Source organism: Rhizobium sp. C1 (assembly GCF_021026335.1).
In the GTDB taxonomy this organism is placed as follows: Bacteria; Pseudomonadota; Alphaproteobacteria; order Rhizobiales; family Rhizobiaceae; genus Ensifer_A.
The window spans coordinates 57,672-112,607 of the sequence record NZ_JAJNCY010000009.1 but is presented as its reverse complement, the minus strand read 5'-3'; the positions used below and the strand labels follow the sequence as shown (position 1 = coordinate 112,607).

General features: G+C 61.4%; 60 protein-coding genes (2 of these 60 running past the window's edge). 31 read left to right on the top strand and 29 right to left on the bottom strand.

The window, feature by feature from the left end:
- Positions 1-925, top strand: partial view of a DHA2 family efflux MFS transporter permease subunit gene (locus tag LQK83_RS17760; RefSeq protein WP_230838734.1) — the 3' portion only. 638 nt of this gene lie to the left of the window's left edge; the window shows 925 of its 1,563 coding nt (coding positions 639-1,563); the start codon falls outside the window, past its left edge; it ends in the stop codon at positions 923-925.
- Between the two features lie 48 nt (positions 926-973).
- Here the strand turns inward: LQK83_RS17760 and LQK83_RS17755 are convergent, their stop codons facing one another.
- The 5 genes from LQK83_RS17755 to LQK83_RS17735 form a co-directional block, all read right to left on the bottom strand.
- The gene (locus tag LQK83_RS17755; protein ID WP_109855551.1) at positions 974-1,228 is read right to left on the bottom strand and encodes an exodeoxyribonuclease VII small subunit; all 255 of its coding nucleotides are present in this window, start codon (positions 1,226-1,228) and stop codon (positions 974-976) included.
- 2 nt (positions 1,229-1,230) lie between these two features.
- The gene (locus tag LQK83_RS17750; protein WP_230838733.1) at positions 1,231-2,163 is read right to left on the bottom strand and encodes a histone deacetylase family protein; all 933 of its coding nucleotides are present in this window, start codon (positions 2,161-2,163) and stop codon (positions 1,231-1,233) included.
- Positions 2,164-2,465: 302 nt separating this feature from the next.
- The gene (locus LQK83_RS17745) at positions 2,466-3,029 is read right to left on the bottom strand and encodes a biotin transporter BioY (protein WP_230838732.1); all 564 of its coding nucleotides are present in this window, start codon (positions 3,027-3,029) and stop codon (positions 2,466-2,468) included.
- A 22-nt stretch (positions 3,030-3,051) separates the two neighbouring features.
- Positions 3,052-3,657, bottom strand: a complete 606-nt coding sequence (locus LQK83_RS17740) for an energy-coupling factor transporter transmembrane component T family protein (RefSeq protein WP_230838731.1) — start codon at positions 3,655-3,657, stop codon at positions 3,052-3,054.
- Positions 3,651-4,331, bottom strand: a complete 681-nt coding sequence (locus tag LQK83_RS17735) for an energy-coupling factor ABC transporter ATP-binding protein (RefSeq protein ID WP_230838730.1) — start codon at positions 4,329-4,331, stop codon at positions 3,651-3,653. The genes LQK83_RS17740 and LQK83_RS17735 overlap by 7 nt, the downstream gene beginning before the upstream one ends.
- Positions 4,332-4,386: 55 nt before the next feature.
- Between LQK83_RS17735 and LQK83_RS17730 the strand changes: the two genes are divergently transcribed.
- A complete protein-coding gene (locus LQK83_RS17730; RefSeq protein ID WP_230838729.1) occupies positions 4,387-4,866 on the top strand; it encodes a DUF1284 domain-containing protein in 480 nt (159 codons plus the stop codon).
- Here LQK83_RS17730 and LQK83_RS21675 read toward each other — a convergent pair.
- Together LQK83_RS21675 and LQK83_RS17725 are read right to left on the bottom strand one after the other, a co-directional pair.
- Complete coding sequence (locus tag LQK83_RS21675) at positions 4,854-4,988, bottom strand: hypothetical protein (RefSeq protein ID WP_269065726.1); 135 nt, start codon at positions 4,986-4,988, stop codon at positions 4,854-4,856. The genes LQK83_RS17730 and LQK83_RS21675 overlap by 13 nt on opposite strands.
- A gap of 161 nt (positions 4,989-5,149) precedes the next feature.
- On the bottom strand, positions 5,150-6,331 hold the full coding sequence (locus LQK83_RS17725; protein ID WP_230838728.1) for a hypothetical protein: 1,182 nt from the start codon (positions 6,329-6,331) through the stop codon (positions 5,150-5,152).
- A 198-nt stretch (positions 6,332-6,529) separates the two neighbouring features.
- On the opposite strand from LQK83_RS17725, the gene LQK83_RS17720 reads away from it, so the two are divergent.
- The 4 genes from LQK83_RS17720 (at position 6,530) to LQK83_RS17705 (ending at position 9,574) form a co-directional block, all read left to right on the top strand.
- Positions 6,530-7,729, top strand: coding sequence for a winged helix-turn-helix domain-containing protein (locus tag LQK83_RS17720; RefSeq protein WP_230838727.1), 1,200 nt, complete (start codon positions 6,530-6,532; stop codon positions 7,727-7,729).
- 69 nt (positions 7,730-7,798) lie between these two features.
- Positions 7,799-8,158: a nucleotidyltransferase domain-containing protein gene (locus tag LQK83_RS17715; protein ID WP_230838726.1), complete on the top strand. Its 360-nt coding sequence runs from the start codon at positions 7,799-7,801 to the stop codon at positions 8,156-8,158.
- Positions 8,088-8,594: a HEPN domain-containing protein gene (locus tag LQK83_RS17710; RefSeq protein WP_230838725.1), complete on the top strand. Its 507-nt coding sequence runs from the start codon at positions 8,088-8,090 to the stop codon at positions 8,592-8,594. Before LQK83_RS17715 ends, LQK83_RS17710 begins: the two co-directional genes overlap by 71 nt.
- 164 nt (positions 8,595-8,758) lie before the next feature.
- Positions 8,759-9,574: a gamma-glutamyl-gamma-aminobutyrate hydrolase family protein gene (locus tag LQK83_RS17705; RefSeq protein ID WP_230838724.1), complete on the top strand. Its 816-nt coding sequence runs from the start codon at positions 8,759-8,761 to the stop codon at positions 9,572-9,574.
- Between the two features lie 6 nt (positions 9,575-9,580).
- Here the strand turns inward: LQK83_RS17705 and LQK83_RS17700 are convergent, their stop codons facing one another.
- Positions 9,581-10,366 (bottom strand): helix-turn-helix transcriptional regulator, encoded by a 786-nt coding sequence (locus LQK83_RS17700; protein WP_230838723.1) that lies wholly within the window; start codon positions 10,364-10,366, stop codon positions 9,581-9,583.
- 112 nt (positions 10,367-10,478) lie between these two features.
- On the opposite strand from LQK83_RS17700, the gene speB reads away from it, so the two are divergent.
- Entirely contained in the window at positions 10,479-11,453 is a 975-nt protein-coding gene (speB, locus tag LQK83_RS17695; protein WP_230838722.1) for an agmatinase, read from the top strand.
- A gap of 199 nt (positions 11,454-11,652) precedes the next feature.
- Here the strand turns inward: speB and aroC are convergent, their stop codons facing one another.
- Together aroC and LQK83_RS17685 are read right to left on the bottom strand one after the other, a co-directional pair.
- Entirely contained in the window at positions 11,653-12,750 is a 1,098-nt protein-coding gene (gene aroC / locus LQK83_RS17690; protein WP_230838721.1) for a chorismate synthase, read from the bottom strand.
- A 78-nt stretch (positions 12,751-12,828) separates the two neighbouring features.
- On the bottom strand, positions 12,829-15,993 hold the full coding sequence (locus tag LQK83_RS17685; protein WP_230838720.1) for a putative bifunctional diguanylate cyclase/phosphodiesterase: 3,165 nt from the start codon (positions 15,991-15,993) through the stop codon (positions 12,829-12,831).
- Between the two features lie 304 nt (positions 15,994-16,297).
- Here LQK83_RS17685 and LQK83_RS17680 point away from each other — a divergent pair, with 304 nt between their 5' ends.
- Positions 16,298-16,552: a DUF1344 domain-containing protein gene (locus LQK83_RS17680; protein WP_230838719.1), complete on the top strand. Its 255-nt coding sequence runs from the start codon at positions 16,298-16,300 to the stop codon at positions 16,550-16,552.
- Between the two features lie 66 nt (positions 16,553-16,618).
- On the opposite strand, the gene LQK83_RS17675 is transcribed toward LQK83_RS17680, so the two are convergent.
- The 4 genes from LQK83_RS17675 to LQK83_RS17660 all read right to left on the bottom strand — a co-directional run bounded on the left by LQK83_RS17675 (position 16,619) and on the right by LQK83_RS17660 (position 19,673).
- Positions 16,619-17,221: a histidine phosphatase family protein gene (locus LQK83_RS17675; RefSeq protein WP_230838718.1), complete on the bottom strand. Its 603-nt coding sequence runs from the start codon at positions 17,219-17,221 to the stop codon at positions 16,619-16,621.
- Between the two features lie 10 nt (positions 17,222-17,231).
- On the bottom strand, positions 17,232-18,050 hold the full coding sequence (gene fabI / locus LQK83_RS17670) for an enoyl-ACP reductase FabI (RefSeq protein ID WP_230838717.1): 819 nt from the start codon (positions 18,048-18,050) through the stop codon (positions 17,232-17,234).
- Between the two features lie 119 nt (positions 18,051-18,169).
- On the bottom strand, positions 18,170-19,024 hold the full coding sequence (locus LQK83_RS17665) for a DnaJ C-terminal domain-containing protein (RefSeq protein ID WP_230838716.1): 855 nt from the start codon (positions 19,022-19,024) through the stop codon (positions 18,170-18,172).
- Between the two features lie 301 nt (positions 19,025-19,325).
- The gene (locus LQK83_RS17660) at positions 19,326-19,673 is read right to left on the bottom strand and encodes an RT0821/Lpp0805 family surface protein (protein WP_230838715.1); all 348 of its coding nucleotides are present in this window, start codon (positions 19,671-19,673) and stop codon (positions 19,326-19,328) included.
- A gap of 148 nt (positions 19,674-19,821) precedes the next feature.
- Between LQK83_RS17660 and pdxH the strand changes: the two genes are divergently transcribed.
- Positions 19,822-20,436 carry a pyridoxamine 5'-phosphate oxidase gene (gene pdxH / locus LQK83_RS17655; protein ID WP_230838796.1) on the top strand — a complete coding sequence of 205 codons (615 nt, stop codon included), beginning with the start codon at positions 19,822-19,824 and terminating at the stop codon, positions 20,434-20,436.
- A 57-nt stretch (positions 20,437-20,493) separates the two neighbouring features.
- Here pdxH and LQK83_RS17650 read toward each other — a convergent pair whose 3' ends face one another.
- The 4 genes from LQK83_RS17650 to LQK83_RS17635 form a co-directional block, all read right to left on the bottom strand.
- Positions 20,494-21,564, bottom strand: a complete 1,071-nt coding sequence (locus LQK83_RS17650) for a polysaccharide deacetylase family protein (RefSeq protein ID WP_230838714.1) — start codon at positions 21,562-21,564, stop codon at positions 20,494-20,496.
- A 133-nt stretch (positions 21,565-21,697) separates the two neighbouring features.
- Positions 21,698-23,455, bottom strand: a complete 1,758-nt coding sequence (locus LQK83_RS17645; protein WP_230838713.1) for a putative bifunctional diguanylate cyclase/phosphodiesterase — start codon at positions 23,453-23,455, stop codon at positions 21,698-21,700.
- Between the two features lie 168 nt (positions 23,456-23,623).
- Positions 23,624-25,039 carry a metalloprotease TldD gene (gene tldD / locus LQK83_RS17640; protein ID WP_230838712.1) on the bottom strand — a complete coding sequence of 472 codons (1,416 nt, stop codon included), beginning with the start codon at positions 25,037-25,039 and terminating at the stop codon, positions 23,624-23,626.
- A gap of 83 nt (positions 25,040-25,122) precedes the next feature.
- Positions 25,123-25,665, bottom strand: a complete 543-nt coding sequence (locus LQK83_RS17635; protein WP_230838711.1) for an invasion associated locus B family protein — start codon at positions 25,663-25,665, stop codon at positions 25,123-25,125.
- Between the two features lie 391 nt (positions 25,666-26,056).
- On the opposite strand from LQK83_RS17635, the gene coxB reads away from it, so the two are divergent.
- The 14 genes from coxB to rnhA all read left to right on the top strand — a co-directional run bounded on the left by coxB (position 26,057) and on the right by rnhA (position 37,643).
- Entirely contained in the window at positions 26,057-26,932 is an 876-nt protein-coding gene (coxB, locus tag LQK83_RS17630) for a cytochrome c oxidase subunit II (RefSeq protein ID WP_230838710.1), read from the top strand.
- Between the two features lie 20 nt (positions 26,933-26,952).
- Positions 26,953-28,653 carry a cytochrome c oxidase subunit I gene (gene ctaD / locus LQK83_RS17625; protein ID WP_230838709.1) on the top strand — a complete coding sequence of 567 codons (1,701 nt, stop codon included), beginning with the start codon at positions 26,953-26,955 and terminating at the stop codon, positions 28,651-28,653.
- Between the two features lie 110 nt (positions 28,654-28,763).
- Entirely contained in the window at positions 28,764-29,717 is a 954-nt protein-coding gene (locus LQK83_RS17620; RefSeq protein ID WP_230838708.1) for a heme o synthase, read from the top strand.
- Positions 29,717-29,860 carry a hypothetical protein gene (locus LQK83_RS17615; protein ID WP_230838707.1) on the top strand — a complete coding sequence of 48 codons (144 nt, stop codon included), beginning with the start codon at positions 29,717-29,719 and terminating at the stop codon, positions 29,858-29,860. The genes LQK83_RS17620 and LQK83_RS17615 overlap by 1 nt, the downstream gene beginning before the upstream one ends.
- A gap of 23 nt (positions 29,861-29,883) precedes the next feature.
- Entirely contained in the window at positions 29,884-30,474 is a 591-nt protein-coding gene (locus LQK83_RS17610) for a cytochrome c oxidase assembly protein (RefSeq protein WP_230838706.1), read from the top strand.
- 59 nt (positions 30,475-30,533) lie between these two features.
- Positions 30,534-31,412: a cytochrome c oxidase subunit 3 gene (locus LQK83_RS17605; protein ID WP_230838705.1), complete on the top strand. Its 879-nt coding sequence runs from the start codon at positions 30,534-30,536 to the stop codon at positions 31,410-31,412.
- Positions 31,413-31,523: 111 nt separating this feature from the next.
- A complete protein-coding gene (locus LQK83_RS17600) occupies positions 31,524-31,802 on the top strand; it encodes a GNAT family N-acetyltransferase (RefSeq protein WP_230838704.1) in 279 nt (92 codons plus the stop codon).
- Positions 31,803-31,836: 34 nt separating this feature from the next.
- Entirely contained in the window at positions 31,837-32,229 is a 393-nt protein-coding gene (locus tag LQK83_RS17595) for a DUF983 domain-containing protein (RefSeq protein WP_230838703.1), read from the top strand.
- The gene (locus LQK83_RS17590) at positions 32,222-32,998 is read left to right on the top strand and encodes an SURF1 family protein (RefSeq protein WP_442966790.1); all 777 of its coding nucleotides are present in this window, start codon (positions 32,222-32,224) and stop codon (positions 32,996-32,998) included. The genes LQK83_RS17595 and LQK83_RS17590 overlap by 8 nt, the downstream gene beginning before the upstream one ends.
- Positions 32,995-33,369 carry a DUF1304 domain-containing protein gene (locus tag LQK83_RS17585; RefSeq protein ID WP_230838702.1) on the top strand — a complete coding sequence of 125 codons (375 nt, stop codon included), beginning with the start codon at positions 32,995-32,997 and terminating at the stop codon, positions 33,367-33,369. The genes LQK83_RS17590 and LQK83_RS17585 overlap by 4 nt, the downstream gene beginning before the upstream one ends.
- An 8-nt stretch (positions 33,370-33,377) precedes the next feature.
- Complete coding sequence (gene ispH / locus LQK83_RS17580; RefSeq protein ID WP_230838701.1) at positions 33,378-34,367, top strand: 4-hydroxy-3-methylbut-2-enyl diphosphate reductase; 990 nt, start codon at positions 33,378-33,380, stop codon at positions 34,365-34,367.
- Between the two features lie 149 nt (positions 34,368-34,516).
- Entirely contained in the window at positions 34,517-36,121 is a 1,605-nt protein-coding gene (locus LQK83_RS17575) for a putative bifunctional diguanylate cyclase/phosphodiesterase (protein ID WP_230838700.1), read from the top strand.
- A 109-nt stretch (positions 36,122-36,230) separates the two neighbouring features.
- Positions 36,231-37,190 carry a homoserine kinase gene (locus LQK83_RS17570; RefSeq protein ID WP_230838699.1) on the top strand — a complete coding sequence of 320 codons (960 nt, stop codon included), beginning with the start codon at positions 36,231-36,233 and terminating at the stop codon, positions 37,188-37,190.
- 12 nt (positions 37,191-37,202) lie between these two features.
- Entirely contained in the window at positions 37,203-37,643 is a 441-nt protein-coding gene (gene rnhA, locus LQK83_RS17565; RefSeq protein WP_230838698.1) for a ribonuclease HI, read from the top strand.
- A gap of 10 nt (positions 37,644-37,653) precedes the next feature.
- Here the strand turns inward: rnhA and LQK83_RS17560 are convergent, their stop codons facing one another.
- Together LQK83_RS17560 and LQK83_RS17555 are read right to left on the bottom strand one after the other, a co-directional pair.
- The gene (locus tag LQK83_RS17560; RefSeq protein ID WP_230838697.1) at positions 37,654-38,244 is read right to left on the bottom strand and encodes a 2-hydroxychromene-2-carboxylate isomerase; all 591 of its coding nucleotides are present in this window, start codon (positions 38,242-38,244) and stop codon (positions 37,654-37,656) included.
- 27 nt (positions 38,245-38,271) lie between these two features.
- A complete protein-coding gene (locus LQK83_RS17555; RefSeq protein WP_230838696.1) occupies positions 38,272-39,009 on the bottom strand; it encodes an SDR family oxidoreductase in 738 nt (245 codons plus the stop codon).
- Between the two features lie 88 nt (positions 39,010-39,097).
- On the opposite strand from LQK83_RS17555, the gene LQK83_RS17550 reads away from it, so the two are divergent.
- Positions 39,098-39,664, top strand: coding sequence for a TetR/AcrR family transcriptional regulator (locus tag LQK83_RS17550; RefSeq protein ID WP_230838695.1), 567 nt, complete (start codon positions 39,098-39,100; stop codon positions 39,662-39,664).
- Positions 39,665-39,741: 77 nt separating this feature from the next.
- Here LQK83_RS17550 and LQK83_RS17545 read toward each other — a convergent pair whose 3' ends face one another.
- The 4 genes from LQK83_RS17545 to LQK83_RS17530 form a co-directional block, all read right to left on the bottom strand.
- Complete coding sequence (locus LQK83_RS17545) at positions 39,742-40,644, bottom strand: metal ABC transporter substrate-binding protein (RefSeq protein ID WP_230838694.1); 903 nt, start codon at positions 40,642-40,644, stop codon at positions 39,742-39,744.
- Between the two features lie 32 nt (positions 40,645-40,676).
- Positions 40,677-41,549 (bottom strand): metal ABC transporter permease, encoded by an 873-nt coding sequence (locus LQK83_RS17540; protein WP_230838693.1) that lies wholly within the window; start codon positions 41,547-41,549, stop codon positions 40,677-40,679.
- Positions 41,546-42,286 (bottom strand): metal ABC transporter ATP-binding protein, encoded by a 741-nt coding sequence (locus LQK83_RS17535; RefSeq protein ID WP_230838692.1) that lies wholly within the window; start codon positions 42,284-42,286, stop codon positions 41,546-41,548. The genes LQK83_RS17540 and LQK83_RS17535 overlap by 4 nt, the downstream gene beginning before the upstream one ends.
- A 231-nt stretch (positions 42,287-42,517) precedes the next feature.
- Positions 42,518-43,123, bottom strand: coding sequence for a LysE/ArgO family amino acid transporter (locus LQK83_RS17530; RefSeq protein ID WP_230838691.1), 606 nt, complete (start codon positions 43,121-43,123; stop codon positions 42,518-42,520).
- 90 nt (positions 43,124-43,213) lie between these two features.
- Between LQK83_RS17530 and LQK83_RS17525 the strand changes: the two genes are divergently transcribed.
- The 5 genes from LQK83_RS17525 to LQK83_RS17505 all read left to right on the top strand — a co-directional run bounded on the left by LQK83_RS17525 (position 43,214) and on the right by LQK83_RS17505 (position 48,325).
- A complete protein-coding gene (locus LQK83_RS17525) occupies positions 43,214-44,098 on the top strand; it encodes a LysR family transcriptional regulator ArgP (protein ID WP_230838690.1) in 885 nt (294 codons plus the stop codon).
- A gap of 62 nt (positions 44,099-44,160) precedes the next feature.
- The gene (locus tag LQK83_RS17520) at positions 44,161-44,484 is read left to right on the top strand and encodes a type II toxin-antitoxin system PrlF family antitoxin (RefSeq protein WP_230838689.1); all 324 of its coding nucleotides are present in this window, start codon (positions 44,161-44,163) and stop codon (positions 44,482-44,484) included.
- Positions 44,477-44,959: a type II toxin-antitoxin system YhaV family toxin gene (locus LQK83_RS17515; protein WP_230838688.1), complete on the top strand. Its 483-nt coding sequence runs from the start codon at positions 44,477-44,479 to the stop codon at positions 44,957-44,959. The genes LQK83_RS17520 and LQK83_RS17515 overlap by 8 nt, the downstream gene beginning before the upstream one ends.
- Before the next feature lie 175 nt (positions 44,960-45,134).
- Complete coding sequence (locus tag LQK83_RS17510) at positions 45,135-46,265, top strand: site-specific DNA-methyltransferase (RefSeq protein ID WP_230838687.1); 1,131 nt, start codon at positions 45,135-45,137, stop codon at positions 46,263-46,265.
- A 185-nt stretch (positions 46,266-46,450) separates the two neighbouring features.
- The gene (locus LQK83_RS17505) at positions 46,451-48,325 is read left to right on the top strand and encodes an O-linked N-acetylglucosamine transferase, SPINDLY family protein (RefSeq protein ID WP_230838686.1); all 1,875 of its coding nucleotides are present in this window, start codon (positions 46,451-46,453) and stop codon (positions 48,323-48,325) included.
- A gap of 211 nt (positions 48,326-48,536) precedes the next feature.
- Here the strand turns inward: LQK83_RS17505 and LQK83_RS17500 are convergent, their stop codons facing one another.
- Together LQK83_RS17500 and LQK83_RS17495 are read right to left on the bottom strand one after the other, a co-directional pair.
- Positions 48,537-49,022: a peroxiredoxin gene (locus LQK83_RS17500; RefSeq protein WP_230838685.1), complete on the bottom strand. Its 486-nt coding sequence runs from the start codon at positions 49,020-49,022 to the stop codon at positions 48,537-48,539.
- Positions 49,023-49,224: 202 nt separating this feature from the next.
- Positions 49,225-50,058, bottom strand: a complete 834-nt coding sequence (locus LQK83_RS17495; RefSeq protein ID WP_230838684.1) for a protein-disulfide reductase DsbD domain-containing protein — start codon at positions 50,056-50,058, stop codon at positions 49,225-49,227.
- A gap of 165 nt (positions 50,059-50,223) precedes the next feature.
- On the opposite strand from LQK83_RS17495, the gene LQK83_RS17490 reads away from it, so the two are divergent.
- Positions 50,224-50,829 (top strand): YqgE/AlgH family protein, encoded by a 606-nt coding sequence (locus LQK83_RS17490; protein ID WP_230838794.1) that lies wholly within the window; start codon positions 50,224-50,226, stop codon positions 50,827-50,829.
- 22 nt (positions 50,830-50,851) lie between these two features.
- Complete coding sequence (locus LQK83_RS17485) at positions 50,852-51,205, top strand: VOC family protein (protein WP_230838683.1); 354 nt, start codon at positions 50,852-50,854, stop codon at positions 51,203-51,205.
- A gap of 4 nt (positions 51,206-51,209) precedes the next feature.
- Here LQK83_RS17485 and LQK83_RS17480 read toward each other — a convergent pair whose 3' ends face one another.
- The 3 genes from LQK83_RS17480 to LQK83_RS17470 all read right to left on the bottom strand — a co-directional run.
- The gene (locus LQK83_RS17480; RefSeq protein ID WP_230838682.1) at positions 51,210-54,134 is read right to left on the bottom strand and encodes an EAL domain-containing protein; all 2,925 of its coding nucleotides are present in this window, start codon (positions 54,132-54,134) and stop codon (positions 51,210-51,212) included.
- Positions 54,097-54,735, bottom strand: coding sequence for a GNAT family N-acetyltransferase (locus LQK83_RS17475; RefSeq protein ID WP_230838681.1), 639 nt, complete (start codon positions 54,733-54,735; stop codon positions 54,097-54,099). The genes LQK83_RS17480 and LQK83_RS17475 overlap by 38 nt, the downstream gene beginning before the upstream one ends.
- 76 nt (positions 54,736-54,811) lie before the next feature.
- Positions 54,812-54,936 carry the final stretch of a M16 family metallopeptidase gene (locus tag LQK83_RS17470; RefSeq protein WP_230838793.1) on the bottom strand. The gene runs 1,168 nt beyond the window's last position, so the window shows 125 of its 1,293 coding nt (coding positions 1,169-1,293); its start codon lies off the right edge, out of view — the gene reads right to left on this strand; the stop codon is at positions 54,812-54,814.

The window sequence follows — 54,936 nt, the reverse complement described above, 5'->3', positions numbered from 1 at the left end:
GTCGGTCGCCATCGGCGCGCTTCAATTGATGCTCGACCGCGGCTCGCAGCTGGACTGGTTCTCGTCGGGCGAAATCATCATAGAGACGATCGTCGCCGCCGGCGCGTTCTACCTCCTCGTCGTACACACTCTGACGGCCGAAAAGTCCTTCGTGAACCCACGCTTGTTCCTTGACCGGAACTTCGCAGTCAGCATGCTGTTCATTTTCGTCGTCGGCGTCGTGCTGCTGGCCTCGCTCGCGCTGCTCACGCCCTATCTGCAAACGCTCATGGGCTATCCTGTCATCACGGCGGGTCTCGTCATGGGACCGCGCGGGATCGGGACGATGCTCTGCATGATGCTCGTCGGGCGCGCTATCGGCAAGGTCGACACGCGGATCCTGCTCTTCGGTGGTCTCGCCGTTACCGCCTTCGCCATGTATGTCATGACCGGCTGGACGCCCGATATCTCGCAATGGGAAATCGTCTGGGTCGGCTTCATTCAGGGCGCAGGGCTCGGGCTTCTCTTCGTCCCGCTGACGACAATTGCCTTTGCGACGCTTCCGCCGGAAATGCGCGGCGATGGGACAGGTCTCTACAACCTCTCGCGCAACATCGGCTCAAGCGTGGGGATTGCCGTTGTGTCGGCTCTGTTGACCTCGAATATCCAGGTCAATCACGCCGAGATCGGCGCGGCGCTGACACCGTTCAACCAGTCGCTTCAGGCGCTTGCCCATGCCGGGCTGAACCCGAACACGTCCGCAGGGCTCTCGACGCTCGATGGCCTCGTGACCCTGCAATCGACCATCATCGCCTATGCCGATGATTTCAAGCTCTTGATGCTGATGTCCATCGTCGTCATGCCGCTGCTGCTTCTTCTGAAGCCGCCGAAGCGTTCCGCCTCCGAAGAGGATAACGAAGAGGCAATGGAAATCGTGATGGAATAAACGCAAGAAAGCGGACTCATCGAGCCCGCTTTCTCGTTTCTATGCGTCTTACTGCCCGTCCAGCGGCTCGACGCCCTGCGGCTTGCCGGCGCGGTCCAGACGGATTTTCTCGATGCGGGCTTCGGCGGCAGACAGCAGCGTCTCGCAATGCTTCTTCAACGCTTCGCCGCGCTCATAGATGGCGATCGACTGGTCGAGCGCCACGTCGCCGCGCTCCAGCCGCGACACGATGCTTTCGAGCTCGGCGACCGCCTGTTCGAACGAAAGGCCCTTGATGTCGGCCGGTTTTGCGGTGTCCGTCATGGTCATCCTTTCATGAGCCTGTAGATATGCGCGCCGGCCGATTCGGCCAGCCCCTGAAGGTCATAGCCGCCTTCGAGGATGCTGACGAGACGGTTGGAGGATAAGTCCCCCGCCATATCCATGAGTTTGCCCGTCGCCCAGTCGAAATCATCCGCCACGAGATTGATCTGCGCCAGCGGGTCGCGGTGATGCGCGTCGAACCCCGCCGAGATGATGATCAGGTCCGGCGAGAAATTGCGGATCGCCGGCAGCACGCGATCCTTGAAGGCCTCGCGGAAATGATCCGAGCCCGTATTGGCCGATAGCGGCGCGTTGACGATATTGCCCACGCCCGTCTCGTCCTTCCGTCCCGTGCCCGGATAGAGCGGCATCTGATGCGTCGAACAATAGAGCACCGACGGATCGGCCTCGAAAATGTCCTGCGTGCCGTTGCCGTGATGCACGTCCCAGTCGATGATGGCGACGCGCTCCAGCCCGTGCTTCTGCTGTGCATGGCGTGCGGCAATCGCCGCATTGTTGAAGAAGCAGAAGCCCATGGCGCGCATCCGCTCGGCATGATGGCCTGGCGGGCGCGAGGCGACGAAGGCATTATCGTGGCTGCCGGAGATCACATCGTCCACTGCGGCCATCGCCCCGCCAATGCCGGTGAAGGCCGCCTGCAGGCTCTTCACGCCGGCATAGGTGTCGCTCTCCAGCTGATTGATCTCATCCTCGTCCTCCGGCATGGCGCGCATGACGGCAAAGAGATGCTCCTCCGGATGCGCCAGCAGAACCGCATCCTCATTCGCCTGCGGTGCTTCCTTCCGGTCGAGCGGGGCGAAATTCGGATGGCTCAGCGCCTCGTTGAGCGCCCGTAGCCGATCCGGCCGCTCGGGGTGGCCGGCGGGAACCTCGTGTTCCAGAAAGATCGAATGCTCGTAAAGCCGTGTCGTCATGGTGGAACCTGTTTGGGGTGGAGGGGTGGAGACGATGTTAGATGGGTTTTGTGACCGGGGTTGGCTAGTCTCTCCCGCTTTGTGGCTGGCGCTTGGACCCCCTCTCTTGCGATTTCTAACACTTAGCTGAAGCTAAGATGTTGAAATCGCTTTCTCCCCCACCAAGGGGGAGATGGGGTGAATGCCGGTGCGCCATGTTCCAATCTCCCCCTCGGTGGGGGAGAAAGTAAAATCACGATCTTAGCCAAAGGCTAAGTCGTAGATTTTGCAAGAGAGGGGGGTGCCCCAGTCGCGCCCTTGTATCACGCCCGCGACGGCAGCATCGGGTACCCAGCCAGCACCGCCCGCGCAGCCAATGTCGCAATGACGGCCTTGATCAGGTCGCCCGGCACAAACGCGAGGTTGCCGATCAGCGCCTTCATAAACGGAGTGCCGGTCGAGAAGCACAGCCACGCAATCCCGAACGCATAGACCACTATGATGCCGCCGGCGATGCTGGCGAGGAAGAAGCCGATATACTGGCGCACTTCCGGCTGGCCGTCATGCACCAGTCGTTCCGCAATCAGCCCCGTGACAAACGCGCCGAAGATCCAGCCGATGATGTATCCGCCCGTCGGCCCCATGATCTTCTGCAGGCCGCCAGCCCCGCCAGCCAGAACCGGCAGGCCTATGGCGACCATCAGCACGACAAGCACATAGGAAGCGGCCCCGCGCTTGGCGCCGATGATGGTGCCTGCCAGCATGACGCCCATCGACTGCGCCGTAATCGGCACCGGAATGAAGGCGAGCGTGATCGGCGGCAGAAAGCCGAGGGCGACGATGATGGCAGCGAACAGTGCCACAAGCACGATATCCTTGGTGGTCATGATCTCTCTCCTTTGGAAGCCTTCAGCGGCCCCTTATTCCCCTGGCGTCGATGGCGTCCGCAATCGCGTCCGCATCCTTCAACGTCAGAATGATCAGCGGCCCGATGGCCCTCAATGGTCGGAACGCGATGCCGCGTGCCGCATGCGCTTGCTTCAGCGCCTCGTAGTGCCCGAAGATATCCGGCAGGAAGCGAAGCACAAGCCCCAAAGCGAGCCCGACATCGGCCGCGCGCACGATCCCCAGCCTTTCGGCGGGTCGAAGCGCCCAGGTGATCGTCTCCATGAAATCCGCAATCCGCGTCGTTGCCGTCACGGCGGCGGCCAGAAACACCACCGCCAGCAGCCGCAGCGTCGAGACAAGCGCCTCCTGCCAGCTCAGCACGAAGCCGTTGAAAATCGCGAGAACGGCAATGGTGAACAGCACCGGCTTCAGCCGCTGAACCGCCTCGCGAAACGGCATCGGCAGGGCGAAATAGATCGCCCCCGTCACCGCCACCGCGGCCGCCTGAACGGCCAGAAGCTCGGTGAAATAGAGCGCGAGCCCGAAAACGAGGATCAGCGCCAGCTTAGCCCCCGGCCGTTGCCGATGCAGAAACGTGTCGCCTTCGACATAAAGGCTCGTCAGCATCCCGCGATCTCCCGGTAATGCGCAATCGCTGCGGCAGGCAGGCCGTCAAACACGATGCGCCCCTCATGAAACACCAGAACCCTGTCGAAATCCTCGATCAGCGGCAGGTCGTGGCTGATGACGATGGCGTTTTCTGGCAGGCCATGGATCGCATCGACCACGCGCCTGCGGTTCTTGAGGTCCAGCTGGTTCACCGGTTCGTCGAAGATGAGGATATCCGGCCCCGTGGCCGACACGCTGGCAATGGCCGCCAGCTGCAATTCGCCGCCTGAAAGCTCATGCACCCGGCGCGGCCCCAGCGCCTCGATGCCGAAGCGGGAAAGCGCCGCCTTCGCCCGCGTCTCGGCTTCCGCTGGCGCGAGCCCATGCGCCTTGAGCCCGAAGACGATGTCCTCCATCACCTGCGGCATGATGAGCTGCTGCGCGGGGTTCTGGAAGATGAAGCCGGCGACGGAGAGCACCGCCTTCGCGTCCTTCACCGTATCGAGCCCGTTGACCGTCACGGTCCCCGAGGTCGGCTTGACCAGCCCGTCGATCAGCTTGGCGAAGGTCGTCTTGCCGGACCCGTTGAGCCCGATGATCCCGATGCGCCGCTCGGTGAGCACAAGCGAAAACGGATGCAGCGCGACATGCGTCTTGAATTTCACCGAGCAATCGGAAAAACGGATGTCCAACGCGCTACAGTCTCCATGACAAGCTGGAAAGCGTCTATAGCCAAGGATGGACCGTTTGCAAACAGAACCATGTCGCGACGCGGTGAAGGAGAACCAGCCGGTCCGCCTGCGCGGCCACCATTTCCTCTGTCTTCTGACCTACAAGGGCCTCGGATACACCCCCGCCTTCGTCGAGAACATGACGGCCGTGGCGACCCGCATCAACGCCGGCGCAAAGGTCATCCTCCATCCCGGCCCCGACGATATCTGCGCGGCGCTTTCCCCCGCCGACCGCGCCGCCTGCAACCACGATTGCGCCAAGCCGGAAACTGCCGCTCTGGATGACATGGCCGAAAAGGCCACCGTCGCGGTGCTCGGACACGGGCTGAACGAAGCCTTCACGCTCGACGCGGAAAAGGTCGAAAAACTCCGCGCAGCCTTCCTCACCGGCGAAAGCCGCAGCGCCTGCGGCCTCTGCCGCTGGCGGGCGGTGTGCGACGAGATTGCGGAAAGCGGGTTTGCTGAAACGCTGCTCAAAGGCGCTCACGCCACCTGACTGCCGCCGGTGCCGGCGATATAGGCCAGCGCAATGCCGAAAGAGACCGCCATGCGCAAAAGAATGAACGGCATCGTCCGCGCCATGATGCCAATCGTCCTGCCAACATCAAAATCCCACATCGCCCCGCCCTCCGGAATTTGCGTCGATCATCATCGGTTTTGGCTATGACGGGCAGGGGGTGGGTTTTGTTCGGGGGGGGGATGTGAGCGCACCCAACAAAGCCGCCTGTCCTCCAGATCAGTTGGCGCAGATGCTCTCGATCGAAGGCGCGGCCGGTCCGTCAAGTGTAAAATGCGAGTTGATCCAACGTGAGTAGCGATTGAAGCGCCCGCACTTGTGTATAAGTTTCCGCCCCAGCTGCGCCATGGCCGATTGCATGGCGTGAGCATGATGTAGCACCTCCTGTATCCGGATCGAAATTTGCAAACGTATTTAGTTGCAAGTAACGGGCGAAAGCGGTTGGGAGTAGCAGAGTGTCGGCGCCTCCAGATTTCCTTTCTGCCGAATTAATTGCAAATTCGAGTAGCTTTTCCAATTTTGCGCTGGAGCCATTTTTCGTTCGGTAGGCATCACGCAGTATTCCCTCAATTTCAGTGAGAACAATTTTTAAGACGGCAATTGAATCACCTGCGGCGTAGTTGCGTAAAGCTGACCGAAGAATAGTTTCTTTGCCGGCGAAATGAGGCTTCGCTAACCATCGAGCGAACATTCGCTCAATTCGACTTGTGTCAAACGATTTTATAATCTGGTTTTCGTGATCAATCAGATCAATGCCAGCTTTACAGCAATCGGCCAGAGTCCTAAATTCCTGCCCTGCAATCTCGACAAACGGAAACCATCCGGCAGAGATAAGAGTATCAAACACGCTTTGATTGCTAATTGCATCATACAAGTCGCGATATTTTATGGTACGAAAAATCGTCCCAAGATCACGTTCCATATTATCTACGGAGAAATCTCCACTCGGGTTCAAATCAAAGAAAAGGCCAAACCGCCAGCCTTCTCGAAATATACATAAAACGCGATCTTCCTTTTTTATATTTACAAGAGGAAAGGACATCGCCGTTACATCCGCAATGTCATTTTCGAATACAGGGCTTCCAGCTTGTACAGGAATTTTTACGATTACATTGATTGAAATAGCGGCTTTATCTAGCCACAGCTCTCCAGTGTTATCAGGGTGTATCACTAACAGGACGCAGTCGTGTTTGGTGAGATCAATGAAATGACCAGCTTGGTTCGCTCGATGGCGCAAATGGTTTGCTAGCCCTTCGACAATCGTATGAAACGACATATCGTCCGAGGTTGTCCCAAGCCGTGTCCAAACCTTGATTGGTTGTCCGGGGCGCGCGGCCTCCGCTGACACGCCATTTAGCTGTAACTCTGTAAGTTTAATTGGTTCGCCCAAATTGCCGACCAAAGTGCCAGCCTGCGGCGGTTTCGGATGCTGCGATTCGCTCATAGCAAATTATAACATGGTAACGATATATTCATCACTAGTATCTGCTGAATTACAATTTTTGCGATAGCGTGATAACCTGTAGAGAATTTGCCTTTGATGTTGTCGAACCAGCTCAAGAAATTATCCAAGTGCATCGGCGCATACCGCAAGCAGAGAGCAAGCACTTGAACAAATCAAGAACATATGCCTTAATGCCCCATGCCTACGCCGATCCCGAATCCGCTCGCCCGCCGCATCTTCCTTTCCCGTCAGGGCCTCTCCGCCCATCCCGGCCGCGCGCTCGACCGGGAAGGGCTCTATCAGCTCATTCACGATCTCGGCTTCGTGCAGGTGGACAGCATTGCCACCGTCGTCCGCGCGCATGAGCAGATCGTCTTTTCCCGCAACCAGACCTTCGATCGCGAGCATCTGCGCCAGCTGATCGAGGAGGACCGGCGGCTGTTTGAGCATTGGACGCATGATGCCTCGATCCTGCCGGTCGAATTCTTTCCCTATTGGAAGCATCGTTTCGTGCGCAAGGAAGCCTCGATGCGCGCGCGCTGGGCGAAATGGCAGGGGGAGGGGTTCGACAGCGCGTTCGAGGAGACCATGGCGCGCATTCGCGATGGCGGCGAATTGCTGACGCGGGAGGTGAAGCCGGAGGATCACAAGTCCGGCGGCTGGTGGGAATGGCATCCGTCCAAGACTGCACTGGAATTCTACTGGCACACCGGCAAGCTCGCGATTTCAAGGCGCGAGAATTTCCAGAAGGTCTATGACCTGACCGAGCGCGTGATCCCGGCCCATGCGCGCGAGCCGGAAGTCAGCCACGAGGCCTTTGTCGACTGGGCCTGCCGCGCGGCGCTGACAAGGCTCGGCTTTGCCACCCATGGCGAGATTGCGGCGTTCTTTGCGCTGGTCTCGCCGGAGGAGGCGAAGGCCTGGGTGATGGCCCATCGCGACGAGCTGGAGCCGGTGGAGATCGCTCCCATCGATAGCGGCAAGCCGCGCGCCGCCTTCGCCTTCCGTGGCCTCTCCGCCAACCTTGACGACTGGCCCGAGCCGCCTTCGCGGGTCCGCGTGCTCAGCCCCTTCGATCCGCTGCTGCGTGACCGCGACCGCGCCGAGCGCCTCTTCGGCTTCCGCTACCGCATCGAGATCTACGTCCCCGAGCCGAAGCGCGAATATGGCTACTATGTCTTGCCACTGCTCGAAGGCGACCGCATGATCGGCCGCATCGACATGAAGGCCGACCGCAAGACCGGCCGGCTCAATGTCCGCAGGCTCTGGTGGGAAAAGGGCGTGCGCGCCTCCTCCGGGCGGATGGAGAGGCTGATGGCCGAACTGTGCCGTGTCGCCCGCTTTGCCGGGGTGAAGGAGGTCGTATTGGCGCAGGATTGGCTGGCTCCGACCGCGTGATACGCCGATGGCGGCAAACTGGTCTTTCGGCAGTTGTTGGGTTAGAGTGATGGCGGTCCAGGAGGTGCAATGGGCGTCGTTGAGAAATTTCTCGGGGGAAGGGTCGAGCCTTCGGACAAATTTCCGGAGCTCTCTGAACTTATTGCGCGCATCCAGACGACCTGTACCCCGATCGATATCATTCTCTACGGCAGCCGCGCGCGCGGCGAGGCGACCAGCACGAGCGACTGGGACCTGAAGGTTGTCGTGCCTGACAGCTCGCCGGAGCATATCTTCGCGCCCCTGTTTGGCTGGACGGTGCAGGAGGGCTCGGGCGTTTACGCGGATGTCTCGTTTGTCCGGCTTTCCGAATTCAAGGATGACCTGGCCGTCGCCAATTCGGCTGCAAGCCACATTGTCGAGGACGGCGTGGTTCTGGATGTCCGCTGAACTGCATATTGCAAGCGCCTTGCGGCTCGCCGCCCAGGATATTGAAGCCGCCGGGGTCCTTTCCAGCATCGGCAATCGCTACGACGCTTATCATGCGCAACAGGCCGCCGAGAAAATTCTGCTGGCACTTTTGACATCCGAGAACATCCGTGTCGAACGCAAGGACAGCCATCGCATTGATGTTCTGATCGACCTCTTACCGCGCGAAAATCCGTTCAGGCAGAGTTTCGCGGGTCTCGCCTTCCTGACCGCCTACGCCACGACCTATCGCTATCCCAAGGATGCGGGGCGTATTCCGGAGGCGGCGGATGGGGCAACCCTGCGTACGGCGCTCGACAGCCTGAAAGTCATTCTAAGAGACGCCGCGGCGCATTTTGGCGCTGATCTGGAAATCTCCCGGCAATCGCCAGCCAGAACCGCGCAACCGCCGCGATGAGGCCGATAGCCATAGCCCAACCGCTTCTGTGAACGCTGCATTACCCGTTTCCGCCGCTTTTCGGGTGGTTCTCATGTTGCAATGCGGTCAAAACTGTTCCTACATAACAACTGTATGAACAAGCCGCTTCGCTTCGGATCAGGCGGCTGCATTGCGAGTTTCCCATGTCCCGCCCCGTCATTGGCATTATCGGCAATAGCTATTCCATCGAGAACCGCTTTCAGGTTCAGGTCGTCGGCGACCGCAATATGGCGGCGGTGACGGATGTCATGGGCGCGCTGCCGCTGATGTTTGCCGCCGACCCGGCCATCACGGATATCGAGGCGTTGCTGGAGGTGGTCGATGGCGTGCTGCTCACCGGCGCGCGGGCCAACGTCCACCCGCGCCGTTTCGGCATGGAGGCGAACCCGAAACATGAACCCTATGATGAGGAGCGCGACAGTATCGCGTTGCCGCTCATCGATGCCTGCGTGGCGCGCGGCGTGCCGGTCTTCGGCATTTGCCGCGGCTTCCAGGAAATGGCCGTGGCCGGTGGTGCTACCCTGCATCCGGAAATCCGCGAACTCCCCGGCCGCATCAACCACCGCATGCCGCGCCTCGAAACCGGCGAGGTTCATCCCGATCCGTCGGTTGTCTTTGCCGATCGCCACGGCGTCGATCTGACCCCCGGCGGCGTTTTCGCCGGCATTTTCGGCCGCGACAAGATCCGCGTCAACTCGCTGCACGGGCAGGGTATCATGGACCTCGGCGACAAGATCGTTGTCGAAGGCCTGGCAGATGACGGCACGGTCGAGGCGATCCGCATGCGCGAGGCGACGGATTTTGCCCTCGGCGTGCAATGGCATGCCGAATTCGATCCGCAGACCAATCCGATCAACCGCGCTCTCTTCGAAGCCTTCGGGGAAGCCGCCCGCGCCTATCGCGCCGCTCGGCTTGGGGGCGGTGTGGTAGATCGGATCAAGGGCGTCGCTTCGCGCTAAGAGCGATCACACCGCTTCCCCCGCCAGATGCCGGGCAGCCAGCGAGAACAGCTCCGCCTGCGAAGAGATCGAAAGCTTCGCATAGGCGTGCCGTCGATGCACCTTCACCGTGCCTTCCGAGATCCCTGTCGCCTGCGCGATCGCCCGCGTCGAGCGGCCGTTGAGGATCATGTAGACGATGTCCCGTTCGCGCGGCGAAAGTCGCCCGGCGGCGAAGCTCGCCAGCCGCTCATCGATGCCGGATGCCGTGTCCACCGTCCCTCCATCCCAGTGCTTCAGACTCGCAGCCGCGATCAGCGGAAAGGCTGCGGCAAGCCGTGCGGCATCTTGCCGGCTGAACCGCTCCGCCTGCAGTCCGCGCGCCAGCGACAGCAGCAGCCACTCCTCCGTCCGCCCGGTTGCAATCAGAAGTCCCAGCTCGTCCGTCATCTTGATGCGGCGAAAGAAGGTCCGGTAATATTCCGAGCGCACGAACCCGTCCGGCGCGAGATCGAAGAGCAGGTGAACGCCCGGCCGGACGCCGTTGCGCATGGCAATGTGGAACGGGTCGAGCAGGTAAGGCCCGCTCTCATAGAAGCGCGTGTTGACCAGCGCCTGTGTCTCATCAAGATCGTGATAGACCGTCTCGGGCTGCGCGGTGCCGCGATAGAAGGTCGTCATCAGCGTATCGAAGGGCGCCAGATGCCTGAGCGCTGCCGTCAGCGCCACGGGAAAGTCACTTGTGCCGATGGCGGCAATGCAGCGCGCGGCGAGCGGAGACCAGTTGGTGAGAAGCGCAAGATCGTCTGTCATGCTTCATCATATACCACCAAAGGCGTATGCCTTTAACGGATTTTTTCGCGCATGTTTCCTGTGCTTGATTGCGTGTGAAATCTGCCTCTCCCGCCTCGCAAAGGATCTATCCATGAGCGCCCCCATCGAAGTCATGCCGAAAATCGGTGATCTCGCCTTCACCCGTGACAGCCATTACGGCTCGATCATGGAAAATGCCTTTGCCGGCGCACTCTCCTTCATGCGCCGCCGCTACACGCGCGATCTGACGGGCGTTGACGTCGCTGTCATGGGCGTACCGCTGGATTTGACCACCTCCGGCCGCCCCGGCACGCGCCTCGGCCCCCGCGCCATTCGCGCCGCTTCGTCGCATCTCGCCTGGTCGCGTCCCTGGCCGTGGGAAAGCGATGTGTTCGAAGACCTCGCGGTGGTCGATTACGGCGATTGTCTCTTCGATCCCGGCCGCCCGATGGAAATCCCCAAGGCCATCCGCGAGGCGGCTGCCGAAGTCCTGGCGACGGACACTGCACTTCTGACGCTCGGCGGCGACCATTTCATCACCTGGCCGCTGCTGCAGGCTCATGCCGCCAAGCACGGACCGCTGTCGATCATCCAGTTCGACGCCCACACCGATACCTGGGCCGACGAAGGCGAACGGCTGGATCACGGCACGATGCTCTGGCATGCGATCAACGAAGGTCTCGTCGTTCCGTCTCGCTCGGCGCAGATCGGCATCCGCACACACAATGACGACCCGATGGGCGTCAATATTTTCAACGCCATCGAAGTCCAAAAGCAGGGCCCGGAAGCGATTGCCAAGAAGGTCCGCGAGATCGTCGGCGATAACCCGGTCTATGTCACCTTCGACATCGACTGCCTCGACCCGTCTGCCGCCCCCGGCACTGGCACACCGGTCGTCGGTGGGCTGACGAGCTATCAGGCGCAGGAGATCATCCGCGGGCTCGCCGGGCTGAATGTCGTGGGCATGGATGTCGTGGAAGTCTCTCCGCCCTTCGACCACGCCGAGATCACGGCGCTGGCGGGAGCTACGATCGCAAACGATCTCCTGGCGCTTCATGCGGCTGGGAAGAAGGCGAGGGGAGCTTAACTATCAGCTTCAGCGCTCGGGAAAATGCCCCTCCCCAACCCTCCCCACAAGGGGGAGGGAGAGCGAGCGTTGAGCCAGCCGCTCCTCCAAAAACGTAGTTGAAGGGCTTAAACACTCCTCCATCCGTCTCCCCCCTTGTGGGGGAGATGGCGGCAGCCAGAGGGGGAAAGCAACAGGTGCTGCGCCTGACTGGAATCCCTTACCGCACCTTGCCCGTCTGTCCGCGATCCCGCAGGAAATGATCCGCAATCGTACACGCAACCATCGCCTCGCCGATCGGCACGGCGCGGATGCCGACGCAAGGATCGTGGCGGCCTTTGGTGCGGACGGAGACATTGTTGCCGTCCTTGTCGATCGAAAGCCGCTCTGTCAGGATCGACGAGGTCGGCTTGACGGCGAAGCGGGCGATCACCGGCTGGCCGGTGGAAATGCCGCCGAGAATGCCGCCGGCATGGTTCGAAAGGAAGATCGGGTTGCCGTCATTACCCATGCGCATCTCGTCGGCGTTCTCTTCTCCGGTGATTTCGGCGGCGCCAAAGCCATTGCCGATTTCGACACCCTTCACGGCATTGATCGACATCAGGTTCGAGGCAATGTCCTGGTCGAGCTTGGCATAGATCGGCGCGCCGAGGCCTGCGGGCACACCTTCCGCCACGACTTCGATCACCGCACCGACGGAGGAGCCCGCCTTGCGGATGCCGTCGAGATATTCTTCCCAGACAGGGACGATAGCGGCGTCGGGCGCGAAAAACGGGTTCTGGTCGACCTGGTCCCAATCCCAGTTCTCGCGGTTGATCTTGATCTTGCCGATCTGCACGAGGGCGGCGCGGACAATGACGCCCGGCACGACCTTGCGGGCCAATGCACCAGCAGCGACGCGCGCCGCTGTCTCGCGCGCAGACGAGCGTCCGCCGCCGCGATAGTCGCGAATGCCGTATTTCACGTCATAGGCATAGTCGGCATGGCCGGGGCGGTAGCGCGTGGCGATCTCGCCATAGTCCTTGGAGCGCTGGTCGGTATTCTCGATCAGCATGGAAACCGGCGTCCCGGTCGTCACCAGCGTCTCGCCGTCTTCCTCCGGCAGCACGCCGGACAGCACCTTCACGATGTCTTCCTCGCGGCGCTGCGTGACGAAGCGCGATTGGCCGGGCTTGCGCTTGTCCATGAAGGCCTGGATTTCGGCAAGCGTGAAGCGGATGCCGGGCGGGCAGCCGTCGATCACGCAGCCGAGCGCCGGTCCGTGGCTTTCGCCCCAGGTCGTGACCCGGAAAAGATGTCCGAACGTGTTGTGCGACATGGTAAGCCTGCCCGATGCTTGCGAGAATTTGCGCTTCTCTTAAAGCGGCGGGCGGCAAAAGAAAAGCGGCAAGGCGCGTCAGATCGCCGTTGACAGGAAAGGTGGTTCGCGAAATCGCTTCCAGGGCGCCGAGGCGATGAAGTCGACAAGATCGGCGGCCTGAAGCGGCCTGGCAAAGGCATAGCCCTGCAAGGTCGAGCAGCCGAGCTCTTCGAGCCGCACCGCATGCGTCATGGTCTCGACGCCTTCGGCGACGGTTTCGATGTCAAGCGAGGTCCCGATATCGATGATCGATCGCACCAGCGAAAACTCGCGGGACGAAACCAGCATCGGTTGAACCAGCTGCCGGTCGATCTTCAGGCGCTTCGGCTCCAGTTTCAGCAGGCTGACAATGGACGTATGGCCGGTGCCGAAATCGTCGATCTCGATCTCGATCCCGAGGCTCTTCAGGCGGCGGATATTACGCGTGATCACGTCGTCGTCATCGTCAAGATAGATGGATTCCACCAGCTCGAAAGCGATCTGACCAGGCGCAATCGCGAGATCCTTCAACGACTTGAGAAGCTGGTCGTCGCGCAGGCGCCGTGCGGAGACGTTGACGGAAATCTTCGGAACGGTCAGCCCTTGCGCCATCCAGGAAAGCCGATCGGCCAGCGCCTGTTCGAGCACATGGGCGTCGATCGCGGCAAGCGCATTGATCTCTTCGGCATTCTTGAGAAAATGGTCGGGCGTCAGCAGCCCGCGCTCCGGATGGTTCCAGCGCACGAGAGCTTCCACGCCGGTGAGTGCGTGCGTCTTGGCACAGAATTGCGGTTGATACCAGGACACGAATTCGCGGTTTTCCAGCCCGCGCAGGATCTGGTCAGCCAGCGTCTTGTTGCGCCGGATCTCGGCCTGCAGATTGGACGTGAAGAACTCGAACCGGTTCCGTCCATGCGCCTTGGCGCGGTAAAGCGCGATATCCGCATTGACGAGGAGGTGCTTGACGGAGCTGCGCCGTGTCTGCTCGCGCGCAATGCCGATGGAGACACCGAAGCGGCATTCCTGACCTTCATAATCGAGTGGAACGTTCATCTGGTCGATGATCCGGGTCGCGAGTGCGGCGATGTCCCTGTTTCCCAGACCGTTCTGCAGGAGCACGACGAATTCGTCGCCGCCGATGCGGGCAACGAGATCGCCGTCGGGCGCATTCCGGCGAAGCACGTTTGCCGCATGCACCAGCATGGCGTCGCCCGCGGCGTGACCCAGCGTGTCGTTGATCTGCTTGAAGCGGTCCAGGTCAATATGAAGCAGGGTGACGCGCTTCAGCGGGTCTTGCGCTTCGCCGGCGAGACGTTCGAGCGCGGCATCCAGAGCGCGCCGGTTGTGCAGGCCGGTCAACGGATCGTGCGTCGCATTGTGCTGCAGCATCGCATGCATGGCCTCGAGTTCCGCGCGCTTTGCCTCGGCATCGTTCTTGGCGGCAATCAGCGCCTCTTTCTTGCGGAACTGGTCGGACACATCGAGTGCGATCCCGATAAACTTGAGCTTGCCGCCGGTCGTGCGATGGGTCTGGCCCATGGCTTGGAGATGGCGGATCTCCCCGCGGCCGGTCATGATGCGATAGTTGCAGGAATAGTGTTTGCCGTTTTCGATCGCATCCGCGACCGCGGCTTGCACCAGGTGCAGGTCTTCGGGATATATCGATTTCAGGAAGCTCTGATCATCGACCGTGCCGTCGGTGTAAGGCACGTCGAAATATTCATGCATCCGCCGGTCCCAGACCGCGATGCCGGATTCGATATCGGCTTCCCAGACGCCGCAGCCAAAGGCCTGGGTCGCGAGCTGGAACCGCCGCGTGACCTCCTGCAATTGCGCTTCACGTCCGGAGAGTCGGTCGAGTGCGGCTTCAAGCTCCGCATTCTTGCGTTCGGTTTCCTGCTTGGCGAGACTAAACGCTTCGGCAAGCCTGGTGTCTTCGGTCACATCGACTGCGATGCCGACCAGACGCGGCGCCTCATTCGGCTCCTCATGGACCTGCGAAACGTAGCGAATGTATCGAACCGCCCCATCCGGACGGATAATCCGCACTGTCAGCAACAGGTGGCCGCGTTTCTCCGAGAGATCCGGCAGGGCGGCGATCACAGCGGCTTTGTCGTCGGGATGAATGAGGCTCAGCCAATTCGACCAGGAGGCCCAATCGGCTCGTCCGGTCACGCCGTGCAGATCCTGCATCCGCTCGTCCCAATAGGCGTTGTCGGTGCCAATGCCCGCTTCCCAGACGCCGCATTGATAGCTTCCAAGCGCGAGGTCCAGTCGCTTCGTCAGCCGCTGCAGAAGAAGTTCTCGCCGCGCCAGAGCCAGCTGGCTGTCGCGATTGAGCCGGATCAGCCGCAGCGACCGGAAGAACGGCACGAGTACGATGATGCCGATACCGAGGAAGATCGCGCGCATCTTCCAGATCTGCCCCGGCGAACGCTCCCACCCGTTGACAGGTGTCGCGGCCAGTGTCCATCGATCCGAAAGGATATCCAGCGACATCTTCACGGGAATAGCGCCCAGAACGGATCTGACCTGATCCGCGGTAAAGAACGGCTCCAAGGCATTGTCGGCATGCCCGGCGATCTGGATGGCCAGATGATATTTCCCGTCGGTATAGGTCAGACCGGTTTTCTTGAAGAATTTGGCGGCGTCGATAAAGCTCGTCACCGAACCCCAATGGATGACGCTGCCGTTGCGATTCGTAAATACGGGCACGTTGACCTTGAGAGCAGGCGTTCCAGAACGCATGCCCACCACCTCGCCGAAACTCGCCCGTACATAGCCTTCCGGCATGGCGATCAGATAGTCCTGCCGGCTGCGGGGCCCCAAAGCCGTGTCGAGCATTTCAGGAAGGGCGCCGTCACGTCCATGGACCAGGGTGTTGCCCGACGGCCCCTTGGCGGACAGGAAGAGAAGGTCCGGATTGTCGTCCATGAGGGACTGCGCCAGCGCCGCAAACTCCTCTGGCCCCAGATCGGGATTGCCGGAAAGCCGCTTCTGCACCTCCTTGGCGGACGCGAGTTCAAACCAGATGCGTTTTTGAAACGCTTCCATCTGAATGGCGAGCGCGGAAGACGTCTGCAGGCGAAGGCCGTTCCTGTAGGCGTTGTCGTAGTTCCGCTCAACGAAATACGAAGCGACGGTCAGCGAGACGGCCGCGACGAAAACCTGTGCATAGGCAAGCCAGCCTTCATGAGGGCTGTGTTTTACTGATGGGGACAATGCCGCCGCGGCTCCGTCTGCTTCGTCTTGTTCGCTGGATGGTGACGGTGATTCTTACAACCCGATCGTTAAAAAGGCCTTCCCAGAATTGAGTTTTCCGGAATCTGCAAGCGTTGGACGAAGGCTGCTGCGCATAAATTCCGCCACAATCGGAACGCACTAAACCACCCATGTTCGCCACCCGGATATCGGAATTCCGGGGATAACGTCTGTCTCAAAGGCTGCGCCCCGATAGATAAGGTTGATCCGGCGCGGTAAGAAATGACCCGACCGGCCTCGCTCGCAAACCCGGAAAGAGCCCTAGATGAAAAAGACCGCTATTGCCCTGTCTCTCGCCCTTCTTGTTTTTCCGACGCTTGCGCTCGCAGAAAGCGACGACACGTCCGGCGAAATCACCGCGATCGACAAGGACAAGGGAACGATCACGCTCAGCGACGGCAAGATCTACATGACGCCGTCCGAGTTCAACTTCGACGGCTTGAAGCCCGGCCTGAAGGTGGTGATCTATTATTCGACGACGGACGGCAAGCGCGTCATCGACGATCTCCAGACCGAGTAACGTACCCGTTCGGGGAGATGGCGGCGACTGCCGCCGCCTTCAGTCAGCCGGTCTGATCGGCAAGGCTTACGCCGAAATCCAGCGAAGCACCCCGTTTTCCAGCTTCAGAATGCAATCCTGCCGGATATCCGTTTCGGACGCGGCGATGGCGTCGCTGGCGGCGCAAAGCTTGATGATCGAGCGCATGACACCGCCATGGGTGACACAAACCGTCGGCCTCGTCACCGATTGCAGCCAGCCGGATACGCGCCAGGAGAGGATTTCGTAGCTCTCGGCCCTCTCGCCCGGCGGGACGAAGTTCCACTTGTCGGCCTCGCGCCGATGCATGGCTTCGGGAAAGAGCGTTTTCAGCTCCGCCAGCGTGTGGCCTTCCCAGTCTCCGAATGACAGTTCGACCAGCGCATCGTTCGTGGCATAAGCGGACGGATCACGCCCCATGGCGCCGCGCACCAGCTCCATGGTCTGGCGCGTGCGCGTCATCGGGCTGCAGACGAAGGTGAAATCGTCCACGCGATCGCCGATCAGCGATTGCAGCAGAACACCGTTGCGGCTCGCCTGTCCGCGGCCGGTTTCGTTGAGCGGAATGTCATGCTGGCCCTGGAAACGGCCCTCGGCGTTCCAGTCCGTCTGTCCGTGGCGGATCAGGTAGATCGGAACGTCGGGAGCCATGGGCGCGATCTCAGTCCTTCACCACCGAAATATCCGGCGCATCGACCGACTTCATGCCGATCGTGTGATAGCCGGAGTCGACGTGGTGAACCTCGCCGGTCACGCCCGTTGAGAGATCGGAGAGGAGGTAGAGGCCGGAGCGGCCAACCTCGTCCAGCGATACATTGCGCTTCAGCGGCGCGTTATATTCGTTCCACTTGAGGATATAGCGGAAGTCGCCGATGCCGGAGGCTGCCAGAGTCTTGATTGGCCCGGCCGATATGGCGTTGACGCGAATGCCGCGGCCGCCGAGGTCGACCGCCATGTAGCGCACACTCGCTTCGAGTGCTGCCTTGGCAACGCCCATGACGTTGTAGTTCGGCATGACCTTTTCGGCGCCGTAATAGGTCAGCGTGACCATCGAGCCGCCATCGTTCATGATCCGGTCGGCGCGCTGTGCGATGGCCGTGAAGGAATAGACCGAGATATCCATCGACTTCAGGAAGTTCTCGCGCGTCGTATCGACGTAACGGCCGGTCAGCTCTTCCTTGTCGGAATAGGCGATGGCATGGACGAGGAAGTCGATCTTGCCCCAATGCTTCTCGACAGCCTCGAAGACGGCGTCGATGGAGGCCATGTCCGTGACGTCGCAATCGCCGGCCATGAACGCGCCGATTTCGGCAGCCAGCGGCTCGACGCGCTTCTTTAGCGCATCGCCCTGCCAGGTAAAGGCGATCTCGGCGCCTGCATCCGCGCAGGCCTTGGCGATGCCCCAGGCAATCGAACGATTGTTGGCCACGCCCATGATGACGCCGCGCTTGCCCTGCATCAGCCCGCCAGTTTGGACCATGGATTACTCTCCGTCATAATAATTTCGAGCCCTATGGCACAGCGGGGCGGAAGGTTCAAGAAGAGGAATGATAAGGAAATGAGAGCAATCGTAAGAATCTGTGCTCTTTTAAAACACAGTCATAAAAACAGTCCTTCGCGCAGGCTGCGCATCAGGTCCTTCACCTTGTCGTCAGGGTGATCCCATAGCATGACGCGGATTTCGGCATAAAGATCGCCGCGTACGTCGTCGCGGCCAGGCAGTCCGCGTCCGCGAATCCGAAGCGTTCTGTCGGAGCCAGACCATTCCGGAACCGTCACCCGTACCATTCCGTCCGGCGCATCGACGATGGTTTCGCAGCCGAGAACCGCATTCTCGATATCCACCGGAACACTGGTATAAAGATCGAGGCCATCGGCGCGAAACACCGGATGCGGGGCGATGCGGAAGGTCGCGACGACGTCGCCGCGCTTCAGGCCGGCAAGGCGATGCCCTTGTGCGGCGATCCGCACCTGCTTGCCGTCCATCACCCCCTCGGGCAGCGTCACGCGCAGTGTCCTGCCGTCCGGCAGCTGCACCAGCGGCTTGGTCTTTTCGAAAATGTCCTCGATGGAGATCTGCACATCTACCGTGAGATCCGGCGCCTTGTCCGGCGTGTTGGGCTGGCCCGCCATCTTGCGCCACAGGCTGGAGAAAATATCTCCCTCGGCGTCTTCGGCTTTCGGCGGGCTTTCGGCGCGGCGTGCACCGCCGCTGGCCTGTTCGCGTCGCCGCGCCTCCTCCGCCATGCGCCGCTCCTGGTCGAAGCGCTGGCGCTTGTCCGGGTCCTTGAGCAGCTGATAGGCTTGGCCGACTTCCGCAAAGCGCACATGCGCGTTCGGATCCCTGCTGTTGCGGTCGGGATGCAGCGCCTTGGCGAGCATGCGCCAGGCGGCCTTGATCTCGTCAGGGCTTGCCGTCGGCTTCACGCCCAGCACGCTGTAAGGATCACGCATCGTTTCGCCGTCCAACCCACGCCAGCAGGCGGAACAGCATGTCCGCCGCTTATCTGTCGCATTCAGGTGAGAGATCGCGCCGCGCGCGTGAGGAGCATTACGCAATCATCGCGACAGGGCGGAACTCTCACATGAATCCAGAGCGGATGATGATAGATGGCATGCCTTACCTTGGGCTTGCGCCTCGGCTGGTGCAGCCTAGAGCACGTCCAGCAAAACTGCGTCAGCGGTTTTGCGTCCGGACTGCGAAAAAACAAAGAGGTAGAGCATTTCAGGTGATCCGGTTTTCATCGGAAATGCTCTAGTCCTGCTTGTTGAAGCTGACGATCTTCCATTCGCCTGACGAGGTCAGGCAGGTCGTGCCGCGGTATTTGGAGATGCCTCTGAAGCTGTGGCTGGTGGTGGTGAAGTCGCGGCAGGTGACTTCACCCGACTGCGTCTGCGTGATCGCGGTCACGACACCGGCGCTGCCGGTATCCGTGTTGGCCCAGGGCAGAGGCTCGCCCTTCAATCGGCCGAGATCGGCAGAGCTGACGGCGTTGCGGATGGTCGCTTCGTCCGAATCAACCGGCTTGCGCGTCGCGGCGGGCGTCGATTGTGTGGTCAGCCCGGCATCGACATTGTCGGCAAGACCGAAACCCGTCCCCATGCACCCCGCCGACGGCAGGCAGATGATTGCCACCGTGACAAGTTTCAGGACTCCGCAGGCAGAGCGGCTATTCTTTTCCCATGCCTGCTTTGTTATTGGTTGCACGATACAATATCCCGACGCGAAAAAAACGAGGACTGCGACAAGAATGACCGCAAATGGGTTAATAACAAGTGACTTCACAGAAGAAAGTGAGCCATTCACACTTTTCGCCCAGTGGCTCGCCGATGCCACCGAAAGCGAATTGAACGATCCGAACGCCCTTGCACTTGCCACGGTAGACGAAGAAGGTCTTCCCAATGTGCGCATGGTCCTGCTCAAGGATTTCGATCAGGATGGCTTTGTCTTCTATACGAATTACGAGAGCCAGAAGGGTAAGGAACTTCTGGGCGCGCGTAAGGCGGCGATGTGTTTTCACTGGAAAAGCTTGCGCCGTCAGGTGCGGGTACGAGGCGATATTGAGCCGGTGACCGATGCCGAGGCGGATGAATATTATGCCTCGCGCGCCCGCGGCAGCCGTATCGGCGCCTGGGCTTCGAAACAGTCGCGTCCGCTCGAAAGCCGGTTCGCGCTGGAGAAGGCCGTCGCTGAATATACTGCGAAATTTGGCCTCGGCGACATTCCGCGCCCGCCGCACTGGTCCGGTTTTCGTCTCAAGCCGCGTTCGATAGAGTTCTGGCACGACCGCAAGTTCCGCCTGCACGATCGCGTCGAGTTCAAGCGGATTGACGGCGGCTGGGACAAGGTGCGGATGTATCCCTGACAGGGGCAATTCCAGCAAAAGCCTGCAGCGGTTTTGCGTCCGGAGTTGCGTGAGGCGTCAGTTGAGCAGCTTGAACGGGATGCCGGAGGCAAGCGCGCGCACGTAGCGCGCCTTCTGGTAAAGCCCGTTCAGCGACACGCGCGGCAGGCTGCCCATGTGAGACAGGGCGCGCGGCGTCAGCGTTCCAGGCGCCGTCGTCACAGCGAGATCGAAGCCGCATTCCAGCGCCAGATCCCTGTCCCGTTTCGAGACGGCTTCCGAAAAACCGTAAGGGTAGGAAAAGATGCGGTTTCGCCGCCCCGTTATGCCCGTGACATAGATGGCCGACGCCGTCATTTCGTCAATGGCCGCCTCGCGGCTGAGGAAGGCCGTGGCCCGATGCGAGATCGTGTGGGAGCCGAGATGGGCCAGCGGCTGCGTGGCCAGTGCCTGCAGCTCCTTACGGTCCATCACCAGGTCGCGCACGATGGCGTCTGCGTTCACCCCGTAGGCGCGCGCGCGCTCGTTCAGCTGGACAACCGCTTCCGCCTCGTTCGCGCCGATGATGCCGGCGCCGATACGCTCATAGGCCGCCAGCTTCTGGCCGGGCGTTGCCGCCTCCACCAGTTCGACCCCGTTGCCGAAGTCGTAGTCGATTTCATCCGTTGCGTTGACCAGCGCTTCCAGCGTTTCCCACCACAGCGTATGCGTCCGCTCCGTCAGGCCGCGTGTGACGAAAACTGTAAAGGGAACGTCGTGGCGCGCGAAGATCGGTGCGGCATGAACGGCATTGTCGCGATAGCCGTCATCCAGCGTGAAAATCGCGACAGGCTTTGCAGGGTCGCCGTTCTTCAGCCAGTCCGGCAGTTGCGACAGGGCGATCGGCAAATAGCCGTCTTCGAGGATGGCATTGATCGCCTCGTCGAGAAATTGCGGCGTGACTTCGAGATGGCGGTTCGGTTCACAGGCGCGCGGGAGATGAGGCCGCACGTGATGCAGTGTGAAGATGACGCCCCGGCCGGAAAGACTGCGCCCGAGCCCGAGACTGCTCAGCATAGCCGAGGCCTCAAGTCCGCCGGCAATCCCCAGTCGCTTGGCCTGCTGTATGGCCTTAAGCTTCAATCCGCCCGTCACGTCCCATATCTCCACCAGATATATCCCGGAGCCGCAGGCGGCATAAGACACCGGCGCCCGGACAACCGCGAGGCGAGACTAGAGTGCAAAGATTTAAATTGAATTGAGAAAAAGCGGCGTTATTTGAAGATCTTGAGGGGTTGAGCCCTCATTTCGCCTCTCGCGTCGTCTCATAACGTGCAACCCAGCGGAAGAAATCCTCCTCCGGCATCGGCTTGTGCCAGAGGAAGCCCTGGCCCTCGTCGCAACCGATCTGGCGCATCATGTCTGCCTCGGCGGCAAGCTCGATCCCTTCGGCCACGCATTTGATGCCGAGTTCGCGCGCCATGGCCACGATGGTTCGCGCGATCGCCGAGGGCTTGCCGTCGTTGACACGCGTATGCACTAAGCTGCGGTCGATTTTCAATCGGGCGATCGGGTAGCGGGTCAGGCTGCTGATGGCCGAATAGCCGGTTCCGAAATCGTCGATCGAGACGGCGACACCCAGCGCCGAAAGCCCGCGCATCAGTTCGTTGATCCGTTGTGGATCGGACATCAGCATGCTCTCGGTGATTTCCAGCTCCACCCATTCCGGCCGGCAGCCCGCGCGGGAAATGCAGCCCTTCATCAGCGGCAGGAAGTCGTCCAGCATGATCTGGCGCGGCGACAGGTTGACGGAAACCCGCACCGGATTTCGGCTGCCGTCGTTCCAAAGATGCGCGAAATGACAGGCATCCGTCATGATGCGCTCGCCCAGCGGGATGATCAGCCCGGTCTGCTCCGCAAGCGGAATGAAGACGCCCGGCGGGATGGAGCCCATTTCCGGGTGGTTCCAGCGCATCAGTGCTTCGACGCCGGCAATCTCGCCCGTCTGAAGATTGATCTTGGCCTGGAAATGCGCGGTGAAGTTATCGCTCTCGATGGATTTACGCAGATCGGCTTCCAGCTCGAAGCGTTCACGCGCTTCGTCGATCAGGCTCTCGTCAAAGATGCGCCAGGTGTTCTGGCCGCCGCGCTTTGCCGACAGGAGCGCGCTGTCTGCCTGTCCCAGAAGCTGATCGGGATTGTCCCCCTGTTCGGGAAAACACGAGGCGCCAATGCTGGCCGTCACCGTCAGAAGCTTCTGCTCGACGAAAAACGGTTTCGAAATGCGCGTCAGCAGGCGCTCGCAGTCGCGGGCGATATCGTCGCGTCCCGCATCGCGGTAGACGACCATCGCAAAGCTCGCGCCGTCAATACGTGCGAGGAAATCGCCATGGATTTCGGCTTCTTCCCTCAGCCGCTGGCTCAATTCAACCAGCACATGGTCACCGGAAACGCGCCCGATCGTCTCGTTGATCGCGCTGAAGCGGTCCAGATCGATCTTCAGGACCGTGCCCTGCCGCCCGCCCGAGCCCGCCACCGCTTCGGCAAGTTTGCCGGAAAAGTGGCGTAGGTTCGGCAGCCCCGTCATCGGGTCGTAATAGGCATGCTGGAAAAGCTCGTTGCGGCTCGCCGTCAGTTCAAGCTCGAGGGTCTTCCGACGCGTCATGTCGTGGGCGACGCAGACGAATCCGCCAGGCGTACCGTCCGGATTTTTCAGCGCGATTTCCGTGGTCTCGAAATAGATGCGCTGTCCCGACCTCGGGTCGCGCACGGAATGTTCGCTCTGTCCGGTCTGACATTCGGTCGAATGCGCCATGAAGCCGCGGATGAATTGCGGCAGTTCGGCATCGACAAAGGGAGGCATCTGGCCGGCAAGCTCATCCTGCGTCTTGCCGGTAAAGGCCTCGAACGCAGCGTTGCACAACCGGAAGCGCCGGTCCTGATCGAGACACCAGACGATATCGGGCAGGGATAAAAGGATGCGTGCCTCGACAGTCGTCGCCGCCGGCGGTTGTCCCGGCGCGGCCGTGCGGTCCGCCTCAGACAGCGTGACATCCTGCATCGAAATATTGCCCGTGAAAAACCCGATCTCCGGTGCAAACATTACGTGTGAATGGACGGACCGTCTACCCAATTGTGCCTCGCAAGCAGCTCATGTCAGATGCGTCGTCCACAGGCCTTAAATGGCTGCAGGGGGCAGACAAGTCGGGTTGAAGGTGGCTTGCGCCTCTCATGTCCTCGTTCCGCCGACCGTCACCTGATCCATCCGCAGATGCGGCTGACCGACGCCGACAGGCACGCTCTGGCCTGCCTTGCCGCACATGCCGATGCCCGGATCGAGCTTCATGTCATTGCCGACCATGGAGATGCGGCGCATCGATTCCGGACCGTTGCCGATCAGCATGGCGCCCTTGACCGGCGCGCCGATCTTGCCATCCTCGATCATGTAGGCCTCGGTGCAGCCGAAGACGAACTTGCCCGACGTGATATCCACCTGTCCGCCGCCGAAGGCCACGGCATAGATGCCCTTCTTGACCGATGCGATGATCTCTTCCGGCGTCTTGTCGCCACCGAGCATGTAGGTATTCGTCATACGTGGCATCGGCCGGTGCGCATAGGACTGGCGGCGGCCGTTGCCGGTCGGCTTCATGCCCATGAGTCGCGCATTCTGCCGGTCCTGCATATAGCCGACGAGGCGGCCGTCTTCGATCAGAACATTGTAGCCGGAGGGGGTGCCTTCGTCGTCGATGGTCAGCGAGCCGCGTCGCGCCTCGATCGTGCCGTCATCCACGACGGTCACGCCCTTGGAGGCGACCATTTCGCCCATCAGGCCTGCGAAAGCCGATGTCTTCTTGCGATTGAAATCACCTTCCAGACCATGGCCGACAGCCTCATGCAGCATGACGCCCGGCCAGCCGGAGCCCAAAACGACATCCATCGTGCCCGCCGGCGCATCCATGGCCGAAAGATTGACCAGCGCCTGCCGCAGCGCCTCGCGCGCGCCGACCTGCCAGTTTTCGGTGAGGATGAAATCACCGAACCCCTTGCGCCCGCCGGTGCCGAACGAGCCGGTCTCCTGCCGGTCGCCTTCGCCGGCAACCACGGAGATGTTCAGGCGGGTCATCGGACGGATGTCGCGCACACGGTGGCCGTCGCGGCGGATGATGTCGACGATTTGCCAGCTGGCCGCGATCGACGCCGTCACCTGGCGCACACGCGGATCTTCGGCGCGCAAGAAGGCGTCGATTTCCTGCAAGAGCTGCGCCTTGGCCTCGAAGCTCGGCTCGCCGATCGGATTTTCGGCGGAATAGAGACGCTTGTTCGTGCCCTGCGGGGCTTCCGCATAGGAGCCCGAATAACCGCGTGTGACGGCTCCAACCGCGTCTGCTGCGCGCTTGAGAGCGGCCAGCGAAAGGTCGCCCGCATGCGCATAGCCGACCGCTTCGCCGGCAACAGCGCGCAGGCCGAAGCCCTGGTCGGTGTTGAACGTGCCGGCCTTCAGCCGGCCGTCGTCGAAGGTCAGCGCTTCTGCCTGGGCATGTTCCAGATAGAGTTCGCCGTCGTCCGCGTCTTTGAGGGCTTCGGCGACGACGTCCTTCACCGCACCTTCGTCACAATCGAAAAGCTTGAGAAGATCGTCGTTCATGGGGTGCGCCTTTCAGCGAAATGAGGGGATGTCAGCACAGATAAGATAGGTGGCCGCGAAGCGGTTTCCAATCTTGGGGCTTGTCAGGGCAGGGCATCGTAGCCGTCGGCAAAACCCTTGAGGTCGACCGGAATGCCGATGCCTTCTTCCGGGGACTGGAACACGATGAAGGTCGCCTGCGTACCGGCGCGCAGCGTCTTCAGCAGATCGTCCTGCAGTACGACTTCGGCATAGCACCCGTCGGAGAAGCAGCGCACAAAATAGGCGCGGCCGATATCCTTGCCATCGACATTGAGGCCAAGACCGTTGGGAAGCAGGACGCCGAGCGGTGCGAGCACGCGCAGGATGCGCGACTTGCGGTCGGCGGTCTTGAGGACGACGACGGACAGCCCGACTTCCGGACGGTCGTCGGCAATGACGTTCTGCATCAGCGCGCATTGTTCTTCGGATGCGCCGGCGGGCGTGTCGCAGATGACCGACCACGCGCCATGTGTGGAGCGCACCGTACCTTGCCCCTGGCCGGGGGCCGGCGGCGGCTGGGTGGCGGCCTGTGCGGCCGGCGTGAGCGCGATCGACGCAAGGGCGAAGAGGCTGAGCGCTGCACGCTTCAACGGGCTGAATATCATAAACGTCCTCGAATCATTCGTCCGCTTCGGACCAACCGTTTAGCCTCGAAACGCGGAACATTGAACAGTCAAAGCGGGCCCGCTTCAAGGGGCGAGTTGCCGAGGCTCGGGCCTCTTCTGGTCCGCATCGGGCTCAACCTGCATTTAAAGACAGTTGATCGGCGTGAAAAGCGGCAAAAATAGCGTCCGCAAAGCCCGGCAATTCAAAGATGAATTGATAAAAGCCAGAGTAGCCAGGGCTCTTGCGCAAAAATGACGCATGCGTGCACAGTGACGGCGGTTGCGATTGGGGCTAAACTGTGGTTTGAAACAGTTAGGATAGCAGGAAATCTGCTAGACGGTTTGATCTCGATCAAGTGTCGAGGGCCAAACACTGAGGGGAGAGAGATTCGTGAGGAACAAGGCTATTGCAGCAATGGCGTCGGCCGCCAGTTTGCTCTTTGCTGGTGCGGCATACGCTGCCCAACCGACGCCATGGCAGACTGATCTGCAGCCGGCTGCGTCGGGTGTGATGAAGGAAATCCGCTGGTTCGAGGAATACACGCTGTGGTTCATCGTGCCGATTACGCTGCTGGTTCTGGCGCTGCTGATCATCGTCGTTATTCGGTTCCGCGCCGCTGCCAATCCGGTTCCCTCAAAGACCAGCCACAACACGCTGATCGAGATTTTCTGGACCCTCGGCCCCGTCGTGGTGCTGTTCTTCATCGCCATTCCCTCGTTCCAGCTCCTGTCGAACGAACTGATCATTCCGAAAGACACGGATCTGACGATCAAGGCGACGGGCAACCAGTGGTACTGGTCCTATGAATATCAGGGCGGCAAGGAGCTCGCTTTCGATTCGCTGATGCTCAAGGATGCAGACCGTTCCAAGTTCGGCAAGGAAGACAAGGCGGCCTATCCGCGTCTTCTCGCTGTGGATAACGAGCTTGTCGTTCCGGTCGGCAAGACGGTGCGCGTTCTGGTCACGGGTGCTGACGTCATCCATGCCTTCGCAATGCCTGCTTTCGGGGTCAAGATCGACGCCATTCCGGGCCGCATGAACGAAACCTGGTTCAAGGCGGACAAGGAAGGTCTCTACTACGGCCAGTGTTCCGAGCTCTGTGGCAAGGACCACGCCTTCATGCCGGTCGCCATTCGCGTTGTGACCGAAGAACAGTACAAGACGTGGCTCACCGCCGCCGCCGGTAATCTCGGCGCGGCCAACAAGGCCCTCATGGCAGCCACCGACGGCAAGAAGACCGTCGATGTGGCCTCCAGTGCACAGTAATTCGGAGGGGGAACATCAAGATGGCTAGCAATCACGATCACGCCCATGATCATGCCCATGGTCACGCTGGGGGTCACGACGACCATGCCGCGCACGATCACCACCACGCTCCGGGCTTCTTCACGCGTTGGTTCTTCTCGACCAACCACAAGGATATCGGCACACTCTACCTGATTTTCGCGATCTTCGCCGGCGTTGTCGGCGGTCTTCTGTCGGTTCTGATGCGCATGGAGCTTCAGGAACCCGGCATCCAGATCTTCAACGGTCTGGCCCAGATGGTTTATGGAATGCAGGGCGATGCCGCCATCGACGGCGGCAAGCAGATGTACAACGTCTTCACCACTGCGCATGCGCTGATCATGATCTTCTTCATGGTCATGCCGGCGCTCATCGGCGGCTTCGCCAACTGGATGATCCCGATCATGATCGGTGCGCCGGACATGGCGTTCCCGCGCATGAACAATATCTCCTTCTGGCTGATTGTCCCGGCCTTCCTGCTGCTCATCCTGTCCATGTTCGCGCCGGGTCCGGCCGGTGGCTATGGCGTGGGTGGCGGCTGGACCATGTATCCGCCGCTCTCGACATCGGGCACCCCCGGACCGTCCGTCGACCTTGCCATCCTGGCGCTCCACATCGCCGGCGCATCCTCGATCCTCGGCGCGATCAACTTCATTACGACCATCATGAACATGCGCGCTCCGGGCATGACGCTGCACAAGATGCCGCTCTTTGCCTGGTCGGTTCTGATCACCGCCTTCCTGCTTCTGCTGTCGCTGCCGGTTCTTGCCGGCGGCATCACCATGCTGCTGACCGACCGCAATTTCGGCACGTCCTTCTTCGCGCCGGAAAACGGTGGTGACCCGATCCTCTTCCAGCACCTGTTCTGGTTCTTCGGTCACCCGGAAGTGTACATCCTGATCCTGCCCGGCTTCGGTATCATCAGCCACATCATCTCGACCTTCTCGCGAAAGCCGGTCTTCGGCTATCTCGGGATGGCCTATGCCATGGTGGCCATCGGCGCCGTCGGCTTCATCGTGTGGGCGCACCACATGTACACTGTGGGCCTGTCGCTCAACACGCAGCGCTACTTCCTCTTCGCCACCATGGTGATCGCGGTGCCGACCGGCATCAAGATCTTCTCCTGGATCGCGACGATGTGGGGCGGCTCGATCTCGTTCCGTACGCCGATGATCTGGGCGATCGGGTTCATCTTCCTGTTCACCGTCGGTGGTGTGACGGGCGTGCAGCTTGCAAACGCCGGTCTCGACCGCGCAGTGCATGACACCTATTACGTCGTGGCCCACTTCCACTACGTTCTGTCGCTCGGCGCAGTCTTCGCGATCTTCGCGGCCTGGTACTACTGGTTCCCGAAGATGACCGGCTACATGTACAGTGAAATGCTGGGCAACCTGCATTTCTTCGTCATGTTCGTCGGCGTGAACATGGTGTTCTTCCCGCAACACTTCCTCGGCCTTGCCGGCATGCCGCGCCGCTACATCGACTATCCGGACGCCTTTGCCGGCTGGAACTATGTCTCGTCGGTCGGTTCCTACATCTCAGCCTTCGGCGTGTTCATCTTCTTCGTCTGTGTCATCGAGGCCTTCATGAAGAAGCGCGTCGCAGGCGACAATCCGTGGGGGCCGGGCGCCGATACGCTGGAATGGCAGCTGTCCTCGCCGCCGCCCACCCACCAGTGGGAACAGCTTCCGCGCATCAAATAGGCGGGACAAAAAACGAAGCGCCGCTTGCGAGGCGGCGCTTCCAGTCTGTATGAAGCCAGCGCCGGGCGTCGTCCGGCCTTGGTATGCAAGAAGAGCGACAGGTTCAGTTCATGTCTTTGATCGACAACCGCGAAATCAGCGACGCGCAGGCAGGCTTCAAGGTTTCCGAAGCCTCGGCGGGGGATTTCTTCGCCCTGCTGAAGCCGCGCGTCATGTCGCTTGTCGTCTTCACGGCCTTTGCAGGCCTTATCCTTGCGCCCGGCACCATCCATCCGCTGATGGCCTTCTTCGCCATCGTCTGCATCGCGGTGGGGGCGGGGGCCTCCGGTGCGCTGAACATGTGGTATGACGCCGATATCGATGCGGTCATGGCCCGCACGGCAACGCGCCCCATTCCTGCCGGCAAGATCGCGCCCAACGAGGCGCTGGCTTTCGGCCTTGTCTTGTCCGCCTTTTCGGTCGCCATTCTGGGTCTGGCGGTCAACACGCTGGCCGCTGGCCTGCTGGCCTTCACCATCTTCTTCTACGCCGTCGTCTATACGATGTGGCTGAAGCGCTCGACGCCGCAGAACATCGTCATCGGCGGCGCGGCCGGCGCTTTCCCGCCCATGATTGGCTGGGCCTGCGTGACCGGCGGTGTTTCGATCGACAGCATCTGTCTGTTCCTCATCATCTTCCTGTGGACGCCTGCGCATTTCTGGGCGCTGGCGCTGTTCAAGATGAAGGATTACGGCGCCGCGGGCGTTCCGATGCTGCCGAACGTTTCGGGTATCGCCACGACCAAGACGCAGATCGTCCTCTATTCGGTTCTGACTGCCATTGCCGGTGTCGCGCCGACCTTCACGGGGCTGGCCAGCATAGGATACGGCATTTTTGCCGGTGTGCTCGGCCTCATCTTTGTCGCCATGTCGATCGGCGTCTATCGCATGGATGACAAGGATCAGAAGATGGTCCCGGCCAAGAAGCTCTTCGCCTATTCGATCCTCTATCTGTTCGTCATCTTTTCCGGCCTGATGGCCGACCACTATGCGGCGAACCTGCTGCACATGGGAGGGCTCATCTGATGGAGCTAGAAACGGTCAAGCTGACGGAAGCGCAGCAGAAATCGCGTCGGGGCCGCAACATCGCGCTGGGCCTCGTTCTCGCCGGACTTGTTGCGATCTTCTACGCGATCACGATCATCAAGTTCGGCAGCAAGCCGGTGTAACGGGCGCTTGGGGAGGAGAGACCATGGCGAAAGGAACACAAGACAGACGCAACGGCCTCGTGGTCGTGGTCTGTCTCGGCATCTTTTTCGGCATGATCGGACTGTCCTACGCGGCGGTGCCGCTCTATCGCATGTTCTGTCAGGTCACGGGATACGGCGGCACGGTTCGTGAAGTCGAACAGGCCTCCGGCGTCATTCTCGATCAGACCATCAAGGTCCGCTTCGACGGCAATGTGGCGTCGGGTCTCGCCTGGGATTTCAAGCCGGACCAGCGCGACGTCGTCATGAAGATCGGCGAGACGAAGCAGATCTACTTCCATGCGAAGAACACATCCGACAAGGAGCTGACCGGTCAGGCGACGTTCAACGTGACGCCGGAACAGGCCGGGGCCTATTTCAACAAGATCCAGTGCTTCTGCTTCACCGAGACGACGCTGAAGCCTGGGGAGGAACTGGAAATGCCCGTGCTCTTCTTCGTCGATCCTGACATCGTGAAGGATCGCGAGACGAAGAGCATTGGAACCATCACGCTGTCCTACACCTTCTATCCGCATGAGAAGACCCGCCCGGTCGCCGATGCGAAGAAGCCGGTGGATGCTGCAGCAAAGCTTTGAATTTTCGAGAGGAGAGCTCCGGTTCGCCGGGGCGGGGTTGAAATCCGGGGAAGACTGACATGGCAGACGGACACAACAGACAACACGACTATCACATCATCGATCCCAGCCCGTGGCCCTTCCTGGCCTCGGTCGGCGCCTTCATCATGGCGATCGGTGGCGTGTGCTACATGCGTTATCTTTCCGGGCAGCCCTTCGAACTGTTCGGCATGAACCTCGCCAATCCGTGGGTCTTCTTCATCGGTCTCGTGCTGGTGCTCTACACGATGTTCGCCTGGTGGGCCGACACGATCAAGGAAGCCCATGAAGGTCACCACACGCGCGTCGTATCGCTGCACCTGCGCTATGGCATGATCATGTTCATCGCGTCCGAAGTGATGTTCTTCGTCGCCTGGTTCTGGGCCTTCTTCGACGCCAGCCTCTTCCCGGGCGAGGCCATCCAGGCCGCCCGCACCACCTTCACCGGCGGAACATGGCCGCCGAAGGGCATCGAGGTTCTCGACCCCTGGCACCTGCCGATCTACAACACCGTGATCCTGCTGCTTTCGGGCACGACGGTCACGTGGGCGCATCATTCGCTATTGCATGGCGACCGCCGGGGCTTGATCAATGGCCTGACGCTGACGGTGCTTCTCGGCCTGCTCTTCACATTCGTGCAGGGCTACGAATACGCCCACGCGCCTTTCGCGTTCAAGAACTCGATCTACGGCGCGACCTTCTTCATGGCAACCGGCTTCCACGGCTTCCATGTCATCGTCGGCACGATCTTCCTCGCCGTCTGCCTGTTTCGGGCGGTCGGCGGCGATTTCACGCCGAAGCAGCATTTCGGCTTCGAAGCGGCCGCCTGGTACTGGCACTTTGTCGACGTCGTCTGGCTTTTCCTCTTCTTCGCCATCTATATCTGGGGCGGCTGGGGCGCGCCGCTGGCGCATGGCTGAGCAAGACTGACTGGCAAAATCCGGCGGCGCGGCTGGTCCGCGCCGTTTTCATTTTGGCGAGATCGGCCATCGCGGGCCAGTCGTCCCGAAAAGCATGAAAGGAAACGCAGCATGGACATTCGTGAGGAAAAAACGGGCTCGGGCGGTCGTTATGTCGCCACGCTTGAGGGCCATGAGGCGGAAATGACCTATTCGCGCGCGTCGGCCCATCTGATCATCATCGATCACACCGGCGTACCCGATGCGCTGCGCGGCAAGGGCGCCGGACAGGCGCTGGCCGCCCACGCTGTCGAGGAGGCGCGGGCAGGCGGCTGGAAGATCATTCCGTTGTGCCCCTTCTTCAAGGCGCAGGTCGGGCGTCATCCCGAATGGGCCGATGTCATCAAGTGACGATTTCTCGAGGCGCTTTGCGGAGGTTTGAACCGTGCAGCCAGATAAAGACGATGAAGCGCTTTACCCTGCGGTGAACCCTATTGCCGCCGGACTTAGGTGCCGCTGCCCGCGCTGTGGCGAGGGTGCCCTTTTCGAGGGCTTCACGAAGGTCAGGCCGGCCTGCTCGAATTGCGGGCTGGATTACGGCTTTATTGACGCCGGTGACGGGCCGGTGGTCTTCGTTCTGCTGATCATTGGCTTTATCTTCGTGGGGCTGGCCTTCTGGATGCAGGTGACTTATGAGCCGCCCATGTGGGTGCAGTTCGTGCTCTGGATTCCGCTGATGATCCTCTCAGGCCTGGCGCTGATGCGCTCGCTCAAGGGTGTGCTCATCAATCTGCAATATTTACATAACGCCAAGCCGGGCGAGATAGACCGTGGTTGACACAATAGAAGACGGAAGACGGGCAGCGCGCCCCTTCTGGCGCTGGGTTCGCAGAATCGTCACGCTTGTTCTTCTGGCGCTGACCTTCACGACACTGATCGCGCTAGGCACCTGGCAGATGCACCGTCTGGCCTGGAAAGAGGCGCTTCTGTCCGATATCGCCGAGCGCCGCGCCATGCCCCCCATCGGCATTGACAAGATCGGGGGTGTTCTGGCCTCCGGCGGCGATGTGGACTATCGGCCCGTCAACATCACCGGCACGTTCGATCATACACGTGAGCAGTTTTTCTTCGCCACCTATAACGGCGAGGCCGGCTACTATGTCTACACGCCGCTGAAGCTTGCCGGCGGCGAGTATATTTTCGTGAATCGCGGCTTCATCCCCTATGACAAAAAGGATGCGGCCACGCGCGCCGCTGGCCAGGTCACGGGGGAGGTGACGGTCACGGGGCTTGCCCGCTCCAAGCTTCTCGGCAAGCCGTCCTGGGCGGTCCCCGACAACGATCCGGCGAAGAACATCTTCTACTGGAAGGATCTCGACGCGATGACGGCGCATGCCGGCTTCGCAAAGGCGCGCGTCCTGCAATTCTTCGTCGATGCCAATGATGCGCCCAATCCCGGCGGGCTGCCGATCGGCGGCGTCACCCAGTTCGACTTTCCCAATAATCATTTACAATATGCGCTGACATGGTATGGCCTAGCTGCAGCATTGGCCGCAGTCGTCGCGATCGGCTGGTTTCGCGGGCGCAAAACGGGAACTGAGAAATGACCATTGTTGCCGCCATACTCACCGCGCTCGTCGCCATTGAACATGTTTACATTCTCTATCTCGAGATGTTCCTCTGGACGAAGCCGCAGGGCCTGCGCACGTTTGGCATGAGCCTGGAAAAGGCTGAGGAAACCAAGGTTCTGGGGGCAAACCAGGGCCTCTATAACGGCTTTCTCGCCGCAGGTCTCTTCTGGAGCCTCATCCATCCCGACGCCGTTTTTGCCTATGAGCTGAAGGTCTTCTTCCTCGGTTGCGTGATTGTTGCTGCCCTTTACGGCGCATGGTCGGCGAGCCGGAAAATCCTGTTCACGCAAGGCATGCCGGCAATTATCACGATGATCGCCGTGCTCGTCGCCGGCGTCCATGCCTGAGGGGTGCCATGAAGCCGAAGCTGACCATCCGACTCTGCGAACCGCGCGGCTTTTGTGCCGGCGTCGATCGCGCCATCCAGATTGTCGTTCTGGCGCTGAAGCGCTTCGGCGCGCCGGTCTATGTCCGCCACGAGATCGTGCACAACCGATTTGTGGTCGAGGGTCTGGAAGCCAAGGGCGCGGTCTTCGTCGAGGAGCTCGATGAGATCCCTGCCGAACACCGCATGCAGCCGGTCGTCTTTTCCGCCCACGGTGTGCCGAAATCGGTGCCGGCCGATGCCGAAGCCCGCAATCTCTTCTATCTCGATGCGACCTGCCCGCTGGTATCCAAGGTGCACAAGCAGGCCATGCGCCACCAGCGTCTGGGCCGTCATGTCGTGCTGATCGGCCATGCCGGCCACCCGGAAGTCATCGGCACGATGGGCCAGCTCGAGCCGGGCGCGGTTTCGCTGATCGAAACCGTCGAGGATGCCGACCGCTATGTGCCGGCGGATCCCGAAAATCTTGGTTTTGTCACCCAGACGACGCTGTCTGTGGATGACACGGCAGGCGTGATTGCCCGCCTGCAGGAGCGCTTCCCGAAGCTCGCGGCGCCAGCAGCCGACAGCATCTGCTATGCCACCACCAATCGCCAGGAGGCGGTGAAGCACGCAGCACCTGGCTGCGATCTGTTCCTGATCGTCGGTGCGCCCAATTCCTCCAATTCGAAACGTCTGGTAGAGGTGGCGGAAAAGGCGGGTGCGAAGAAATCGCTGCTCGTTCAGCGCGCTTCCGAAATCGATTGGGACAATCTCGGCGACATTTCTGTCGTCGGCCTCTCTGCCGGCGCCTCCGCGCCAGAAGTCATTGTCAACGAGATCATCGCCGCCTTCAAATCGCGTTTCGATGCGACGGTCGATCTTGCGGTGACCGCAGAGGAAAATGAGCATTTTCTCGTCAATCGCGAGTTGCGTGAAGTCGAACTGACCGCGTCCGACATGGCCTTCGTCAACGGGTGAAAATGAGGCCCGCATAGTTCGGGGGAAATGGTGATGGCGGCTTCACGCAAAATAAAGGATCTCCCTTAATTGTGGTGAAATTCTCGAAGGGTATAATTCCTTTTTGAGCTGGCATGGAATGGTCGTCGGCGCATTTTGGGGTTGCGCGAATGAAACCAAAGAGCGGAACGCGGGTCTTTATGGAGATCATGGGCTGGGCCCTGGTCTTCATGTCCGCTGCGGCATTGGCCGTGACGTTTAATCTTCACGCCTACCTGGATTCCTTCCTTGTTGCCTATGGTGGCTTTCATTTGGACGATGTTTTCATTTCGTTGAACATCGCCGGCCTGATCGGGCTGATTTATTCCGCGGTTCGGGTAAAGGACCTGACGATTGAAAACCGCCGCCGCCGCGAGGCCGAGCGGAACGTAGCCTGGATCGCCGCGCACGATGCCCTCACGGGCCTGCCGAACCGCCGTTCGCTCGACCACAAGATCGATGCTGTCGCCTCGGCGCGCCAGGACAGTTTCGACAGAACGGTCTATTCCATCGATCTGGACGGGTTCAAACGGGTCAACGACCTCTTCGGTCATGCCGTGGGCGACGAGGTGTTGAAGATTGTCGCCGAGCGCCTGAAGGCCTTCTTTCCGGACGAGCGCGTTTATCGTATCGGTGGCGACGAATTCGTTGTGATTGCACGCGGCGCCGACCTCGATGCGGCGGCCGATCTGGGACAGCGCATCGTGCAGCAGCTCACCGCGCCGATCGATGCCGATGTCATGACGGTCGATGTCGGGGCGAGCGTTGGGTATGCCTTCTGCACCGGCGGTGGGGATGCGCTGAACACCGCAATTCTGCATTCCGATCACGCGATGTATGCCGCCAAGACGTCGGGCCGCAACCATGTGATGGCCTTCGATCCGTCCATGGAGCAGGCCGTTTACAAGCGGGCGCATCTGGAAGGCGCGCTGAAGAGAGCGGTGCGAGAAGGCACCATCAAGCCCTATTTCCAGCCTCTCATCGATCTCAGCAGCGATCGGGTCAACGGTTTCGAGGCGCTGGCGCGGTGGGAGATCCTGCCGGGCGAATTCGTCTCTCCGGCAGAGTTCATCCCGCTGGCTGAAGAGACCGGCCTGATGGCGCCGCTGACCGAACATCTGTTGCGGCAAGCCTGCATCGAGGCGCGCGGCTGGCCGGGTGAGGTTCGGCTGGCGTTCAATCTGTCGCCCGTGCTGCTCAGCGATTCCGTGATCGGTCTCCGGCTGATCAGGATCATGGCGGAGGAGGGGTTCTCCCCGGAACGGCTGGAGCTGGAGATCACCGAAAGCAGCGTGATGAAGGACTATCCTTCCGCCCAGAAGGTTCTGGGCGACCTGACGGAAGCCGGCGCCAGCATCGCCCTGGATGATTTCGGCACCGGCTATTCGAGCCTTTCCCAGCTCTCCGGCTTCTCTTTCGACACGATCAAGATCGATCGAAGCTTCGTCACCGCCATGAACAAGGGCGAACGTCAGGACAAGGTGATCCGCTCGATCATAGCGCTCGGCTCCGCCCTCGGCGTCAGGACGACGGCGGAAGGGATCGAGGATGAGGAACAGCTGGCCTATCTGCGCTCGCTGGGATGCGACATCGGCCAGGGCTATCTGCTTGGCCGGCCGATGACGGCTGAGGCCGCGCGCTTGTTTCTGGAGACGCGCGGGGAAAAGACACCCCCTGCACTCTCCAAGGGCACGATGGAGGCCGGCTCCGGTGGGGCCGCCTGGCGCCGCGCCTGATCAGACGGGGACGCTTGACGGCAGTACCCTTCCGCCAGCTTTCAAGCCTGTTGCTTTGCATCCCGAGTCGAGGCATGAGAACGGGGATTGACTTGCGAGGAACCCCGCCTTGGCCGTTTACACCGACATCTCGGAAGATGAACTCTCCGCTTTCCTGAGCGATTATGACGCCGGTTCGCTGACGTCCTACAAGGGAATTGCCGAAGGCGTCGAGAACTCCAATTTTCTGCTCCACACGACGGAAGGCTCGTTCATCCTCACGCTTTATGAGAAGCGCGTCGATCCGGCCGATCTGCCGTTCTTTCTGGGCCTGATGCAGCATCTGGCGAAGAACGGCCTGTCCTGCCCGCTGCCCCTCATCCGCAAGGATGGCGGGATGCTCGGCGAGCTTGCCGGCCGCCCCGCCGCCATGGTGACCTTTCTGGAAGGCATGTGGCCGCGCAAGCCGACGGTCGCTCATTGCCGCGAGACGGGCAAGGCGATTGCCGCCATGCATCTCGCTGGCGAGGGTTTCGAAATTACGAGGCGCAATGCGCTCTCCGTTTCCGGCTGGCGGCCGCTCTGGGACAAATCGCAATCCCGCGTCCATGAGATCGACGCGACGCTGCGCGACGAAATTCCGGGCGAGCTGGCCTTTCTGGAAACCCATTGGCCGAAAGACCTGCCGACAGGCGTGATCCATGCCGATGCCTTTCCGGACAATGTCTTCTTCCTCGACGAGACCTTCTCCGGTCTCATCGACTTCTATTTTGCCTGCAATGATTTCCTCGCCTATGACGTGGCGATCTGCCTGAACGCCTGGTGCTTCGAGAAGGATGGTTCCTTCAACCTGACGAAGGGCATGGCGCTGCTCGAAGGCTATCAGGAGGTGCGGCCGCTTTCCGAAGCGGAGGCGGTGGCCTTGCCGATCCTCGCGCGCGGTTCTGCGCTGCGCTTCTTCCTGACTCGCCTCTACGATTGGCTGGAAACCCCGCCGGGCGCACTGGTGGTCAAGAAGGATCCGCTCGAATATCTGCGCAAGCTGCGCTTCCACGCGCATGTCAAAAGCGCCGCCGATTACGGCCTGTAAGAAAGCATTCCGATGAAGCATGTCGATATTTTCACCGATGGCGCCTGTTCGGGCAATCCCGGCCCCGGTGGCTGGGGCGCGATCCTGCGCTATGGCGACAAGGAAAAGGAAATGTCCGGCGGCGAGGCCGAGACGACCAACAACCGTATGGAGTTGATGGCGGCCATCGAGGCGCTGAATGCGCTCAAAAGCCCCTGCGAGGTCGATCTCTACACCGACAGTGCCTATGTGAAGGACGGCATTTCCAAGTGGATTTTCGGCTGGAAGAAAAACGGCTGGAAGACCGCAGACAAGAAGCCGGTCAAGAATGCCGAACTCTGGCAGGCGCTGGAAGAAGCCCGCAACCGCCACAAGGTGACGCTCCATTGGGTCAAGGGCCACGCCGGCCACCCGGAGAACGAACGCGCCGATGAACTGGCGCGTATGGGCATGGCGCCGTTCAAGACGCGGTGAGCGCTGGCACTCACCCTTTAAGCGCCCGCTCCACGAACATCAGCCGGTCCTGCCCCCAGTACATGTCCTGGCCGACAAAGAAGGTCGGCGCGCCGAAGACGCCGCGCTGAACGGCTTCGTCCGTGTCGGCTTTCAGCTTGTCCTTCACAGCATCCGTACCGATCTCCGCCATGAGCGCCTGCGGGTCGATCCCGGCGCGTACGAGCACCTTGCCGATTTCCTGCAGGTCGCCGAGATTGACCCGCTGCTCGAACATCGCCGGAAAGATTACATCGAGATAGGCTTCCAGCGCCTTTGGCCCGCGCATCAGCATGGCAGTGGCGCCGCGCATCAGGGCCAGCGTATTGATCGGGAAATGCGGGTTCATCTGGAAGGGGATGCCGTAATAGTTGGCCCACCGGTGCAGGTCGATGGTGGAATAGCTGCCCTTGGCAGGCACCGTCATCGGACTCACATTGCCCGTCGCCTTGAAGACGCCGCCGATCAGGATCGGCCGCCAGACGATCTCTGCCCCGTTGCGCGCCGTAATCTCCGGAAGCGCCCGCCAGGCGATATGACTGAAGGGGCTGCCGACATCAAAAAAGAATTCGACCTGTTTCATGCGCTTCGTCCTTGTGAGGTGAGAGGTCTACCAGCGTTCCGACCAGGGCCGCAGATCGAGTTCATGCGTCCAGGCATCGCGCGGCTGGTTATGCAGATGCCAGTAGTTTTCGGCGATGTGGTCGGGATTGAGAATCCCGTCTTGGTCCTTCAGCGCATAGCGCTCGGGAAAGCTGTCGCGGATGAAATCCGTGTCGATCGCCCCGTCGATGACGACATGGGCGACATGGATGTTCCGCGGCTGCAGCTCGCGCGCCATGCTCTGCGCCAGCGCCCTGAGCGCATGCTTCGCGCCCGAAAAGGCGGCGAAATTGGCAGACCCCCGCAAAGACGCCGTAGCGCCCGTGAAGATGATCGTGCCGCGCTGGCGCTCCACCATACGCTTCGCGACCTCGCGTCCGCTCAAGAAAGCGCTGAAACAGGCCATCTCCCAGATCTTGAAATATTTCCGTGCCGTCTCTTCGAGAACGCTGGCCGGCACATTCGCGCCGATGTTGAACACCATGACCTCAATGGGCCCGACCTCGCGCTCGATGCGTTCCACGAGGGCCACCACGTCCTCTTCCTTGCGCGCGTCCGCAGCAAAGCCTTGCGCCTCCCCGCCCTCGGCGCGGATCGCCTCGACAAGTCCCTTCAGCTTCTCGGCGGAGCGGCGGGTGACACAGGCCGTATGGCCGCCGCGCGCAAAGCGTCTGGCAATTGCCGCGCCCGTCGCGTCCCCGGCGCCGATGATGAGCGCAGCCTTCCGGCGCGGCTGGTCTGTCATCGGTTTCCTCCCTGAAAACGATCGTTACAATAACGAACGTTATGTGATAGAAGCGGACCCTGTCAAGGATCATCAAGGCGAAGCGATCATGCGCTATCAGGACGGTTACAAGGATCAGAAGCGGCGCGAACTGCTGAAATCAGCCGGCGCAGCCGCCAAGGAAAAGGGCTTCGCGGCCACGGGCGTCGATGCCCTTGCGGCGGCGGCGGGCGTCACTTCAGGCGCGGTCTACGCCCATTTCGGCTCCAAGGCAGGTCTGCTGGATGCCGTGATCGTCAACGAGATGGAGCGCAGCCGCGCCCGCTGGGCGAGAAATCCGGAGATGCCGGCCGGGAACTGGCTGGCGGAGCAGGCGGCGCATTATCTCAGCCGCGCGCATGTCGATCATCCGGAAAGCGGTTGCCTGATGCCGACGCTGGCCGCTGATATCGCGCGGGCTCCCGACTATGCGCGGCAATCCTTCGAAGACCAGTTGCTGCAGGCAAAGGCGGTCATCGCCGAAAGACTGGGTGATGGCGACGGCGCCTGGCAGTTTCTGGCGCAGATCGTCGGCGCCATGGTTCTGGCGCGCGCTGTTGTCAGTGACAATGTGCAGGAAGAAATTCTGGCGGCCAGCAGAGAGGCAGTCGGCGGCCGAAAGACTGCGGCGCGGTAAAAAGTTGCCCCTCCCACAGGGGGGGTGGGGAGGGGCGGACCGACAGCGGGGGGGGAAGCCGCCGGCCAAGTCGTTCCTTAGCTGTTCTTCTGCATCGCGTCGGCAAGCTGGTCGACGTTGAAGCGGAACATCTTCTCATAGGTCGATGCCGGACCATCCTTCTTCGACAGCGCCTCGACATAGAGCTCGCCGCCGGAGGTCGCGCCCGTGGCCTTGGCGACCTGCTTGACAAGGCGCGGGTCGTTGGAGTTTTCGAAGAAGTAGGTCTTCACGCCTTCCGACTTGATCTGGTCGATCAGCTTGGCGACGTCGGCGGCCGAGGCTTCGGTTTCCGTCGAAACGCCCAGCGGCGACAGGAACTTCACCTTGTATTCGGCGCCGAAATAGCCGAAGGCGTCGTGGCTCGTCAGAACCTTGCGGCGATCTTCCGGGATCTTGTCGATCTTCTGATGCGCATAGGCGTTCAGGGCGTCGAGTTTCTTCTGATAGGCATCCGCATTGGCGGTGAAGACGGCGGCATCTTCCGGATCGGCAGCCTTCAGGGCTGCTTCGATGTTCTTCACCCAGATCTTGACGTTGAGCGGGTCGTTCCAGACGTGCGGATCGGTGACGGTCTTGCCGTCTTCTTCCATCTTGTGCAGCGAGATGCCTTCCGAAACGGTGACCGGCGTACCCTTGTAACCGGAGGCCGAGATCAGTCGGTTCATCCAGCCTTCGAGGCCTTCGCCCGAAACGAAGACAACGTCGGCGGCCTTGAGATGCTTGGCGTCGGCCGGCGAGGGCTCGAATTCATGGGGATCGCCATTGGGCTGGACGAGGCTCGTCACCTTGACCTTGTCGCCGCCGACCTGATGGACGACATCCGCCAGCACGGTGAACGAGGCCACCACGTTGAGGTCCTTGGCCGAGGCTGCGCTGGCGAAGGCGCCAGAGAAGCACAAAGGCAGGGCGAGGCCGAGGAGGAAAAGACGTTTCTGCATGGGCAAAACTCCTGTTCAGTTGAGATAACGGTTCAGTTGGCGAGATGCGGCCGGCGGAAATACCGGCTCATGAGGCCCGAAGGCGCGAAGAGCAGCGAAACGACATAGATGATCGCTGCCGAAACGATGATCGTCGGGCCGGAAGCCAGTTCGAGATGGTAGGAGGCGACCAGCCCCGCGTAGCCGGAGATGAAGGCGGTCGCCACCGAGATGCCGAGCATGGCGGGAAGCGTCCGCGCCCAGAGCTGCGCAATCGCTGCAGGCAGCATCATCAGGCCGACGGCCATGAGTGTGCCCAGCGCCTGGAAACTGGCCACAAGGTTCAGCACCACCATCAGCATGAAAAGCCCATGGATGAGCGGCCCACGACCGCCGACGGCGCGCAGGAAGCCGGGGTCGAAGCAATCGATGACCAGCGGGCGGTAGAGCACGGCGAGCGCGGCGAGCGTCAACGAGGTGATCGTGCCGATCAGCGTCAGCGCGTTGTTGTCGATGGCGAGAATGGTGCCGAAGAGCACATGCAGGAGGTCGATATTCGAGCCGCGCAGCGACACGATGAGCACGCCAACGGCCAGCGAAATCAGATAGAAGCTGGCAAAGCTCGCATCCTCCTGAAGCACCGTCATGCGACTGACGACGCCGGCAAGCAACGCGACGGACAAGCCCGCAACCAGCCCGCCGATACCCATCGCCGTCAGCGACAGCGAGCCGGCGACGAGATAGCCGATGGCCGCACCCGGCAGAACCGCATGGCTCAGTGCATCGCCCATCAGGCTCATGCGCCGCATGGAAAGAAACGTACCGATGGGCGCAGCCCCAAGCGCAAGGCAAAGGCAGGCAACCAGCGCACGACGCATGAAACCGTAGTCCATGAAGGGTGCAATGAAGAGATCGTAGGCGCTCATGCCGGTACCTCGCAGACGGGCGCATTCTCGTCCCAGCGTTCGGCAAGCGCGCGCGCGCGCTTCAGGTTCTGCGTGGTCATGACCTCTTCGGTCGGCCCCCAGCCGATCAGTTCGCGGGCGATCAAAAGCGTCTGCGGAAAATAGCTGCGCACCTGTTCGTGGTCGTGCAATACGGCCACGACCGTGCGGCCCTCGCCATGCCAGCGCAGCACGATGTCGATCAGGTCCTGCGTCGTGCGGCTGTCGATGGCGGTGAAGGGTTCGTCGAGGATGATGACGGCGGCGTTCTGCAAGAGAAGCCTTGCAAACAGTGTGCGCTGGAACTGCCCGGACGAAAGCGAGCCGATCGGCCGCGTCTCGAACCCTTCGAGCCCGACAGCCACAAGCGCTTCGGACGCCTTCTCCCGCTCGGCCAGGCCAATGCCGCCGAATGCGCCGGCCCGCTTCCATGCGCCGGTCACCACCGTATCGATGACGGAGACGGGGAAGCGCCGGTTGATATCCGCGGCCTGGGGCAGATAGCCGTAATTGCGGCTCGGCACCGCCCGGCGAATGGTTCCTTCTGCAGGCTTCAACTCGCCCATGATGGTGCGCAGCAGGGTCGATTTGCCGGCCCCGTTTGGCCCGGCAATGGCCGTCAGGCTGCCGCGCGCGAGCGCGCCGGACACGTGATGCACGGCCGGGTGCCTGTTATAGGTCACGGTCAGGTTGTCGAGGGCAATCGCAGGCGTGCTCATGACAGGGAAATCGCCCATGCAATGGCAAGCCAAAGTCCAACCATCGCCAGCACTGCGAGCCCGACACGAAACAGTGCCGAATGCTGTAGAAGACTGGTGCGCGCCGTGGAGGCGCGTGAGGGCGTGACTGGCGAATGCATTCTCAAGTCCTGAACGTTATATTATTACGTGTTATGGTATAACGGATCGGACGTAAAGAGGGCAAATCCCAAGATGGAGAAAAGTTAACGTTCAGCCGAGCGTCGCAAGCCGCACCGCGATGGCGCCCATGGTCATGCCGATGCAGGCATCAAGGATGCGCCACGCCGAAGGCGTTGCCATCAGGGGGGCCGCCAGCCGCGCGCCGTAACCGAGCGCGAAGAAGAAGACGACCGACGCGGTCGCGGCGCCCGCCCCGAATATCCACTGATTGGGCGCAAACCGCGTCGAGATCGAGCCGACAAAGACGACGGTATCGAGATAGCAATGCGGATTGGCCCAGGTGAAGGTGAGGCAGGTCAGGACCGCGGTCTTGAGCGGTACAGGAGGCGCCTCGGCGGGGTTGAGGCCGCTTGTCACATGAAAGGCCGACCACAGGCTTTTGAGCCCGTAAAGCGCGACAAAGGCCGCCCCGCCATAGCGCATCACCGGCTCCAGCCAGGGTAGAGCCTGCATGGCCACGCCGAAGCCCGCCACGCCTGCGGAAATCAGCAAGGTATCGGAGACGGCGCAGATCGTGGAAAGCACGAGGACATGCTCGCGTCGCAGGCCCTGCCGCAGCAGAAACGCATTCTGCGCGCCGATGGCGACGATGAGCCCGAGACTGGTGGCAAAACCGGTGGCGAAGATGGAAAACATGAAAAGCCCGCGTGATGAGGCTTGCCTTCTGGCCTGTTCCCGCGCTTCAGTAAAACTAACTTTTCTAAATCTGGATTAGGAAAACTGAAGATGCTCGATTACGCCGCTCTGGCTGCGCTTGCCGCCGTCGTCCGCGAGGGAAGCTTCGAGCGGGCAGCGCTGGCGCTCCACGTCACGCCGTCGGCCGTCTCGCAGCGTATCAAGGCGCTGGAGGAGAAGGTGGGTGCGGTTCTCGTCCGTCGCGGCCAGCCGGCGGAACCGACGCCGCAGGGCAGGGCGCTCTGCCGTCATTTCGATGCCGTCTCGGCGCTGGAAGGCGAGCTTGCCGCCGACCTGCCGGGCCTCAGCCCCGAAGGCGAGGGCAGGGCGACGATCCCGGTGGCGGTCAATGCAGACAGTCTCGATAGCTGGTTCCTGACGGCGGTCGCGGATTTCTCGCAAAAGACCGGGCACCTGGTAGAGATCAAGGTCGACGATCAGGATCACACTGCCGAATGGCTCCGCCGCGGCGAGGTTCTGGCCGCCGTGACGTCGCAGGAAAAGCCGGTGCAGGGGTGCCGCGTCAAGCCGCTGGGAAGCCTGACCTATAGAGCCAATGCCAGCCCGGACTTCATGGCGCAACACTTTGCCGATGGCGTCACGCCGGAGACCCTGGCGCTCGCCCCGTCGCTCGCCTTCAACCGCAAGGACCGCCTGCAAAGCCAGTGGATGCAACGACATTTCGGTGCGGAGCTGACGCCGCCGCTCAACTGGGTGCCGTCCCCGCAAGGCTTCGTCATCGCCTGCCGCCTCGGGTTGGGTTGGGGCTGCAATCCGGACATGCTGGTGGCGGAGGCCATGGCGAATGGGCGGCTGGTCGAGCTGGTCCCCGGAGCCATCCTCGACATTCCGCTATTCTGGCAGGTCAGCCGCTTGCAATCCGGCCTGCTGACGGCTTTGGGGGAGGCAGTGGCAAGGGCAGCCGAAGGGCGTTGAGACGCTGAATGTTGACGAAGTAATGCATTTGCATTACCTTCTTGCCAAAGGAGCCCCCCCCCATGGTCAGCCGTGCAACCATCGAGATCGACGCAACGATTACTGAACGAGGGCAAACAACAGTGCCTGCCGCAATCCGCAAGATGTTGGGTGTTCGCAAGGGGGCTATCGTCTTCAAGGGGTTGGCCGACGGCACCGTCGTCATTGAACCTAAGCATGAGACTGGCGAGACGGACCCGGTGCTCGATGGGTTCCTGGCCTTTTTGGCACAGGACATTCCGAAAAATGCGGCCATCAAACCCTTGAACGCCGACCTCATCAAGGAGATCAATGCGCTCACCGAGGGCGTGGAAGTCGATCTGGACGAGCCGCTTCCCGATGAGTGATCTGAAGATCAACGGCTGGTCCATTTATCTTCATCCGCTTTTCGTCGACGCTCTGCAAAAGATGATGGACGATGTTCGCAAAGCCCGCGATGCAGATCCTGAAAACTATCGTCAGAAGCGGGCCGCCAAGCTGCTTGCCGCCACCCGCAAGATGGCCTTCGAAGAAATCCCCGCCAATCCTTCAGACGCAAAATTCCGTCAGGGATCGACACTGGGCGATGCTTACAAACACTGGTTTCGCGGCAAATATGTCCAGCAATACCGCCTCTTCTTCCGCTATCACGAAGAGCGAAAGGTCATCGTGCTGGCTTGGGTGAATGACGAGAAGACAAAGCGAGCCTATGGCCGCAAAACGGATGCTTATGCGGTTTTTGCGAGGATGCTGAAAAACGGCAACCCTCCCGACGATTGGGCGGCGCTCCTGGCGGAAGCCAAGGCCGAAACTCGCGCCGATCTCAAGGAACTGGACGTCTGAAGCGACTTCCCGGTTCTGCGGGTTATCCTGCTCCACTTGCAGACGAATATATTTCCCCAAACGCCCATCCCCTTCAGCTTTTGGTAACCAAAATCGGTAACCCTAACCTGGAGTTAAGCGCATCTGTTTGGATGCGTCGTGAAGTGTTCCGAGTAAGCGTAACCAAGAGTATCCGATGTCAGCAGTTCTTTCGCTTGGCGAGGTTTCCGGCCGTCCGGAAAGTCGCAACTGGCTCAACACGATCATCAAGGGCGACTGCGTTGCCGCCCTCGAGGCGCTTCCGGACAAGTCCGTCGACGTCATCTTCGCCGACCCGCCGTATAATCTCCAGCTTGGCGGCGAATTGACCCGGCCGGATCAGTCCAAGGTCGATGCCTGCGACGATCACTGGGACCAGTTCGCCTCCTTCGAGGTCTATGACGCCTTCACGCGGGCCTGGTTGCTCGCCTGCCGCCGCGTCCTGAAGCCGAATGGAACGATCTGGGTCATCGGATCCTATCATAACATTTTCCGCGTCGGCACGATCATGCAGGATTTGAACTTCTGGATCTTGAACGACATCGTCTGGCGCAAGACGAACCCCATGCCCAATTTCAAGGGCCGCCGGTTCCAGAACGCGCATGAGACCATGATCTGGGCCTCGCGCGATGCCAATGCCAAGGCCTATACGTTCAATTACGAGGCGATGAAGGCGGCCAATGAGGATGTGCAGATGCGCTCCGACTGGCTGTTCCCGATCTGCAATGGTGCCGAGCGCCTGAAGAACGGCGACGGCGACAAGGTTCATCCGACCCAGAAGCCGGAAGCGCTGCTGGCCCGTGTGCTCATGTCGTCCACCAAGCCCGGCGATGTCGTACTCGATCCCTTCTTCGGCACGGGCACGACCGGCGCCGTCGCCAAGCGCCTCGGCCGCAACTTCGTCGGCATCGAGCGCGAGCAGGACTATATCGACGCGGCCTCTGCCCGGATCGCGGCCGTTGAACCGCTGGGTGCAACGGAGCTGACCGTCATGACCGGCAAGAAGGCCGAGCCGCGCGTCGCCTTCGTGTCGCTGATCGAATCCGGCCTCATGAAACCCGGCACGATCCTCTCCGACGCCAAGCGCCGTGTGAGCGCCATCGTGCGCGCCGACGGCACACTGGTTTCGGGCGCTGAAGCAGGTTCCATTCACAAGGTGGGTGCACGCGTGCAGGGCTTGGACGCCTGCAACGGCTGGACCTACTGGCATTTCGACGATGGGCAGTCCCTGAAACCCATCGATGTATTGCGTTCTCTCATCAGGGAAGACATGGCCAAGGCGGGGTAACCCCTGACACCGCCTTTGCCAGCAGACGGCCGACGATGCTGGAACCTCCAGTCCGCATCGCCGGACTATTCGCCCGGAGCCCGAAAAGGCTTCGGGCGTTGTCTTTTGTGCGGCTGAACCCGCCCAGCCTGACGCAAGACCTTGCGCCTATCCTGACCTGAAAATGGAAAGAGAGGTGCCCGGCTTTGGCGTCCGAAATCTACCAGCAGGCGCTTGCCGCATTCCAGTCGGGCAATCTCGCCCTGGCGCTCGCCGCCTGCGAGAGCGTTCTGTCGCTTGACCGTAGCGATGTTGATATTCTTCTCCTCGCCGCAACCATCCTCGAGCAGGCGGGAGAAAGACGAAAGGCGGCGGGGCTCTATGCCGAGGCCGCGGGCTTTGCGACCGATCGCCGCAAGGACATTGCCTTCCGCGCCGCCAGCCTGTTCGAAGGCCTGGGCGAGCGGCCTCTGGCATTCCGGGTTCTGGCCGAACTCGAACCCCACATGCCCGACGATGCCGATCTTTTGCAGAGCCTGTGCGGGCTTGCGCGTGAAATGGGCGACTATGCGCTGGCCCGCGCCGCCGCGCTGAAGCTCGCTCCCGTGGCAGCCGATTTCGATGCGGCGCTGTCCGCCGGCATGATCCTCAACGGGCTTGGTCTTTTTGAAGAGGCCGCTCCGGTCCTCGCGCTGGCGCATGCCGAACGGCCGGGCGACCGGCTGGCGCTGTCGGAATATTTCTGGGCCGCCGCCAATGTCTGCGATCTTGAAACCTCGGCTGCCCTGCAGACGGTGCTGGAAACGGCCTATGCGAAAGAGGGCGATGCTCCCGATATCCGCGAGAACGCCTTCCGCGCGCTGATGTGGACGGGCGACGAGGCCTTGCTGGCGCGTTATGCGCGGCGCAGTGCCGACGTGCTTCTGCCGCCCGTGGCGCCCGGCATCGGCTTCGACACGAATGTCGAGGGCAAGGAGCCGGACATCATTCGCGTTGGCTATCTCTCCTGCGACTTCTACGATCACGCCACCATGTCGCTTCTGGCCGGGGTGCTCGAGGCGCACGACCGCGACCGTTTCGAAATCTTCGCCGTCTGCCACACCCCGGAGGCACGACGCGATGACGCCATGCATGACCGCATGCTCGACACGGTGGATTACTACGTCGATATCCTCGCCAAGTCGGACGCCGAAGCCGTCGAGATGATCCGCAGCTTCGGAATTGATGTCCTGGTCGATCTCAAGGGCTTCACCCAGGGGTCGCGCCTCGGCATCTTCTGCCGCCGCGCCGCGCCCATCCAGATCACCTGGCTCGGCTATCCGGGCTCGGTGACCGGGGCGGGCATCCAGTTCGCCATCACCGATCATATCGTGACTCCGGACGGTAGCATTCCCTACTATCAGGAAAAGCTGCTGCGCCTGCCGGGATCCTATCAGTGCAATGATGGTTCGCGCGAACGGGTGAGCCGGACCGGCAGCCGCGCCGATCACGGCCTGCCGCCGGATGCCTTCGTCTTCGCCTCGTTCAACCATGCCGCCAAGATCCGCCTGCCGGTCTTCGAAAGCTGGATGCGCATCCTGTCGGCGGTCGAGGGTTCCGTGCTCTGGCTCTATCCGATGAGTGCGCTCGCGCAGGCCAACCTGCGCACTGTCGCCGAAGCGCGCGGCATCGCGCCCGAGCGGTTGATTTTCGCCGAGCTTGCGCCGATGGCCGATCACCTGCGGCGTTTGCCTCAGGCCGATCTCGCGCTCGACACAGGCCCCTGCAACGGCCACACGACCACCTCAGACGCGCTCTGGGCCGGTGTCCCGGTTCTGAGCTTCAAGGGAACAAGCTTTGCCGGCCGCGTCTCGGAAAGCCTTCTGAATGCGGTGGGCCTGCGGGAACTGGTGGCGGACGATCTCGCTGGTTTTGAAGAAATGGCAATCGGCCTTGCCGGCAATCCGGCGCGGCTCGCCGAATTGCGCGAGCGGCTGATCGCTGCCCGCGACGAGGCGCCGCTCTTCGATACGGAAGAGCTGACGCGGCAGGTGGAAGCGCTCTATCAGAGCGTGGTTACCGCCTCGCGGCTGGGCGAGTGAGTGGTTCTTTGTCCCGATCTCCTCCCTTGAGGTGGAGACGTCAGCAAAGCTGACCGAAGGGATGACCCCGCAGGCCGCTGTCGAAATCCTTCCCGCTTGGTAGGGGGTGGGGAGGGGGCTTGTTATCCGCCCGCTTCGTGTTTGCGGTAAAGCCCCTTCTGGCTGCCGCCATCTCCCCCACATGTGGGGGAGATGAATGGAGCCGTAACCCTTAAAGCCGTTCCAGCATCGCCTTGGCTGACGAAACCGTCGCCTGGCCGGGGTTTTCCTCCACCTCGACGAATTTCACCACACCGTTTTCCACCAGCATGGAAAAACGCGTGGAGCGGACGCCGAGACCGCCGGCGCTGAGATCCTTGTCGAGGCCGGTGGCCTTGGCGAAGGAGGCATCCCAGTCGGCGAGGAAGCGGATCTTGCCTTCAGCCCCAGTGGCCTTGGCCCAGGCATTCATCACATGATGATCGTTGACGGAGATGACGGCGATATCGTCAACGCCCTTGGCGAGAAGCGCATCGCGGTTTTCGAGATAGCCGGGCAGGTGGTTCAGCGAGCAGGTGGGCGTGAAGGCGCCGGGTACGCCGAAGATCACGACGCGCTTGCCATCGAAGAATTCCTTCGAGGACATCTTGGCAGGTCCGTCGGGCGTCCGCTCCATCAGGGTGACGTCGGGGATCTGGCTGCCGGGTTCGATGGTCATTTGGTCTCTCCTTCAGGGGGTTGAGGTCGGGGCGGATCAAAGCGGATCGGCCGGCCGATTTCAATCTCTGGAGAGTCAAAAAGATTGTGATCCTGTCGGAGTGCGAAGAGCGCCCGCGCCGCCCGCATCCAGTCCCGCGCTGCCGTGTCCGTGTTCTTGAGATTGCGCCGATAGCGGCTGTTGGCGGAAGCGACCAATGCCTTTAGTGGGCGATCACGGTAGTTTCCATCGCCCGGCCAGCGGCAAGAACCAGCACGTCGAGCGGCTTGTTGCTCAGGGCGTCGCCCTGACCGTTCAGAGGCGTCGCCTCCGCTGTCAGCCCGTTGTTGTCGGTCGCGGTCAGCTTGGGCCTCGAAAGGGGTTGCCCGTCCGGGCCGATGAGAATGACGCTTGCCGCGGATGCGTCTGCGCCTGCGGGCAGGCGCACCGTCACGGCAACGCCCGCGCCGTCCGCCGTTCTGCGCGCGTCTTCAACGGCAAAGTCCGCGCTTGGCGCCTCCGGCAGCATTGCATTCGCCGCATTCACCAGGGAAAGTTCCGTCGGCCTTGTCCTGTCGTCCGGCGAGACGTGAACCGACACTTCCGCCTGGAAAGGGATGCAGATATCGGCACAAAGCCCAATGAAGATCGAGGCGTCGATGCTCGAAGGTGCACCCGGTTTGTCCTGCTTGAAGGTGACCGGCAGCATCACGCGGGAGTCATAGCCGAAGTCGCGCAGCTTTCCGTCATCGAAGATCCGCGGCGCTGGAAAATCAAGCCGTTCCAGCCGGGCATTGCCGCCATCCTTCAGCGTGACCTGCGGCGGGATGCCGCCGCTGCCGGGGACTTTCCAATAGGTATGCCAGCCGTCTTCCGGGGCGATTTCGATGAAACCGCGAATGGTGCCCCCGGGATCCGGGGGCAGGGCCACCAGCCGCAGCTTGCCGCCCTTCGTGCCGATCCAGTCGGAGCTGGCTGCCCATGCCGACGGGCTCTGCGCGGCCAGCAGAAGCGCGAACAGGGCGAGGGCGGGAATGAATCTGTTTGTGAGGCGCATGAATCTCTTTCGCATGAAAAACCGATAAGTCTTTGGCATTGCTCGCGCCAGAGACAATGTGCGCGGGCGCTTCAAATTCTCTTGATCGGATCCCGCCTGTGCATGGCGAAAATTATCAAGTTTCGCTCTTTTCATTTTCGACCGAGTTGCTACGCTAGCCCCATGATGAACTTGTTGGGAATGGGAAGCAGAAAGGACAAAGGGTTCCTTGACGGTCAATTCCTGATCGCCATGCCCTCCATGCTTGACCCCAATTTTGTCCGCACGGTGGTCTATGTCTGCGCGCATTCCGAAGATGGCGCGATGGGCTTCGTCATAAACCGGCCGCAGGACGTATCCTTCTCCGATATTCTCCTGCATCTGAAGATAGCCACCGACGACTCCGTCGATCGCCTGCCGCTTGCCGTGTCGAAATTCCCCGTCCTGTCCGGTGGTCCGGTCGATAACGGACGCGGCTTTGTCCTCCATTCGGAGGACTATCATTGCAATTCTTCGATCCCGATCAGCGAGGAGCTCTGCCTCAGCACGACGCAGGATGTCGTGCGGGCGATCTCCGCCGGCCGCGGTCCGAGCCGGGCGACCATGCTCCTGGGCTACGCCGGCTGGGGCGCCGGTCAGATCGAAAACGAGATTGCCCAGAATGCCTGGCTGACATGCCCGGCCAGCGAATCCATGATTTTCGACTGGGATCTCGACACGAAATACGAGCGCGCCATGGCGCTCCTCGGCATCTCGCCGTCGCGCCTGTCGAGCCAGATGGGTCACGCCTGAGCCGACCACGGGAGAGCACTCGATGGCTGTCAGACGCATCGTGCCGAATATCGGCAGTGTCGATTTGGATGCGGCGAGATCCTTCTACATCGAAATCCTTGGTCTCGATCTCGTCATGGATCACGGTTGGATTGCCACATTCGCCGCACCCACGGCAATGGCCGTCCCGCAACTCAGTGTCGCCAGCGAAGGCGGCTCGGGTACCCCGGTTCCGCATATCTCGATCGAAGTCGATGATCTGGAGGCGGTGCTTGCGCGCATTGCCGCCGCAGGCCTGCCGATCGAATATGGGCCGACCATCGAACCCTGGGGCGTACGCCGGTTCTACATCCGCGACCCGGCCGGTACGCTCCTCAACGTGCTTCAGCATATCTGAAGCATCAGCGCTTGTTGGTCCCCACCAGCGGGAAGCGTTCGCGCAGCAGGCGCTGTGCCATGTCTGCGGTGATCGGCGGGCCGAAGAGGTAGCTCTGGCCGTAGCTGCAGCCGAGTTCGCTCAGTTTGGCCGCCAGCTCGTCCGTATCGACGCCCTCGGCGACGGTTTCCATGTCGAGCTTGTTGATCATGTTGAGCAGCGAGACGAGGACCGTGCGTCCCGTCGGCGTGTTGTTCGTCACCAGCGAACGGTCGATCTTGACCGTGTCGAAGGGCAGTTTGGTCAGATAGCCGACGCCCGCATAGCCGGTGCCAAAATCATCCAGCGCCAGCGTAAAGCCCATGCTCTTCAGCCGGTTCAGGATCATCCGCGACTGTTCCGGATTTTCCATCAGTACGCTTTCGGTCAGTTCCAGCTTCACCTGGTTCGGCTGGCAGCGGTTTTTGGCGACGACTGAGCGGAAGTCGTCGCAGATGCCGCTGTTGATGAGCTGCGCGCTCGACATGTTGACCGAGATGAAGATCGGCAGATCGCCGCCCAGTTGCTGCCACAGACTGAAATCGGCGACCGCGCGCTCCAGCGCGAAAAGGCCGACCTGATGGATGAGCCCGCAATTTTCGGCGACCGGAATGAATTCATTGGGCGAGACATCGCCGCGGCGCGGATGCTCCCAGCGCATCAGCGCCTCGAAACCGGCAATTCGGCGCGTCGCGAGCTCGACGATCGGCTGATAGACCATCGTCAGTTCCTTGCGCTCCAGCGCCCGTCGAAGGTCGTTTTCCAGCTCCAACGCATCGCTGCCGGCGGTGCGGAAGGCGGGACGGAACGGCTCCACGCGATTGCCGCCCTCGCGCTTGGCACGGAGCATCGCAAGCTCGGCGTCGGACAGCAGCCCGGCCCCGTCCTGCGACTGGTCGAGCCAGGAGGCAAGACCGATCGAAGCGGACAGCACGATTTCCTGATTGGCGAAATCGATGGGTGTCGAAATGCTGCGCAGGAGGGCGTCGGCGAAATCGGCAATTTTCTGCGTTTCCGTTTCCGAGACCAGCATGATGCCGAAACGGTCGCCGGAAATGCGCGACAGCGTGTCCTGTGGCTTGAGCAGACGCCGCAGACGGCGCGTCAGCACGATCAGGATATTGTCTCCGGCGGCGATCCCGAGCCGGTCGTTGACCAGCTTGAAGCCGTCGATGCCGATCGAAAGAACGGTCGGCTGGATCGGGCTCTGGTCGCTGGCAATCGACAGGAGCGACTGGATGCGGTCGACGAAGAGCTGGCGGTTCGGCAGGCCGGTCAGATTGTCCATCAGCGGATCGCGCAGCAGCCGCTCGATCGAATTGCGCTCTTCCGTCACGTCGATCAGGGTGCCCACGCAGCGAATGACCTCGCCGGTCGAACCGACGACGGGCCGCGCCTTGACGGCCAGCCAGTGGTAATGGCCATCCTGCGCACGGACGCGGAATTCGTGGTTCAGCTTGCCGCGGCGATGTTCGAGCAGCACGTCCATCGTGGCGCGGAACCGGTCGCGGTCGTCGGGGTGCAGGCTGGGCAGCCAGTTGCGCACCGGCCCATGCAGCGCACCGGGCTGCAGCCCCAGATGCAGCGAAATGTCGGGAATGGTGACGATGCGGTCGCGCGCCACGTCCCAGTCCCAGATGATGTCGCCGGACCCGGTCAGCGCCAGCGATTGCCGTTCCAGATCGGAGAAGAGCCCGTTCTGGAAACTGCCGCCGGCAAAGGCATGCTGCATGACCGTAAAGCCGATCATGAGAACGATGAGCACGAGGCCGCCGCCCAGCGCGGGCTGCACGATGTCATTGTCGAGCCGCCCCGTCACCGTCATCCAGGCGACCACGAGCCAGGCGATCAGCAGCGCCCAGGAAGGCACCAGAAGGATGGCGCGGTCATAGCGCTTGAGGCCGAGGAAGAGGATGAGGAAAACACCGGCCGCCGCCGTCAGTGCGAAGGAAATCCGCGCCACGCCCGCCGCAATGGCCGGATCATAGACCGCCACGCCGGCGAGCAGGCCAAGACCGCCGATCCATGCCAGCGTCGCATAGACGAGGTTCGTGTGCCATCGGTTGAGATTGAGATAGGAGAACAGGAAGAGGACAAGGCTTGCCGCCATGCCCACTTCGGTCGCCGCTCGCCATATTCGCTGATCGCCGGAGGAGAGGCTGACGAGCTTTTCCAGAAAACCGAAATCGACGCAGATATAGCCGAGCACCGCCCAGGCCAGCGCCGCCGCTGCCGGCAGCATGGCCGTGCCCTTGACGACGAAAAGAATGGTCAGGATCAGCGCCAGCAGGCCGGCAATGCCGAGCACGATGCCACGATAGAGCGTAAACGCGTTGACCGTATCCTTGTAGGCGTCCGGCTCCCACAGATAGAGCTGCGGCAGGTCGGGTGTCGCGAGTTCCGCCACGAAGGTGACGACTGCGCCGGGGTTCAGCGTGATCGAGAACACGTCCGCTTCCGAGCTCGGTTCCCGGTCGAGCGCAAAGCCTTCCGACGGCGTGATCGAGATGATGCGCTGCGAGCCGAGGTCGGGCCAGAACAGCCGCGAATTGACCAGACGGAAATGCGGCGCGACGATCACACGGTCGAGCTGCTGGTCGGAGACATTGGCGAGCGCAAAGACGGCCCAGTCGCCCTGATGCTTGTTGTCGGTCGACCGCACCTCGATGCGTCGCACGATGCCGTCGGCACCCGCGGCCGTCGAAACCTGAAAGACATTGCCCTGGTTGCGATAGATTTCGGTCGTCTTCGTCAGGTCGAGCGCGGTGTCCTCGCGCGAGATTTTCACCGGCTCTGCGGCAAAGGCCGGAGCCACGCTCTGTAGAACAAGAACCGAGAGAAGAAACGTCAGAAACAGGGCCTGGAGCGGCAGCTTACGCATGACTGTTCGCGCGATAGAGGCCGGAATCATCAATCAAGTCTTTTCCAATATCGTCGGTTGCCAGACGCGCCAGCAGCACATGGTCGCGCCACCGGCCGTCGATTTTCAAATAGTCGCGCAGCATGCCCTCGCGCCGGAAGCCGGAGCCTTCGAGCAGGCCGATGCTGCGATGGTTCTCCGGGATACAGGCTGCCTCGATGCGGTGCAACTGAAGCCGGTCGAAGATGTGGTGGACTGTCAGCTTCAATGCGGCTTTCATGTGGCCTTGGCCGGAAAAACGCTCGCCCATCCAGTATCCGATCATGCAGGATTGCGACGCGCCGCGACGAATGTTGCCGATCGTGATGCCGCCCATCAGCTCGTCGGTTTCGCCAAAAATGAAGAGCGTTATGGAGGTCCCGGCGGAATATTCCTGCTCGTAGCGATTGACGCGCGCGCGGAAGGAGCGCTCGGTCAGATCATCCGCACTCCAGGTCGGCTCCCAAGGCTGGAGGAAGCCGCGGCTTTCGCGCCTGAGCGCCCACCAGGCCTCAAAATCGGCATAACGGGGCATGCGCAGCAGGTGCTTGCCGTCGCTCAGCTTCACCACGCCGTTCTGGCGCGTGAGAAAACGGAACATGGACCCCTGCATCGGTGACTTCGGACCCCCATAGGATGTCTTTTTGCGCCCATGCCTGCGCCGGGCGGGGGCGCAAGTGCTTGCGGCTTTACGCCGACTTCTGTTTGACGACGGTATGCGAAAGCGTCGACGTGATATCCGACAGCGGTGCCAGCCGCTCAAGCGGCCCGATCGCCGAGAGCGTCGGTTTCGCGTCGAAGAAGAGCCGGCCGG

Excerpts from the sequence above, each read along its gene's own strand:
- LQK83_RS17490 (WP_230838794.1), top strand. The coding sequence starts at position 50,224 with ATGAACTTGTTGGGAATGGGAAGCAGAAAGGACAAAGGGTTCCTTGAC.
- LQK83_RS17600 (WP_230838704.1), top strand. The coding sequence starts at position 31,524 with ATGGACATTCGTGAGGAAAAAACGGGCTCGGGCGGTCGTTATGTCGCC.
- LQK83_RS17610 (WP_230838706.1), top strand. The coding sequence starts at position 29,884 with ATGGCGAAAGGAACACAAGACAGACGCAACGGCCTCGTGGTCGTGGTC.
- LQK83_RS17700 (WP_230838723.1), bottom strand. The coding sequence starts at position 10,366 with ATGACAGACGATCTTGCGCTTCTCACCAACTGGTCTCCGCTCGCCGCG.
- LQK83_RS17540 (WP_230838693.1), bottom strand. The coding sequence starts at position 41,549 with ATGAGCGCCTACGATCTCTTCATTGCACCCTTCATGGACTACGGTTTC.
- LQK83_RS17485 (WP_230838683.1), top strand. The coding sequence starts at position 50,852 with ATGGCTGTCAGACGCATCGTGCCGAATATCGGCAGTGTCGATTTGGAT.
- fabI (WP_230838717.1), bottom strand. The coding sequence starts at position 18,050 with ATGGTCCAAACTGGCGGGCTGATGCAGGGCAAGCGCGGCGTCATCATG.
- LQK83_RS17660 (WP_230838715.1), bottom strand. The coding sequence starts at position 19,673 with ATGGGGACGGGTTTCGGTCTTGCCGACAATGTCGATGCCGGGCTGACC.
- LQK83_RS17475 (WP_230838681.1), bottom strand. The coding sequence starts at position 54,735 with ATGCAGGGGTCCATGTTCCGTTTTCTCACGCGCCAGAACGGCGTGGTG.
- LQK83_RS17715 (WP_230838726.1), top strand. The coding sequence starts at position 7,799 with ATGGGCGTCGTTGAGAAATTTCTCGGGGGAAGGGTCGAGCCTTCGGAC.
- LQK83_RS17755 (WP_109855551.1), bottom strand. The coding sequence starts at position 1,228 with ATGACGGACACCGCAAAACCGGCCGACATCAAGGGCCTTTCGTTCGAA.
- ctaD (WP_230838709.1), top strand. The coding sequence starts at position 26,953 with ATGGCTAGCAATCACGATCACGCCCATGATCATGCCCATGGTCACGCT.
- LQK83_RS17745 (WP_230838732.1), bottom strand. The coding sequence starts at position 3,029 with ATGACCACCAAGGATATCGTGCTTGTGGCACTGTTCGCTGCCATCATC.
- pdxH (WP_230838796.1), top strand. The coding sequence starts at position 19,822 with ATGACCGCAAATGGGTTAATAACAAGTGACTTCACAGAAGAAAGTGAG.
- ispH (WP_230838701.1), top strand. The coding sequence starts at position 33,378 with ATGAAGCCGAAGCTGACCATCCGACTCTGCGAACCGCGCGGCTTTTGT.
- LQK83_RS17500 (WP_230838685.1), bottom strand. The coding sequence starts at position 49,022 with ATGACCATCGAACCCGGCAGCCAGATCCCCGACGTCACCCTGATGGAG.
- LQK83_RS17495 (WP_230838684.1), bottom strand. The coding sequence starts at position 50,058 with ATGCGCCTCACAAACAGATTCATTCCCGCCCTCGCCCTGTTCGCGCTT.
- LQK83_RS17635 (WP_230838711.1), bottom strand. The coding sequence starts at position 25,665 with ATGATATTCAGCCCGTTGAAGCGTGCAGCGCTCAGCCTCTTCGCCCTT.
- tldD (WP_230838712.1), bottom strand. The coding sequence starts at position 25,039 with ATGAACGACGATCTTCTCAAGCTTTTCGATTGTGACGAAGGTGCGGTG.
- LQK83_RS17680 (WP_230838719.1), top strand. The coding sequence starts at position 16,298 with ATGAAAAAGACCGCTATTGCCCTGTCTCTCGCCCTTCTTGTTTTTCCG.
- LQK83_RS17720 (WP_230838727.1), top strand. The coding sequence starts at position 6,530 with ATGCCTACGCCGATCCCGAATCCGCTCGCCCGCCGCATCTTCCTTTCC.
- LQK83_RS17725 (WP_230838728.1), bottom strand. The coding sequence starts at position 6,331 with ATGAGCGAATCGCAGCATCCGAAACCGCCGCAGGCTGGCACTTTGGTC.
- LQK83_RS17520 (WP_230838689.1), top strand. The coding sequence starts at position 44,161 with ATGGTCAGCCGTGCAACCATCGAGATCGACGCAACGATTACTGAACGA.
- aroC (WP_230838721.1), bottom strand. The coding sequence starts at position 12,750 with ATGTCGCACAACACGTTCGGACATCTTTTCCGGGTCACGACCTGGGGC.
- LQK83_RS17665 (WP_230838716.1), bottom strand. The coding sequence starts at position 19,024 with ATGCGTGATCCTTACAGCGTGCTGGGCGTGAAGCCGACGGCAAGCCCT.
- LQK83_RS17585 (WP_230838702.1), top strand. The coding sequence starts at position 32,995 with ATGACCATTGTTGCCGCCATACTCACCGCGCTCGTCGCCATTGAACAT.
- LQK83_RS17530 (WP_230838691.1), bottom strand. The coding sequence starts at position 43,123 with ATGTTTTCCATCTTCGCCACCGGTTTTGCCACCAGTCTCGGGCTCATC.
- LQK83_RS17705 (WP_230838724.1), top strand. The coding sequence starts at position 8,759 with ATGTCCCGCCCCGTCATTGGCATTATCGGCAATAGCTATTCCATCGAG.
- LQK83_RS17615 (WP_230838707.1), top strand. The coding sequence starts at position 29,717 with ATGGAGCTAGAAACGGTCAAGCTGACGGAAGCGCAGCAGAAATCGCGT.
- rnhA (WP_230838698.1), top strand. The coding sequence starts at position 37,203 with ATGAAGCATGTCGATATTTTCACCGATGGCGCCTGTTCGGGCAATCCC.
- LQK83_RS17575 (WP_230838700.1), top strand. The coding sequence starts at position 34,517 with ATGAAACCAAAGAGCGGAACGCGGGTCTTTATGGAGATCATGGGCTGG.
- LQK83_RS17675 (WP_230838718.1), bottom strand. The coding sequence starts at position 17,221 with ATGGCTCCCGACGTTCCGATCTACCTGATCCGCCACGGACAGACGGAC.
- LQK83_RS17535 (WP_230838692.1), bottom strand. The coding sequence starts at position 42,286 with ATGAGCACGCCTGCGATTGCCCTCGACAACCTGACCGTGACCTATAAC.
- LQK83_RS17545 (WP_230838694.1), bottom strand. The coding sequence starts at position 40,644 with ATGCAGAAACGTCTTTTCCTCCTCGGCCTCGCCCTGCCTTTGTGCTTC.
- LQK83_RS17510 (WP_230838687.1), top strand. The coding sequence starts at position 45,135 with ATGTCAGCAGTTCTTTCGCTTGGCGAGGTTTCCGGCCGTCCGGAAAGT.
- LQK83_RS17645 (WP_230838713.1), bottom strand. The coding sequence starts at position 23,455 with ATGCAGGATGTCACGCTGTCTGAGGCGGACCGCACGGCCGCGCCGGGA.
- LQK83_RS17605 (WP_230838705.1), top strand. The coding sequence starts at position 30,534 with ATGGCAGACGGACACAACAGACAACACGACTATCACATCATCGATCCC.
- LQK83_RS17740 (WP_230838731.1), bottom strand. The coding sequence starts at position 3,657 with ATGCTGACGAGCCTTTATGTCGAAGGCGACACGTTTCTGCATCGGCAA.
- LQK83_RS21675 (WP_269065726.1), bottom strand. The coding sequence starts at position 4,988 with ATGTGGGATTTTGATGTTGGCAGGACGATTGGCATCATGGCGCGGACG.
- LQK83_RS17710 (WP_230838725.1), top strand. The coding sequence starts at position 8,088 with ATGACCTGGCCGTCGCCAATTCGGCTGCAAGCCACATTGTCGAGGACG.
- LQK83_RS17555 (WP_230838696.1), bottom strand. The coding sequence starts at position 39,009 with ATGACAGACCAGCCGCGCCGGAAGGCTGCGCTCATCATCGGCGCCGGG.
- LQK83_RS17550 (WP_230838695.1), top strand. The coding sequence starts at position 39,098 with ATGCGCTATCAGGACGGTTACAAGGATCAGAAGCGGCGCGAACTGCTG.
- LQK83_RS17620 (WP_230838708.1), top strand. The coding sequence starts at position 28,764 with ATGTCTTTGATCGACAACCGCGAAATCAGCGACGCGCAGGCAGGCTTC.
- LQK83_RS17560 (WP_230838697.1), bottom strand. The coding sequence starts at position 38,244 with ATGAAACAGGTCGAATTCTTTTTTGATGTCGGCAGCCCCTTCAGTCAT.
- LQK83_RS17480 (WP_230838682.1), bottom strand. The coding sequence starts at position 54,134 with ATGATTCCGGCCTCTATCGCGCGAACAGTCATGCGTAAGCTGCCGCTC.
- speB (WP_230838722.1), top strand. The coding sequence starts at position 10,479 with ATGAGCGCCCCCATCGAAGTCATGCCGAAAATCGGTGATCTCGCCTTC.
- LQK83_RS17515 (WP_230838688.1), top strand. The coding sequence starts at position 44,477 with ATGAGTGATCTGAAGATCAACGGCTGGTCCATTTATCTTCATCCGCTT.
- LQK83_RS17525 (WP_230838690.1), top strand. The coding sequence starts at position 43,214 with ATGCTCGATTACGCCGCTCTGGCTGCGCTTGCCGCCGTCGTCCGCGAG.
- LQK83_RS17750 (WP_230838733.1), bottom strand. The coding sequence starts at position 2,163 with ATGACGACACGGCTTTACGAGCATTCGATCTTTCTGGAACACGAGGTT.